61 protein-coding genes (1 of these 61 cut by a window edge) are annotated in these 55731 nt (G+C 43.9%); 31 read left to right on the top strand and 30 right to left on the bottom strand.

Annotated elements, in window-relative coordinates; translation table 11 throughout:
• Positions 1 to 238, bottom strand: the 5' portion of a protein-coding gene (locus NKI27_RS18520) for a hypothetical protein (protein ID WP_265047492.1). Its footprint begins 209 nt before the window's first position; the window shows 238 of its 447 coding nt (coding positions 1-238); its start codon is at positions 236 to 238; its stop codon lies off the left edge, out of view.
• Positions 239 to 449: 211 nt separating this feature from the next.
• Here NKI27_RS18520 and NKI27_RS18515 point away from each other — a divergent pair, with 211 nt between their 5' ends.
• A complete protein-coding gene (locus NKI27_RS18515) occupies positions 450 to 1199 on the top strand; it encodes a spermidine synthase (protein WP_265047491.1) in 750 nt (249 codons plus the stop codon).
• Between the two features lie 43 nt (positions 1200 to 1242).
• On the opposite strand, the gene NKI27_RS18510 is transcribed toward NKI27_RS18515, so the two are convergent.
• The 5 genes from NKI27_RS18510 to NKI27_RS18490 form a co-directional block, all read right to left on the bottom strand.
• Positions 1243 to 1836, bottom strand: coding sequence for a hypothetical protein (locus tag NKI27_RS18510; RefSeq protein ID WP_265047490.1), 594 nt, complete (start codon positions 1834 to 1836; stop codon positions 1243 to 1245).
• Between the two features lie 131 nt (positions 1837 to 1967).
• Entirely contained in the window at positions 1968 to 2804 is an 837-nt protein-coding gene (locus NKI27_RS18505) for an SDR family NAD(P)-dependent oxidoreductase (protein WP_265047489.1), read from the bottom strand.
• An 83-nt stretch (positions 2805 to 2887) separates the two neighbouring features.
• Entirely contained in the window at positions 2888 to 3103 is a 216-nt protein-coding gene (locus NKI27_RS18500) for a YheU family protein (protein WP_265047488.1), read from the bottom strand.
• 81 nt (positions 3104 to 3184) lie between these two features.
• Positions 3185 to 4024 (bottom strand): crotonase/enoyl-CoA hydratase family protein, encoded by an 840-nt coding sequence (locus NKI27_RS18495; RefSeq protein ID WP_265047487.1) that lies wholly within the window; start codon positions 4022 to 4024, stop codon positions 3185 to 3187.
• Between the two features lie 135 nt (positions 4025 to 4159).
• Positions 4160 to 4549, bottom strand: coding sequence for a DUF393 domain-containing protein (locus tag NKI27_RS18490; RefSeq protein ID WP_265047486.1), 390 nt, complete (start codon positions 4547 to 4549; stop codon positions 4160 to 4162).
• A 29-nt stretch (positions 4550 to 4578) separates the two neighbouring features.
• Between NKI27_RS18490 and NKI27_RS18485 the strand changes: the two genes are divergently transcribed.
• Positions 4579 to 4707 (top strand): hypothetical protein, encoded by a 129-nt coding sequence (locus NKI27_RS18485; RefSeq protein WP_265047485.1) that lies wholly within the window; start codon positions 4579 to 4581, stop codon positions 4705 to 4707.
• A 151-nt stretch (positions 4708 to 4858) separates the two neighbouring features.
• On the top strand, positions 4859 to 5350 hold the full coding sequence (locus NKI27_RS18480) for a hypothetical protein (RefSeq protein ID WP_265047484.1): 492 nt from the start codon (positions 4859 to 4861) through the stop codon (positions 5348 to 5350).
• 48 nt (positions 5351 to 5398) lie between these two features.
• On the opposite strand, the gene NKI27_RS18475 is transcribed toward NKI27_RS18480, so the two are convergent.
• Positions 5399 to 5575 (bottom strand): hypothetical protein, encoded by a 177-nt coding sequence (locus NKI27_RS18475; protein ID WP_265047483.1) that lies wholly within the window; start codon positions 5573 to 5575, stop codon positions 5399 to 5401.
• Positions 5576 to 6123: 548 nt separating this feature from the next.
• On the opposite strand from NKI27_RS18475, the gene NKI27_RS18470 reads away from it, so the two are divergent.
• From NKI27_RS18470 to NKI27_RS18450, 5 genes are read left to right on the top strand one after another with little or no spacing between them, the layout of a single operon-like run.
• Entirely contained in the window at positions 6124 to 6885 is a 762-nt protein-coding gene (locus NKI27_RS18470) for a transglutaminase-like cysteine peptidase (protein WP_265047482.1), read from the top strand.
• A gap of 50 nt (positions 6886 to 6935) precedes the next feature.
• The gene (locus NKI27_RS18465) at positions 6936 to 7439 is read left to right on the top strand and encodes a DUF6942 family protein (protein WP_265047481.1); all 504 of its coding nucleotides are present in this window, start codon (positions 6936 to 6938) and stop codon (positions 7437 to 7439) included.
• Between the two features lie 50 nt (positions 7440 to 7489).
• Positions 7490 to 8182 (top strand): esterase/lipase family protein, encoded by a 693-nt coding sequence (locus NKI27_RS18460; RefSeq protein WP_265047480.1) that lies wholly within the window; start codon positions 7490 to 7492, stop codon positions 8180 to 8182.
• 6 nt (positions 8183 to 8188) lie between these two features.
• Complete coding sequence (locus tag NKI27_RS18455; protein ID WP_265047479.1) at positions 8189 to 9496, top strand: CinA family nicotinamide mononucleotide deamidase-related protein; 1308 nt, start codon at positions 8189 to 8191, stop codon at positions 9494 to 9496.
• A 2-nt stretch (positions 9497 to 9498) separates the two neighbouring features.
• Positions 9499 to 10173 carry an alpha/beta family hydrolase gene (locus NKI27_RS18450; RefSeq protein ID WP_265047478.1) on the top strand — a complete coding sequence of 225 codons (675 nt, stop codon included), beginning with the start codon at positions 9499 to 9501 and terminating at the stop codon, positions 10171 to 10173.
• Here NKI27_RS18450 and NKI27_RS18445 read toward each other — a convergent pair.
• The 3 genes from NKI27_RS18445 to NKI27_RS18435 form a co-directional block, all read right to left on the bottom strand.
• Positions 10170 to 10631 carry a YaiI/YqxD family protein gene (locus NKI27_RS18445; RefSeq protein WP_265047477.1) on the bottom strand — a complete coding sequence of 154 codons (462 nt, stop codon included), beginning with the start codon at positions 10629 to 10631 and terminating at the stop codon, positions 10170 to 10172. The genes NKI27_RS18450 and NKI27_RS18445 overlap by 4 nt on opposite strands.
• An 81-nt stretch (positions 10632 to 10712) precedes the next feature.
• The gene (locus NKI27_RS18440) at positions 10713 to 11177 is read right to left on the bottom strand and encodes an FKBP-type peptidyl-prolyl cis-trans isomerase (RefSeq protein ID WP_320109438.1); all 465 of its coding nucleotides are present in this window, start codon (positions 11175 to 11177) and stop codon (positions 10713 to 10715) included.
• Between the two features lie 11 nt (positions 11178 to 11188).
• Positions 11189 to 11398 (bottom strand): cold-shock protein, encoded by a 210-nt coding sequence (locus NKI27_RS18435; RefSeq protein ID WP_265047476.1) that lies wholly within the window; start codon positions 11396 to 11398, stop codon positions 11189 to 11191.
• Between the two features lie 476 nt (positions 11399 to 11874).
• On the opposite strand from NKI27_RS18435, the gene NKI27_RS18430 reads away from it, so the two are divergent.
• Positions 11875 to 13737 carry a DEAD/DEAH box helicase gene (locus NKI27_RS18430; protein WP_265047475.1) on the top strand — a complete coding sequence of 621 codons (1863 nt, stop codon included), beginning with the start codon at positions 11875 to 11877 and terminating at the stop codon, positions 13735 to 13737.
• A 288-nt stretch (positions 13738 to 14025) separates the two neighbouring features.
• Here the strand turns inward: NKI27_RS18430 and NKI27_RS18425 are convergent, their stop codons facing one another.
• The 3 genes from NKI27_RS18425 to ppnP all read right to left on the bottom strand — a co-directional run bounded on the left by NKI27_RS18425 (position 14026) and on the right by ppnP (position 16208).
• Entirely contained in the window at positions 14026 to 14907 is an 882-nt protein-coding gene (locus NKI27_RS18425) for a 1-acyl-sn-glycerol-3-phosphate acyltransferase (RefSeq protein WP_265047474.1), read from the bottom strand.
• A gap of 191 nt (positions 14908 to 15098) precedes the next feature.
• Positions 15099 to 15854 (bottom strand): glutathione S-transferase N-terminal domain-containing protein, encoded by a 756-nt coding sequence (locus tag NKI27_RS18420; protein ID WP_265047473.1) that lies wholly within the window; start codon positions 15852 to 15854, stop codon positions 15099 to 15101.
• A gap of 72 nt (positions 15855 to 15926) precedes the next feature.
• The gene (gene ppnP / locus NKI27_RS18415) at positions 15927 to 16208 is read right to left on the bottom strand and encodes a pyrimidine/purine nucleoside phosphorylase (protein WP_265047472.1); all 282 of its coding nucleotides are present in this window, start codon (positions 16206 to 16208) and stop codon (positions 15927 to 15929) included.
• Positions 16209 to 16647: 439 nt separating this feature from the next.
• On the opposite strand from ppnP, the gene NKI27_RS18410 reads away from it, so the two are divergent.
• Both NKI27_RS18410 and NKI27_RS18405 read left to right on the top strand, forming a co-directional pair.
• Positions 16648 to 17568, top strand: coding sequence for an MBL fold metallo-hydrolase (locus NKI27_RS18410; protein ID WP_265047471.1), 921 nt, complete (start codon positions 16648 to 16650; stop codon positions 17566 to 17568).
• A 13-nt stretch (positions 17569 to 17581) separates the two neighbouring features.
• Positions 17582 to 18439, top strand: coding sequence for a LysR family transcriptional regulator (locus NKI27_RS18405; RefSeq protein WP_265047470.1), 858 nt, complete (start codon positions 17582 to 17584; stop codon positions 18437 to 18439).
• 167 nt (positions 18440 to 18606) lie between these two features.
• On the opposite strand, the gene NKI27_RS18400 is transcribed toward NKI27_RS18405, so the two are convergent.
• Together NKI27_RS18400 and NKI27_RS18395 are read right to left on the bottom strand one after the other, a co-directional pair.
• Positions 18607 to 18816, bottom strand: coding sequence for a cold-shock protein (locus NKI27_RS18400; RefSeq protein WP_265047469.1), 210 nt, complete (start codon positions 18814 to 18816; stop codon positions 18607 to 18609).
• Positions 18817 to 19065: 249 nt separating this feature from the next.
• A complete protein-coding gene (locus NKI27_RS18395; protein ID WP_265047468.1) occupies positions 19066 to 19494 on the bottom strand; it encodes a PilZ domain-containing protein in 429 nt (142 codons plus the stop codon).
• Positions 19495 to 19619: 125 nt separating this feature from the next.
• Between NKI27_RS18395 and NKI27_RS18390 the strand changes: the two genes are divergently transcribed.
• The 6 genes from NKI27_RS18390 to NKI27_RS18365 all read left to right on the top strand — a co-directional run bounded on the left by NKI27_RS18390 (position 19620) and on the right by NKI27_RS18365 (position 23381).
• Positions 19620 to 20219 (top strand): DUF2238 domain-containing protein, encoded by a 600-nt coding sequence (locus NKI27_RS18390; protein ID WP_265047467.1) that lies wholly within the window; start codon positions 19620 to 19622, stop codon positions 20217 to 20219.
• A gap of 93 nt (positions 20220 to 20312) precedes the next feature.
• Positions 20313 to 20984: a hypothetical protein gene (locus tag NKI27_RS18385; protein WP_265047466.1), complete on the top strand. Its 672-nt coding sequence runs from the start codon at positions 20313 to 20315 to the stop codon at positions 20982 to 20984.
• A gap of 14 nt (positions 20985 to 20998) precedes the next feature.
• A complete protein-coding gene (locus NKI27_RS18380; RefSeq protein ID WP_265047465.1) occupies positions 20999 to 21751 on the top strand; it encodes an alpha/beta fold hydrolase in 753 nt (250 codons plus the stop codon).
• A gap of 84 nt (positions 21752 to 21835) precedes the next feature.
• Positions 21836 to 22027 carry a hypothetical protein gene (locus tag NKI27_RS18375; RefSeq protein WP_265047464.1) on the top strand — a complete coding sequence of 64 codons (192 nt, stop codon included), beginning with the start codon at positions 21836 to 21838 and terminating at the stop codon, positions 22025 to 22027.
• A 193-nt stretch (positions 22028 to 22220) separates the two neighbouring features.
• On the top strand, positions 22221 to 22658 hold the full coding sequence (locus tag NKI27_RS18370) for a CBS domain-containing protein (RefSeq protein WP_265047463.1): 438 nt from the start codon (positions 22221 to 22223) through the stop codon (positions 22656 to 22658).
• A gap of 162 nt (positions 22659 to 22820) precedes the next feature.
• The gene (locus NKI27_RS18365; protein ID WP_265047462.1) at positions 22821 to 23381 is read left to right on the top strand and encodes a PEP-CTERM sorting domain-containing protein; all 561 of its coding nucleotides are present in this window, start codon (positions 22821 to 22823) and stop codon (positions 23379 to 23381) included.
• Positions 23382 to 23485: 104 nt separating this feature from the next.
• On the opposite strand, the gene NKI27_RS18360 is transcribed toward NKI27_RS18365, so the two are convergent.
• Positions 23486 to 23950 carry a DUF695 domain-containing protein gene (locus tag NKI27_RS18360; protein ID WP_265047461.1) on the bottom strand — a complete coding sequence of 155 codons (465 nt, stop codon included), beginning with the start codon at positions 23948 to 23950 and terminating at the stop codon, positions 23486 to 23488.
• Positions 23951 to 24140: 190 nt separating this feature from the next.
• Here NKI27_RS18360 and NKI27_RS18355 point away from each other — a divergent pair, with 190 nt between their 5' ends.
• Together NKI27_RS18355 and NKI27_RS18350 are read left to right on the top strand one after the other, a co-directional pair.
• Positions 24141 to 25118, top strand: a complete 978-nt coding sequence (locus NKI27_RS18355) for an AlbA family DNA-binding domain-containing protein (RefSeq protein ID WP_265047460.1) — start codon at positions 24141 to 24143, stop codon at positions 25116 to 25118.
• Positions 25119 to 25208: 90 nt separating this feature from the next.
• Positions 25209 to 25475: a DksA/TraR family C4-type zinc finger protein gene (locus NKI27_RS18350; protein ID WP_265047459.1), complete on the top strand. Its 267-nt coding sequence runs from the start codon at positions 25209 to 25211 to the stop codon at positions 25473 to 25475.
• Between the two features lie 95 nt (positions 25476 to 25570).
• Here NKI27_RS18350 and NKI27_RS18345 read toward each other — a convergent pair whose 3' ends face one another.
• The 6 genes from NKI27_RS18345 to NKI27_RS18320 all read right to left on the bottom strand — a co-directional run bounded on the left by NKI27_RS18345 (position 25571) and on the right by NKI27_RS18320 (position 32566).
• Entirely contained in the window at positions 25571 to 27634 is a 2064-nt protein-coding gene (locus NKI27_RS18345; RefSeq protein WP_265047458.1) for an MFS transporter, read from the bottom strand.
• Between the two features lie 304 nt (positions 27635 to 27938).
• Entirely contained in the window at positions 27939 to 28310 is a 372-nt protein-coding gene (locus tag NKI27_RS18340; protein WP_265047457.1) for a VOC family protein, read from the bottom strand.
• A 36-nt stretch (positions 28311 to 28346) separates the two neighbouring features.
• Positions 28347 to 29120 carry an amino acid ABC transporter ATP-binding protein gene (locus NKI27_RS18335; RefSeq protein ID WP_320109437.1) on the bottom strand — a complete coding sequence of 258 codons (774 nt, stop codon included), beginning with the start codon at positions 29118 to 29120 and terminating at the stop codon, positions 28347 to 28349.
• A 9-nt stretch (positions 29121 to 29129) separates the two neighbouring features.
• The gene (locus NKI27_RS18330; protein ID WP_265047456.1) at positions 29130 to 30236 is read right to left on the bottom strand and encodes an amino acid ABC transporter permease; all 1107 of its coding nucleotides are present in this window, start codon (positions 30234 to 30236) and stop codon (positions 29130 to 29132) included.
• A 10-nt stretch (positions 30237 to 30246) separates the two neighbouring features.
• A complete protein-coding gene (locus tag NKI27_RS18325; protein WP_265047455.1) occupies positions 30247 to 31458 on the bottom strand; it encodes an amino acid ABC transporter permease in 1212 nt (403 codons plus the stop codon).
• Between the two features lie 85 nt (positions 31459 to 31543).
• On the bottom strand, positions 31544 to 32566 hold the full coding sequence (locus NKI27_RS18320) for an amino acid ABC transporter substrate-binding protein (RefSeq protein ID WP_265047454.1): 1023 nt from the start codon (positions 32564 to 32566) through the stop codon (positions 31544 to 31546).
• Positions 32567 to 32785: 219 nt separating this feature from the next.
• On the opposite strand from NKI27_RS18320, the gene NKI27_RS18315 reads away from it, so the two are divergent.
• The 3 genes from NKI27_RS18315 to NKI27_RS18305 are packed head-to-tail and all read left to right on the top strand — an operon-like array spanning position 32786 to position 34936.
• Positions 32786 to 33301: a GNAT family N-acetyltransferase gene (locus NKI27_RS18315; protein WP_265047453.1), complete on the top strand. Its 516-nt coding sequence runs from the start codon at positions 32786 to 32788 to the stop codon at positions 33299 to 33301.
• Positions 33301 to 33993 carry a tRNA-uridine aminocarboxypropyltransferase gene (locus NKI27_RS18310; RefSeq protein WP_265047452.1) on the top strand — a complete coding sequence of 231 codons (693 nt, stop codon included), beginning with the start codon at positions 33301 to 33303 and terminating at the stop codon, positions 33991 to 33993. The genes NKI27_RS18315 and NKI27_RS18310 overlap by 1 nt, the downstream gene beginning before the upstream one ends.
• Positions 33980 to 34936 (top strand): NADP-dependent oxidoreductase, encoded by a 957-nt coding sequence (locus NKI27_RS18305; protein ID WP_265047451.1) that lies wholly within the window; start codon positions 33980 to 33982, stop codon positions 34934 to 34936. Before NKI27_RS18310 ends, NKI27_RS18305 begins: the two co-directional genes overlap by 14 nt.
• A 65-nt stretch (positions 34937 to 35001) precedes the next feature.
• Here NKI27_RS18305 and NKI27_RS18300 read toward each other — a convergent pair whose 3' ends face one another.
• The 3 genes from NKI27_RS18300 to tcdA form a co-directional block, all read right to left on the bottom strand.
• Positions 35002 to 35685, bottom strand: coding sequence for a hypothetical protein (locus NKI27_RS18300; protein ID WP_265047450.1), 684 nt, complete (start codon positions 35683 to 35685; stop codon positions 35002 to 35004).
• Positions 35686 to 35811: 126 nt separating this feature from the next.
• Entirely contained in the window at positions 35812 to 37632 is a 1821-nt protein-coding gene (locus tag NKI27_RS18295; RefSeq protein ID WP_265047449.1) for a cation:proton antiporter, read from the bottom strand.
• Between the two features lie 110 nt (positions 37633 to 37742).
• The gene (tcdA, locus tag NKI27_RS18290) at positions 37743 to 38522 is read right to left on the bottom strand and encodes a tRNA cyclic N6-threonylcarbamoyladenosine(37) synthase TcdA (RefSeq protein ID WP_265047448.1); all 780 of its coding nucleotides are present in this window, start codon (positions 38520 to 38522) and stop codon (positions 37743 to 37745) included.
• A gap of 189 nt (positions 38523 to 38711) precedes the next feature.
• Here tcdA and NKI27_RS18285 point away from each other — a divergent pair, with 189 nt between their 5' ends.
• Positions 38712 to 39290: an NUDIX hydrolase gene (locus NKI27_RS18285; RefSeq protein ID WP_265047447.1), complete on the top strand. Its 579-nt coding sequence runs from the start codon at positions 38712 to 38714 to the stop codon at positions 39288 to 39290.
• Positions 39291 to 39346: 56 nt separating this feature from the next.
• Here NKI27_RS18285 and NKI27_RS18280 read toward each other — a convergent pair whose 3' ends face one another.
• Entirely contained in the window at positions 39347 to 41170 is a 1824-nt protein-coding gene (locus NKI27_RS18280) for an acyl-CoA dehydrogenase C-terminal domain-containing protein (protein ID WP_265047446.1), read from the bottom strand.
• Positions 41171 to 41783: 613 nt separating this feature from the next.
• Between NKI27_RS18280 and NKI27_RS18275 the strand changes: the two genes are divergently transcribed.
• Positions 41784 to 44378 (top strand): glycosyltransferase family 2 protein, encoded by a 2595-nt coding sequence (locus tag NKI27_RS18275; RefSeq protein WP_265047445.1) that lies wholly within the window; start codon positions 41784 to 41786, stop codon positions 44376 to 44378.
• Positions 44379 to 44448: 70 nt separating this feature from the next.
• Here the strand turns inward: NKI27_RS18275 and NKI27_RS18270 are convergent, their stop codons facing one another.
• A complete protein-coding gene (locus NKI27_RS18270; RefSeq protein ID WP_265047444.1) occupies positions 44449 to 45579 on the bottom strand; it encodes an aminotransferase class V-fold PLP-dependent enzyme in 1131 nt (376 codons plus the stop codon).
• Positions 45580 to 45743: 164 nt separating this feature from the next.
• Here NKI27_RS18270 and cobU point away from each other — a divergent pair, with 164 nt between their 5' ends.
• From cobU to NKI27_RS18245, 5 genes are all read left to right on the top strand, one after another.
• The gene (cobU, locus tag NKI27_RS18265) at positions 45744 to 46256 is read left to right on the top strand and encodes a bifunctional adenosylcobinamide kinase/adenosylcobinamide-phosphate guanylyltransferase (protein ID WP_265047443.1); all 513 of its coding nucleotides are present in this window, start codon (positions 45744 to 45746) and stop codon (positions 46254 to 46256) included.
• A gap of 65 nt (positions 46257 to 46321) precedes the next feature.
• Entirely contained in the window at positions 46322 to 47374 is a 1053-nt protein-coding gene (gene cobT, locus NKI27_RS18260; protein ID WP_265047442.1) for a nicotinate-nucleotide--dimethylbenzimidazole phosphoribosyltransferase, read from the top strand.
• A 141-nt stretch (positions 47375 to 47515) separates the two neighbouring features.
• Positions 47516 to 48130 carry a histidine phosphatase family protein gene (locus tag NKI27_RS18255; RefSeq protein ID WP_265047441.1) on the top strand — a complete coding sequence of 205 codons (615 nt, stop codon included), beginning with the start codon at positions 47516 to 47518 and terminating at the stop codon, positions 48128 to 48130.
• 199 nt (positions 48131 to 48329) lie between these two features.
• On the top strand, positions 48330 to 49400 hold the full coding sequence (locus NKI27_RS18250) for an AraC family transcriptional regulator (RefSeq protein WP_265047440.1): 1071 nt from the start codon (positions 48330 to 48332) through the stop codon (positions 49398 to 49400).
• Between the two features lie 110 nt (positions 49401 to 49510).
• Positions 49511 to 50254: a glutathione S-transferase family protein gene (locus tag NKI27_RS18245; protein WP_265047439.1), complete on the top strand. Its 744-nt coding sequence runs from the start codon at positions 49511 to 49513 to the stop codon at positions 50252 to 50254.
• A gap of 34 nt (positions 50255 to 50288) precedes the next feature.
• Here the strand turns inward: NKI27_RS18245 and speA are convergent, their stop codons facing one another.
• Entirely contained in the window at positions 50289 to 52187 is a 1899-nt protein-coding gene (gene speA, locus NKI27_RS18240; RefSeq protein WP_265047438.1) for a biosynthetic arginine decarboxylase, read from the bottom strand.
• A 211-nt stretch (positions 52188 to 52398) separates the two neighbouring features.
• On the opposite strand from speA, the gene speE reads away from it, so the two are divergent.
• Positions 52399 to 53265: a polyamine aminopropyltransferase gene (gene speE / locus NKI27_RS18235; protein ID WP_406802636.1), complete on the top strand. Its 867-nt coding sequence runs from the start codon at positions 52399 to 52401 to the stop codon at positions 53263 to 53265.
• A 101-nt stretch (positions 53266 to 53366) separates the two neighbouring features.
• On the opposite strand, the gene NKI27_RS18230 is transcribed toward speE, so the two are convergent.
• Together NKI27_RS18230 and glnK are read right to left on the bottom strand one after the other, a co-directional pair.
• Entirely contained in the window at positions 53367 to 54647 is a 1281-nt protein-coding gene (locus NKI27_RS18230) for an ammonium transporter (protein ID WP_265047437.1), read from the bottom strand.
• 64 nt (positions 54648 to 54711) lie between these two features.
• Entirely contained in the window at positions 54712 to 55050 is a 339-nt protein-coding gene (glnK, locus tag NKI27_RS18225) for a P-II family nitrogen regulator (protein ID WP_265047436.1), read from the bottom strand.
• A gap of 375 nt (positions 55051 to 55425) precedes the next feature.
• On the opposite strand from glnK, the gene NKI27_RS18220 reads away from it, so the two are divergent.
• Complete coding sequence (locus NKI27_RS18220) at positions 55426 to 55731, top strand: accessory factor UbiK family protein (protein ID WP_265047435.1); 306 nt, start codon at positions 55426 to 55428, stop codon at positions 55729 to 55731.

Raw genomic sequence — 55731 nt, 5'->3', positions numbered from 1 at the left:
TACCTATTATCGCTTGCTTGCCTTCTATCTGACCGACTAACGAAAGAACAAGAAACACCCCTAAAACAGCGCCCATACCAATTCCACCTACACCGACGGTCCATAATGTTTTATCCACTAACTGCTCTGAGGACCCGGTTAAAAAACTGAAGAGCACTAGGTTTATGATTTCAATAAATACCGCGAGAAAAATAGAAAAAATAAGCGGTCTTGTGTACATAAGTCGGTTTTGATTCATCTGTACAGTCTCCTGAGAGTGTTATTTTAGTGTTATTTTGGTGTGATATGTATGGCCCATTCTACATGAGCCGTTATAGGGGATACATACTAAGGTCAAAAGGAATTCTTTATTTGCTAGTACCTACGATATTAACTGATAATGGCGCCATTTTACTCACATGGTCTTTTAAATTGCGAGTTATATCACTCTGCAGTCTAAGGTAATAGTTATGTCTCTTCCAGGCAAAGAAATATTCCGAACATATGATGATTTAGGCCCTATTCAGGTGTTTGATGATGGAAATAAGCGGTACTTAGGCTTTGGCTCCGGAGATGAGCAAAGCTGTATCATGAAAACAGAGCCGCAGTTATTGTTACATGATTATGCGCGCTCAATGATGCTAGTACTGCTTTTCCATAAACCTAAAAACGTTACCTTTTTAGGTTTGGGTGGCGGTAGCTTGGTGAGTTGTATGTATCATCACTTTCCATTATCAACACTAAAAGTGGTCGAGCTACGGCAAGAGGTCGTAGACACCGCCTATCGATTCTTTCAGTTACCTAGAGATGAGCGTTTAAGTGTGACAGTAATGGATGCTGGGCGCTATTTAAGAAAGGCAAAGCGTGGTACTAGCGATTTGATTTTTTGCGACCTGTATGGGCCGGAAGGGTTGGATGAGCAGCAACTTGAACCGGCCTTTATCGAGCGTTGCCATGACCTGTTGTCGGATGATGGCTGGTTAGTGCTTAATTGCTGGCAAAACCACCGCGGCGAAGCGGAGGGCTTGCGCTCGTTAATGGATTGGTTTCCTGAAACGAAGGTCTGTAGTGTGCCGGGTGGCAATTGGACGATATTAGCAGGTAAAAGAAGCAATGACTTAAATGATAAAAAGCTCGAAGAGAACGCTAAAGCGTTATCAGAACAATTAGGGTTCTCTTTGATGACACCCCTCAAGCGTCTTGAAGACTATGGTTTATAAGTACGGGTTTATAAGTACGGGTTTATAAGCCCAGCTTGTTAAGCTAAAACCATGCAGGCCGATAATTACTTTCTTCTAGCCACGTCTCATCATCAATATCACCAAACATGGTGTGAGATGGGTCATGACCGGCTTCTTCAAGTGACCTGAGGCGTTTAATCGTCTCAGGGAGCTCGTCGGCAGCACTGTCGAGTTGCTGCCAAATATGCTTTAAGTTGACGAGTTGCTTATTGTCAATGGTGGCCCCGAGGGTAATTAGCCAAAGATCCATGCCGAGAATCGAAAGCTCCCAATGTTCTTGTGGCTGGCTGTTAGGGGTTAATTGCAGCTTTTTTAGTTGAGATTTAACGGTCTTCATCTCATCTTGCATTTTATTCTGCACCGCCTGCAACAACTCAAAAATCAGCCTTCTTTTTTTATCGGCACTTTGCATTGGATTATATAAGGTGCCAGATAACTGCTCTGAGCGGTCGATGACTCTAGAGCGAAATACTGTCGCCATCGCTAGCAGGGTGGCTTTTTGCTCTTGGTCTGCTGTATTTAGAAAGGTAAGAAGCATGTCGGTTTTAAGGCGGTTGGTCTTGATAACCTGTCGCTTTCTTGACCAGTCTTCAAATACTTCAGAGAACGATCTCATTTAGGCAGCCTGCTTTTCTAATAATGTATTTAGGAGTGTGAGAAATTAAAACTAACGATATCACGACCATACCAAAACTCAGAAGCAATATCGCGTTGTTCATAACGTTGGTGAGGTTGCCGCGGGCCGTCTTAGCGACTAGCCCATTTAAATGCAGAGGTGACCAGTCGTTGGTAGCTTACCGGTAGACAGCGCTGCATAATATCCAGTGCCTTGGCATCAGGCCCTATTAAAACCCGTCGTTTGTTTTGTTTAACGCCTTTTAAAATGGTTTTGGCTGCTTGCTCTGGTGTGGTGATAAAGAGTGATTCAAATTGCTCTCTTAGGTTTTCAGCGCTGGCGTTACCTGTGAGCGTTTCGACACTTTCGGTCATTCTCGCATTTCGTGCGATGTTCGTTTGAATTCCGCCTGGGTGGATAGACGTAGCGGTCACATTTGACTGATCTAGGTCTAACTCTTGACGGAGGGATTCAGTAAACCCTCGAACCGCAAACTTAGACAAGTTATAACCACTTTGGGTTGGTTGAGAGAATAAACCAAAAACACTCGAGACATTAACGATGTGGCCGGGCTCTCCTGCTTGTTTTATATGAGGTAAGAACGCTTTGGTTCCATAAATGACTCCCCAAAGATTAATCCCCATTATCCATTCATAATCTTCGTAGGAGGTATCTTGAACGGTACCGCCTAATGCGACCCCAGCATTATTGAATATCATATTCACTTTGCCGTGATCTTTAACGACCTGATCAGCCCAGTCGTGAACCGCTTGGCGATCTGCGACATTGACGATGGCGGTGGTGACGTTAACCCCTTTTATCTGAGCGGCGGTTTCGGCAAGGCCTACTTTATCAACGTCGCAGAGGGCAAGATGGCAGCCCTGCAACGATAATTCAAGCGCCAGTGCGCGACCAATGCCTGATGCAGCGCCAGTGATGGCCGCAACGTTGCCATTAAAATCTTTCATGCAGATACCTTTGTTATTTGAATGCGTGAGCGTAAGTAATCGCTCCTGCATTTCAGATTAGGCTAAAGGTTATGCCTTGTCACCTAGCGCTCTAACAGATCTGCCTGAGTCAGCGCTGCCGATTGGTTGTAATCGCTATACAAAACCACCAGCTTTCCACTTTTTAATGCTTGAGCTACTTGTCTTCGCCGGCTTTCAAGTGGTTCTTCGGTTTCATTAAGTCCCCAGTCTCGCATACAGTATTCATCAATCAAGTTATTGAGGGCGTCTTCACTGAGTTGATCGTGGGGAATTATCATAGCGCTACTGCTTAGCTTAAATGAGGAGGGTAGAGCGATTATACCCTCCCGAGTGATACAAAGCGTTAGTTAATACACGCGTTAGCTAAACAGCGGCTTTATCGGTAGCAAAGGCTCAAAGTCTGGATCCACTTTTTGTGCTTTAGCGCCAAAGCACTTCATCATATCTTGAGGGCGGAACATGCCTGACTGCCATGTCGCCATATATTTCAAACTATCAGCCACACTGTGATCACGGCTATAGTTGATCATCTCTTTACAACCGGCTACCGCCATAGGGGATTGTTTTGCGATCTCCCGTGCGACCTCCATTACGCCGTCAAGCATGGCGTCTTGTGTTGGGAAGACCTTATTGACCAAACCGATCTCTTTCGCTTCTTGTGCATGAAACTTTCGACCCGTGTAAGCCAGTTCTCTCATAATGCCTTGTGGAATAAGGTGAGGTAGGCGTTGCAATGTACCCAGGTCTGCGGTCATGCCTAGCTGCGTTTCTTTGATAGTAAAAAAGGTATCTTCAGTGCAGTAACGGCTATCGCAGGCGCTGACCATATCAACCGCACCGCCAATGCAGCCACCTTGAATGGCGACTAATACAGGGATACGCGCCTCTTCTAACACGTTAAAGGCTTGTTGAAGTTGAAGTACCGCTCTACGCAGGTTCTCGGCCATACGCGCAGGGTCGCCATTCATCGGAATACTATTGGGTGATGTAAATACCGCTAAATCCATACCTGCAGAGAAGTGCTTACCGGTTGAAGAGATCACAATCACCCGTGCCTCTGCCTTGTTGTCTATTTCACTGATGGCGACAGGGAGTTCTTTCCAAAAGTCGGTGTTCATCGAATTTAATTCGTTAGGGCGGTTTAGCTTAACGTGGGCAATATGGTTTTCGATGCTGACTTCAAGGCTTTTAAAGCTCATTTAGTGTTCCTTATTTTAGTAAATTTACACGGCCAATATAGTTAAGGTACGACGTGATGTTGACGTTGTCAATTTCAAAAAAATGCTGGCTCAGCGTGTGTTGGGCTGGTGGGAGGTGTGATGCTGTTTAAAAGCCTAAGGTTTCAGTCGGCCATCTTTTGTTAGTCGACGTAAAACCCACTTGCGGTAGAGAGAGCGTGAGATTTCTTTAACCCAATGTATATTGAGGAGCCAAGCGAGTGGCTTGAGCCACCAGATATTCGAAAAAAGTAGCACGTAGGCTTCAATGTCATTGGTAATGACCCCTTCACCATTTTGCACGTGGAGTTTGATCAAGGCCTCTTTGGGGGCTATTCCTTGAGCGATTAGCTGCTGGTCATTACCGGTAATGTCGCACCACTCGACCGCATCTTTACCTGCCAAGGCGTCGTAAATTTTTCTATCTTTGCGGCAAACGGGGCAGGCTGCGTCATAGTAAACACGTATTTTATCTTGCTTTGATTTAGGGTTTTTATTTGCTTTCATATGAGTAGTATAGGCACATTCGTAAGATTATGAACTTTGTAGTAATCGTAGCCTTGATGAAAGGAGGCACGACTGGCGTCAGGGTTGGGTGGCTGATTGTGCGGTGTGGTGTCGATTTCTTGATTCCGCTTCGCTGCATCACGGCTACAGAAACCTGATGTGCCTACTCAAATTGTAAATGTCTGTAGGCGGTTTGTTACTGACTGTTAGGGCGTGAACTGGGTTTAAATACAAGAGAACTAGCACAGCGTATCATAAGGTCTTTAGCCGTATAGTGTTAACGAATGACTTTTTATGTGGGATCGACCAATGAATGAAAAAATTCCTACCAAATTCCTTAAACTCAAACACTTAGTCGACGTTCCTCGCTCAGAATATATGGATGGGCCCTCGCCTAAAGATTTACTTGATGCGGGTAAGCGTAAGTCGTTTTTGAGTATGTTGCGAAAAACGCCAAAGCCCACTGCAGAAGCATTAAGCACACAAGGACCTGTAAAACTAACCTTTAATGCAGCAGCTTGGATGCGTGTACCTGATAGTTCACAGAAAACAGTCTCATTGGTTATTTGCTATAAGGACCGTAGCGGTGAGTATGCTGTGGTGGTAGATGAAGCTGATATCGGCGCTGACTACTCACTGATGCTTTCGGGGTGCGTGACCATTGAGTCGGATGGAACGCCTGAATATATTAAAGCTTGCTGTGCGGGTATAAGTGAAGGGCAATTGACGTTTGTCGATGAGCTTCACGTACAGAAGTTGACGGCGAAAACAGTGACATCTAACACCTTAAAAACGGCATAAACTTCTCTATCGTGTCCAATCGACGATCAGCCTTTATCTGGCTAGGGGTTACGCCCTTTTTTTATTGAGGGTGTAGTCTTCTTGCTTTGATGCATTAAACACCAAACCGCCTGCTACCAACGATACAGGTAACGACTCCCAGTTGAGCCCTGTGATTCTGTTTAATGAATTGAGTGCTTTTTTAGCGTCTTTATCTTTTATATTTATGATGTTGCTGTGTGTCATGCTGAGCCTCCGCAGCGGCTTTCAATATGCTTTAGCTATTTATCGTTAGCGTCTGACTGTTATTGCTTACTTAACTCTATTTGATAAAGCGAATAGCGTGCCAATACAATATTTGCTTATAAAACAGTCGGTTATATTTTTTATTTTAATAAATGAAAGACTGACTGACACATAAGGTCAGTTGCTGACGCGGTCGTCTCTGATGGGGGGGATAAATAATATCCTTGTGATATGACGCATAGTCACGGTTGTTGTTGTGTTGTCTCTTTTTGGCGACATGTTAAGTATTTGAAATATATAATTTAATTTAATCTTCGTATGATTTCTGTTGCTAAAAAGCAACAGAAAGTCGCTGACTGAGTGTGCTCAATTGCTAATCCTGATGCCTGAGTGTTTTTAACTTACTGATACATCAATAAAAACGATAGGGAGGGTACGATTATTGATATAACGGTACGGAATATCAAATCAGAGGTAGTGATCAAAAAGAATTAACGCCCTGTTTTGATGAAAACTGAGAAATTAAAGACTTTCTAGCAGGGACAATAATGATTCGAACGTTAAGGTTGCGGACACTAACGCTTATTGTGTTCGTTTTGGCCGTATTGCTTCACGTGGGGACTGCAGACGCATTGACGTTACCTAAATCGGGTAACGGGTTGCAGTGGGTTGTTCGCACACTAAGTGAAAATATTTTACCAAATCGTAATATGACACCACCTTCTTATGATTTTAAACGGCTTGAAGCTCATCAGTCTGAGCAGCTATCTGATGTATATGCGCGGTGGAATAAACATAATGAACGAAGCGATTTTTTTAGTAGAGGGCTAAACGCGCCAATTGAGCTTGAAGAAGGTTTTTTAATAGACATTGAAGAGACTCATGGCGCGGCTGCAAGAGAGCGGATTGAACGCTGGCAGGCGATGACCTTGTTGAGTGATAAGTTACTGATTGAGCGAAAACTGTCGCTGGTAAATGACTTTTTTAATGAAGCAGAGTTTAAGACGGATATGTCACAGTGGGGCAAGGAAGATTATTGGGCTAGCCCTGTGGAGTTGTTAAGTACGAATGCTGGCGATTGTGAAGATTATTCAATTGCAAAGTATTTTACTTTGTTAGCGATGGGTGTACCGGCTGAAAACCTTCGTATTACTTACGTAAAAGCGGTTAGACTTAATCAGGCTCATATGGTTTTGGCGTATTACGAAGAGCCAAATAAAGAACCGCTTATATTAGATAATATGATTGGCAGGATTTTACCTGCTTCAGAGCGGCCTGACTTGTTACCGGTTTATAGTTTTAACGGTTAATATTTGTTAGCTTACCTGAAAAACTTTTTATTCGTTTCAGGTGATACGTATTGGATAATCACATAGTAGGGTTGGGTGACCGTCATTACCGTCTGGCGGTATGCATAGGCAACCGCCCTCCGATGCCAGAATATCAAGGGTTGCACACCTTAAAGCCTTTGCAAAGCGGTGATATTACTCACATTGTTGAGTCGACGGGCAATCATTGGCGAAAGATATTTAATATTTATGCCAAGCTCATGTTTCTAATTGCTCAACGAGGGCAGCCTACTTGGCAGGCATATCGTGATCATGTGTTGTTGCAGCAGGGGTGCGGTCACACCCTTATTTTCTCTCCTTTAAATACCCTGCCAGCTGCTAGCGATACGATCTTAATCGTATCGGGCAAGTCTTATGCTCAAACGTTAGGCGTGCTTGATACGTCTGTTGATGTGGGTGACGGGTTTTACCTTAATACCGCCAAAAAAATAATCATTGCGCCTTATTTTGATTATCGCCAACTATCTAATCGAAAACTGGATATGTTAATCTCGATAATTAACAGCGAGTTGTAGCTTAGATTTGAGCCACAAGTGCAACGGAACCAACAAAGGCTAATAATAAAATGGATACAAGCATCAAAAAACCGAGTTTACTAATGCTGGCGCTTGAAAATCGAGCGTTTATTGAATTAGGTGCGGGTTTGCTTAATACCCCTTTTTTAAAGCAGAAGACTGTGGGTAAAGGTCGTGCTGTATTGGTTATACCTGGGTTTGGTGCGGGTGATCTGACGACGATTTTGCTGCGACGGTATCTTAATAAGGAAGGGTATAAAGCTTATGGCTGGGGGATGGGCATAAACCAAGGGACATCGCCGGCGATAAAAGAACAACTGTATAACCAGATTAAAGCGCTCCACCAGCAAACCGGGCAAAAGGTTTCGATTATTGGCTGGAGCTTAGGCGGCGTATTTGCGCGAGAGTTAGGCCGCAAGCTAGAAGACGATATCCACTCTGTGATTACTTTGGGAACCCCATTTACTGGGAACCCTTATGGAAATCACTTATTTCAGTTATCGTTGATACTCTCAGGTAAAGCCTTTACTCATAAAGATGCCGAAGCCTTTGATCGACGTGCTGAGCCACCGCCCGTTAAAACCATCGCTATACACAGTCGTTATGATGGCGTTGTATCTTGGCAGTGCTCGTTAGAAAAAGAGACCGACCATACGCGAAATATAGAAGTCGCCACCAGTCACTTTGGTTACCCGTTTAATCCAAAAGTATTTAGTGTCGTGGCGAAGGCGTTAGAGGAATAATCTGTCATGAAGACCTTACGCATTCAACTGCTATTAACCGGTGACGAGTTGATGAGCGGTGATATTATCGATTCAAATTCTGCGTTGATAGCCAAAAAGTTACAGGCAGAAGGGTATTCTGTCAGTCGAAGGGTGACCGTTGGCGATAACGTTGAGCTTTTGAAACAAGAGATTGCTGCGCTATCTTCAATGTCTGACGTATTGATTGTTAATGGTGGTTTAGGTCCGACGATAGATGACCTCACCTCAGAGGTTTTGGCTCAGGTTGTAGTGCAGCCTTTAGAAGAAAACGCTGAAGCCATTGCCCATCTTGAATCGTGGTGCGCCAAACGAAATTTTAAGCTAGATGGTCCGAATCGTAAACAGGCATGGCTTCCTAAAGGCGTGACTATTGTGCCAAATCCGATCGGAAGTGCGGTAGGGTTTTCAATTGATCATAATGACTGTTGGGTAGTTTGTACGCCGGGGGTTCCTTCTGAGCTTGAAAAAATGCTTGATCAAACGATCATCAAAGAAATCAACTACCGATTTCCAGGGCTAGAAAAAACCACGGTGTCTCACTTACCGGTATTTGGTTTAGGGGAATCTAAAATTCAACAGATGGTTATAGATAGCATGCCTGACTGGCCGAAATCCGTTGAGCTTGGATTTCGCGCCTCGATGCCGATTGTAGACGTAAAGCTAACCACTCACACGCTTGAAGGCGAGCAACAACGAGCGAGTTGTATTGCTAGGTTAAAAGCGTTGCTCGGTGCCCATATTATTTCTGAACAGTCCGAGACACTTCAGCAGCGGGTGGTGGGGTTGCTACAGCAGCAAGGAAAAACATTAGCGACGGCGGAGTCGTGCACCGGTGGGCTTATTGCCTCACAAATTACGTCTATTGCGGGGGCATCAGCGGCCTTCGAAATGGGTATCGTGAGTTATTCAAATCGAATAAAAAGCCACCTCTTAGGCGTTGACCCAGAGACCCTTGAGTGTCATGGCGCGGTCAGTCGCGAGGTTGCCTGTCAAATGGTGCAAGGCGCGTTGGTACAAAGTGATTCAGATTACGGTATTGCAGTCTCAGGCGTTGCTGGGCCTGGTGGCGGAACGGACGAGAAACCGGTAGGTACCGTTTGGGTTGCCTGGGGAGATCGCCACAAAATAGAGGCTGAACTATTGTATTTCCCTGGCTCAAGACATTATTTTCAGCAAATGGTCGCAGCGGTAGGGTTAGACCTTGTTCGTCGCCGACTACTGAATATAGATGAGCCCCCTCTTTATTTTAAACAGCGTAAATATAAAGCAAGCACGCTTAAAGGGAAGCGATAAACGTGATCAACTTTTTAATTAATGAGCCCGAACAGTCTGTTAACGCTAATTTGATTTTAGCTCATGGCGCAGGCGCGTTGATGGACAGTGCGTTTATGAATACGGTTGCAGAAAGCATTGCTAAAAAAGGCATTAGGGTATGGCGGTTTGAGTTTCCTTATATGTGTGAGCGAAGAGAAACAGGAAAAAAACGCCCGCCTAACACCCAAAAAGTATTGCTAGAAAGCTGGCGAGAGGCTTTTTGTCAGGTTAAGCATCAGTTGGATGAGCCCCTAAACAGTGAAGGGCACGGTAATCAGGAACCTATTTTTATAGGGGGAAAGTCGATGGGCGGCCGAATGGCTAGCTTGTTAGCTGATGAACTTCAGCCGAGTGGGCTGATTTGCTTAGGGTATCCGTTTCATGCATTGGGCAAGCCTGAAAAACCAAGGACTGAGCATCTAGCAGAGATCGCCACAGCTACGTTGATTCTTCAAGGAACACGAGATCCGATGGGTAATCAAGAGCGGGTAAGCGACTATAAGCTCTCTAATATGATTAATATTATATGGCTAGAAGATGGTGATCATGACTTTAAACCACGGGTAAAGTCGGGACTGACCCATCAGCAGAATATGCAAGTTGCCACTCAGCGTATTAGCGACTTTGTTGCCCTCATATCAAAGGACGTGCGCTAGCCTGAAGAGTGGCGCGAGTGTGTTGCTATATAGCGGTCTAGCGCATTTGCAAATGCTTGTCGGTCTTGTTGATTTAGGGGGGGCGGGCCACCCATTGCTTGACCTGCTCCTCGCATTTCTTCCATAAAGTTTCGCATGGTAAGCCGCTGTTTAATATTTTCTTTAGTGTATTTCTCTCCGCGCGGATTAAGTGCTATCGCGTCTTTAGCAACAATATCTGCGGCAAGCGGAATATCGGCGGTAATCACTAAATCACCCTTAACCACTTCTTGAGCAATATAGTTATCAGCTACATCAAAGCCAGAGGGCACTTGAATAGATTTAATATAAGGTGAAGGCGGTGTACTAATAGGCTGATTTGCCACCAGTGTTAATGGGATTTTAGTGCGTTGAGCTGCTCGGAATAGGATTTCTTTTACTACGTTAGGGCAGGCATCTGCATCGACCCATATTGCCATTTTATTAGCCTTGTATAAACACGAGAGATAAAAGGAAAGGAACAAGCAGAGCAGATAGCTCTACTTGTTAGTGCGCCTGATTTAGTGCACGTGACCGTGATCCAACTCTTCAGGAGTCGGCTCGCGAACAGCTTCAATACTTACGTCAAAGTTAAGTACTTCGCCGGCCAGAGGGTGATTGGCGTCTACTGTGATTTCGTCGTCAGCAACATCTGCAACAATAATCATCTGAACACCGCCGTCTGGGGCTTCTGCTTGAAACTGCATTCCAGGCTGAATATCTTCAACACCTTGGAACATTTCGCGGGGGACAAGTTGAACCATCTCATCATGTCTCTCACCATAGGCATCTTCAGGTTGAATAGTCACTTGTAGACTTTCTCCAACCGATTTACCGAGTAGTGCAGTTTCTAAACCAGGGACAATATTACCTGCGCCATGCAGGTAACTTAGGGGCGCGTCGTCTATTGAGCTATCTATTACATCGCCTTCGTTGTTCGTCAGGGTGTAATGGATGCTTACGACCATATTATCAGCTATTTTCAAAATAATAGACCCTAGATAGCTTCTACGTTTTCAGCTTGTGGGCCTTTTTGGCCTGCGCCTTCAGTAAAGCTAACTTGCTGGCCTTCCTGAAGAGTACGGAAGCCGTCGCTCACGATGCTGCTGAAGTGAACAAACAAGTCAGGTCCGTTCTCACGAGTAATGAAGCCAAAGCCCTTGCTTTCGTTGAACCATTTAACGGTTCCAGTTAATTTCTCAGACATAATTCTTTAATCCTTCGTACTGATGTATATAAATACAATCTAAATAGAGCATCATTAAGCGATGCAGGTTGAGCAAGCGTTACAGTGGACTTACGGGGGTCAGAAGCAAGGTCGAAGCATTACTGTCGTACGATTTACTAATGAGACACGGAGCCAGATGGCGCTCTAAAAACCAGTTTAGTTGTCTTTTTATGCTATATCAACCGAGGGTAGACTGATTATGCGGCCTTAAAATTGCGTGGCACTAAATAAAATCAGTCAAAATATCAGCCTTGAAAGCAAGATTTAAGTTACTAAAGTGTGACCTGTAAACACTTTAAGTCACAATATGACATCTATTTGATCATTTATTAACCTCTTTTAGCCTAAATAACAAGCAAGTTTTGATTATTCAGTGTATAATCTGCACCCTTTTAAAATCTGTTGGCGAATACATGACTCATGTGTGTGCCATCAATCTATAGGTAGCACATCTGATGTCATCATCTGAACTAAGCTTTGATCAACTAGAGCTTGCTGAGCCATTACTGAGAGCAGTAAAAGAAGCGGGTTACGAAGTACCGTCCCCAATTCAAGCAGAGAGTATTCCACACCTTCTTAACGGGCATGATCTTTTAGGTCAAGCTCAAACCGGTACCGGTAAAACAGCAGCCTTCGCGTTGCCGTTATTGTCACGTATCGACCTTTCTCAAAAATCACCACAATTATTGGTGTTGGCACCTACTCGTGAACTTGCGATTCAGGTTGCCGAAGCCTTCCAAACTTACGCACGTTATATGAAAGGTTTTCATGTACTGCCTATCTATGGCGGTTCATCTTACGATGGGCAGTTACGACAGCTAAAGCGCGGCGTTCACGTCGTTGTTGGTACGCCTGGCCGCGTTATGGACCACATGCGTCGCGGCACATTGAAGCTAGATAAACTATCAGCACTTGTACTTGATGAAGCTGATGAAATGTTGCGCATGGGTTTTATTGATGACGTAGAGTGGATATTAGAGCAGACGCCAGCAGAAAGGCAGATTGCGTTATTTTCAGCCACCATGCCATCACAAATCAAGAAAGTAACCGAACGTTACTTGAGAGATCCAAAGCACGTTAAAATTGAAGTAAAAACGTCTACCGCCGATACAATTCGCCAGCGTTATTGGCAGGTTAGTGGCCTTCATAAAATGGATGCCTTAACCCGCATACTTGAAGTCGAGCCGTTTGACGGCATGATTATTTTTGTACGTACAAAAACGGCAACTGTTGAACTGGCTGAAAAGCTAGAAGCGCGTGGTTATTCTGCAGCAGCCCTTAACGGTGATATTTCACAGGCTGTTCGTGAGCGTACCGTTGCACGACTTAAGAACAATAAAATCGATATATTGATAGCCACTGATGTTGCTGCTCGTGGCCTTGATGTAGAGCGTATTAGCCACGTTGTGAACTATGATATTCCTTACGATACAGAGGCTTATGTTCACCGTATTGGTCGTACTGGCCGTGCTGGACGTACCGGTGATGCGATATTGTTTGTTTCTCCGCGTGAAAAGCGCATGTTGTTCTCTATTGAAAAAGCAACAAAGCAAAAAATAGAGAAAATGACGCTGCCAACCACAGAAGATGTGAACGATCAGCGCGTGTCTAAATTTAAGCAAAAAATTACGGATACGTTGGCAGGTGGAAACTTAGAGTTTTTCCAGAAGTTGTTAGAGCAGTATCAAACAGAGCATGATATTCCTGTTATTGAAGTAGCGGCGGCTTTAGCCAAGCTAGTTCAAGGTGATGAACCTCTATTACTGAAGCCTCAGCCTGAGCGTCGTGAGCGCACAGAGCGCAACGAACGCTCTGAGAGAGGAAGCCGAACCGAGCGTGGAGAGCGATCTGAGCGCCCACGAAAGTCAGGCGAGCGTAAAGCAAAGTCTTTAAAAGATAACCCAGATGTTGATATGGAAAGATTCCGTATCGATGTAGGGTATGACCACGGTGTGAAGCCTGGCAATATCGTAGGCGCTATTGCTAATGAAGCGAATATCGAAGCGACCTATATTGGCCATATTCAAATATTTGACTCATTTAGTACCGTAGATTTACCTTCAGGTATGCCAAAAGAGACGATGGATTCACTGAAAAAAGTGTGGGTTTGTCAACAGTCTTTAAATATCGCTCCGTTTGACGGTGAAGAGGGTACATCACGCGGCGGTCGCGGTGCACCAAGAGGCAGAGGCGATCGGGGTAAGCCTGGTGGCGGCGGTTCTCGTAAGCCTAGAAGATCTAATGAGAGTGGAAGCGGAAAGCCTACCTCAAGACCTGCGGATAAAAAGCCTCGCGTAAGAAAACCTAAAGAAGATTAGTTCTATCGCGGCTCTTAATCGCGAAGCAGTTTAATATTGCACAAAAAGGAGCAACCTAACGGTTGCTCCTTTTTTTATGCCTAAGCCCCGGCCAAGGCTAGACGCACGCTTAAGCGCTATGATTACGTACCGTGTTTAATCGCGCCAAAGTGGCTCCTACAAATAGAAATCCACTGTGTACTGATTTTTTGTAGGTGCTGCTCTCAGCCGCGAAGCAGTTTATATGTGCACAAAAAAAGGAGCGACCTTGCGGCTGCTCCTTTTTGGTTTCTGCTATGTATTAGATATTTACTTCTGAGGCTGTGCCAAGGTCGGCGCAAGGTGTAACAAGAAGCCTTTTCCTGCAGAGGTCATCTTATATTTAATTGCTTTTTTACCTTCTTCTATTTTTTCTAAAATGCCTTTTTCGACTAAGAAATCAAGCATTTCGGCATTCACTTCATCAAACTTGGCTCTGGCAGCTATTTCTGCCTGAGTTGCCATGCCTTTTAAAGAGTGCATAGCGAACATGACTACCATTTCTCGTTGTGTTATCTCAGGTAATGGCCCTGAGTAAGCAGGATACTGAAGTGCTGGAAACTTACCGTAAACACTTTTATATGACTCCTGAATCGCTTCTATATCCGCTTCTTTGCTATCGGTTAGCTTGAACGAATGGAAGACACCTGAGACCTTAGTGCGGTAATCGACTTTGGCTAAAAATATAGGTAAATCACATTCTTCAGCAATGTGATAAAAACCAGTCTTCCAGCGGTCTACTTCGCCTCTTGTACCTTCAGGTGTGAACAAGAAAAATATGCGGCTGTTTTTATGGCGCTCAACAAATGTTCTAATTAATTGAACTTGGCCTTGGCCTTTTGAGCTTCGGTCAATAGGGATAGCCCCCATCCATAGCATGATGCGACCAATAACAGGAATGCGGCACCAGCTATCTTTTATAGAAAAATAAATTTTAACATCAAGTAATATCGCAGCACCTAAGGCGTAAACGATATCCCAATTTGATGTATGTGGCGCCGCAATAGTAATACCAGCACCATCTGGGGCAGACCCAGTGGTTTTCCACCCTGATATTTTGAACCATACCGAGTATAAAAATTTAAGAATGTATTTAACGAAAATACCGTCAAATATGGTTTTGTCACGTATCTCTAGTGCTTTCTTGGACATAATTGCTCACCTTAACTGACAAGACCAATGGTATCTTATCTGTAACTAAATTTGGTTTTACCTTCTCTAATTATAGAGAGAATATTTTAATTTGCTGTAACAAATCGTATGGGTATTGCTAATGTGTTGCATTGACTTTCGTCTATTAGAAACACCGCTTAGGGGTACTGAGTTAAATTTAAAGGGACTATTTAAGCCGCATATGTTTTGTTTAGATATTGAAGAATATCAGCAGACTCAAACAATGCGACTTGCGTGTTAGGGTCAACAAGGTAGGGAACCTGTACGTTACCATGAACTTTAAAAAATGCATCTCTTTTGCTATTGGCTAGAGGCTTATAAGGTTTACGGGTAAACCTGAAGTTAGCTGGGCCCATGTCTGATTTTTGCTGCTTACCTAGCGTTACTAGCAAATAAGGCAGTTCAAGCTCACAAAGCAACTCTCTTACAGGTCTTGAAAAGGGGCTGGACTCAAAACTGTATAGGGTCAGTTTTTTTTCTGCACCCTTAGAAGGCTTGGCGAGCATGCCAGCACTAAAACGAATGCCTGTTGCCATAGACGAGGCAAACTGATTCAGTGTATTAGCGATTAACTGTTTAGGAGGACGCTTGCCACGATATTCTTCAAACAAGTAGTTAACAGCAGCTTCTGCACCTTGAATTTTTTGGTGGGTGTTTTCGTCAATTAAAATAGGCACCTCAGAGTAACCGGTTTCTTGTTTTAATTGACCTATTTTTTTTCCACCTTTAGGACAGGGCATTATGACAACATCAAGGTTAAGTTCTGTCAGCGCTTCTCGAACAAATCTGCATCGAGGACACCCTTCACGATCAAATAACATTAATGTTTTGGCGGGGGCTTGGCTCGTTTTACTCGCAGAAGTACCTCTCCATGAGCGAATGCTTGAGGCTAGCGTTGAGGTAATGATGTTGAGGGTGTGCTTCATACGGTGTCCTTTAGATGTTGCCCGGCCTGTATAAGTATTTCAACTCGCCGGGCGTATGCACTTAGCGGCTAATTATTCGTATTTACAAAGGTAGGCTGTATCGATTTCAACTTTAAGATCAAAGCTTTGATTGGCTTCTACAATGAACGTCTCGCCTTCAGAAAACGTCTTCCAGTCACTTTCACCAGGTAGTTTAACGGTTAGAGCGCCGCTGATGACGGTCATATACTCACGTTTTTCGGTTCCAAAGGTGTATTCGCCTGGCACCATAACGCCTACCGTTGCAGGTAAGTCTTTGGTTTTTAAGCCGATTGAAGCAACCTTTCCGTCAAAGTATTGATTTACGTTTAACATGTGTTTATCTCCCGATAACTCGCGTAATAATTTTGATGGGATTATACCGAGCCTTTAGGGTGGCGTCTTCTTTTCGTTACGTTTTGTAAATAATCAACCAAACAGACAAAAAAAAGACTCCTGCGGGGACCGAGGAGTCAAGAGTGTGTGCTTGAAGGGAGCAACAACAATTTGCACAATGATGAAAAAGAGCACAGTGGCGAAATGACATCTACCTCTTTTCGAAACTGTTAAGGCTATAGTAGCTCAGCGCAACTATCTGCAGTGTTTCCAACGCATTAAAGAAAGTTAATTAAGTGTGCCTTTGAGTGCTAATAGTATTTAAGGTATAGAATATTTATTTATATATACTATAAAAATAATATTATATTTATGGCTTGTCGGTCGGATAAAATCCAGTGATCAACTGTATGAAAGAGAAAAAGGATTTAAAATGCATATGAAAAGTGTAGTAGAGAAGCACAATACTCGACGTTACATGCTGGTGTTTCTAGTGGCGTGTTTAGGTATTCTTTCAGCGGCTACCAGCTATGCTGCCGACGAGATAGGGTTTTCAGTGATCAAAACAGCTAGCTCAGCGGGCGCTCAGGAAGCGATGGTAGTGAGTTCTGGTAGTTTGTTTAAACGGCGGCATTTAGCCCAAAATGTGGTGCTCATCAGTCACCCTAAAGGTGATATTCTCATCGATACTGGGCTGGGAGAAAATATTGAAGAGCAGTTCGAAGAGAATGGCTTTTTTGATCAACAACTCTTTAGCTATACCGATCATAACCCTGCTATTAGACAGCTAAAGCAAGCCGGTTATGATCTTTCAAGGTTAAAGTGTATCGTTCCCACGCACCTTCACTGGGATCATGCTAGTGGAATAGAAGACTTTCCTAATGTGCCTTTATGGGTTCAAAAAGCAGAATATGATCAGGCAATGGCAGGTGCTGCACCTGCGTTTCTGCATTCTCAAATGGACGCTGAGACAATAAATTGGCAATTTATAGCGTTAGCTGAAAATGAATATGAAGGCTTTAAGAAAAGTCTCGATATATATGGCGATGGCTCCGTGGTGTTAGTTGATATATCTGGCCATTCGGCGGGCCAGGTGGGTATATTTCTGACGATAAGCTCAGGAAAGCGTTTCTTTTTTATCGGGGATACCACTTGGACAATCAAAGGTGTGATTGATAATGCTGAGCGACCTGCTTTTTTAAGCTGGTTAGTTCAGTTTAATTGGGATGACGACAAAAACTTAACACAAATACAGTCTATCCATGATTTAAGCAATCGAAACCCCGCGCTCACTATTGTGCCTGCTCATGATGAGTTAGTGGCAGCAGAGTTGCCAAAATTCCCCAATTTTCTTTTTTGAAACGGTATATTTTATGGATCTAAAGGCTTTAGGGTATTTTGTTGCCGTGGTAGAAAAAGGCAGTATAACCGCAGCGGCTGAGGCGTGCTTTGTGGCTCAACCTTCTATATCTCATGCCATCAATAAATTAGAAGGTGAGTTGCAGGTGCCGCTATTTACTCGGCAACCGAGAGGCGTGAAAGTAACCGAGGAAGGGCATGTTTTTTACCGAGAAGCTAAAGGCCTTTTAAATCATGCTCGCTCTGTTCAATCACTGTTTAAAAACCGAGCCCAGAACGGGCTATTAACGGTTTCAGTTGCACGGTCGATTGCATTTGCTTATTTGAATGAATTATTAAGCCAACTAAAACGTATTGATAGTTTGTTAGATGTGCGACTGATACATCAAACTGAGCAAGCAGACATTCGTTTGACGGTTGAGCGGGATGCCTCTGTTGATGATGTGTTCATACCGCTTTGGCAAGATCAGTACTGCTTGATTATTCCTGCTGAAAATTCGTTGGCGTATAAGCATCCAATTTCTCTAGATGACTTGGATGGGCAGAGCATTATCGAACGCGTTTACTGTGACCGCAGCGCGGAGTGGACTGAGTTTTTAAGGACAAATGAGATAAGCGTTAATGTTGCAGCATCAGTGGATAATGAAGAGTGGGCGTTATCATTGGTTGAGGCGGGGGTAGGTGTTGCTATAGTGCCATTGCCTCAAACGGCAGATTATTCGCACCGTTTTGTTGTGAAAGCGTTAAGCGAAGTTGTGGGCATGCATTCGATCCGGCGAACTGTCGGCGTTGCAATACCAATAAAGAATTTAGAAAATCCAAGTATTAAAGGTGTCAAGCAGGGGCTTGTTAAAGTATCAATGAGCGAGTAGTGAAAGCGCTGAAATGAAAAGTTTGAGCTAAAAAGATAGAGCTAAAAAAGTGTAAAAGGGGCACAAGGCCCCTTTTACGAATTCTGACACTAATGTCTGCTGGTACGATGTCGGTAAGGACTGAAAGTTCTTAACAAAAAAGCGATCAACAGAACGTCAGACGAGCCTTAAGCTGGAGATACGTTTTCAGCTTGTGGGCCTTTTTGGCCTGTACCTTCAGTGAAAGTAACAGCCTGACCTTCCTGAAGAGTACGGAACCCGTCGGAAGCTATGTTGCTGAAGTGAACAAATAGGTCTGGACCATTGTCACGCTGAATGAAACCAAAACCTTTCGACTCGTTGAACCACTTAACGGTTCCTGATTGCTTTTCTGACATTCTAAATAACCTTGAACTTTACGAACTAATTTATGCTTTCAATTTTTGGAAATACCCAAAAATATCCTGATGAAAATGTCAGCAAGTAATGATTAAAAAACCAATGCTTGTTTAAACTGCCAATTTTCAATATCAAAGTTTAGTCCTTAGATAAAAAATAAACAAATAATTATTCATGATACTTTGGTTTAATAGTGATAAATCAGCTGAAACATAGGTAAATAGGGAAAATCTTGCCTAAATTATTGTTTATCGATCTTCGATTCTCAGTCGTAAGTTCTCGCTTCGCTCTAAAATCCCCTCAATTCGACCTAGTTGTGACTGAGTTTCGGTTGTTTTCATGTGGCGATTGGCTGTGTAATCAAACTCAACGCCGTAGCGTGGCGTCGGGGTATCCTTAAGTTTATTTTTGATGATCCCTTCTATTTTTGTTATTTGAATATCCCCAATTTCCATTTCAAGCGTTATATTCAAGGTGATAGGTTGTTCAGGTTCAAATGCGTACTCAGTTTCAATCGCCATACCACGCTTACTGTAATCGCGGGGTTCTACGTCGACCCATTGACCAAAAAGCCCTTTTTTTATTTTAACTTCGGCTTTTAGCTTTAATGCTGGGTGCCTTCTAAAGCGACGACGTTCACTTTTTAGTTTTGCTGGATTGATGCTGTCATTTGTCATGAAGGTGATTCCTTCTCCTATGTTTAAATAAAAGGTTAGCATTACTTTTTATAAAAGATTAGCACTAACGTTAGATCACTCTTAAACTAACTGTTCGGTTTATAGTTTAATTAGAGGGAGGTGATATGCCTTACAGGGCCTCATGGGGCGTGGTATTTTTACTGGTTTTTGTTTGGTCGGCGATCTCACCTAAAGATTATTACACCTGGTTTTTAGAAGTACTGCCTGCATTAATCGCCATTGTGATAATAGGGGCGAGCTATAAAAAGTTTCCGTTAACCCGACTCTGTAGCGGATTGATATTGGTTCACTGTGTTATTTTGATGGTGGGAGGGCATTACACTTATGCCGAAGTGCCGCTATTTGATTGGCTCTCTGAGTGCTTTGGTGGAACTCGAAATAATTACGACAAAGTGGGGCATTTTGCTCAGGGCTTTGTACCTGCAATCATTGCCAGAGAGATTTTGATACGACAGGAGGTGATTAATAAGCCTGCTTGGTTAGGATTTATCGTTGTATCTATTTGCCTTGCAATCAGTGCTTTTTACGAGCTGATAGAGTGGTGGGTTGCATTGCTCTCTGATGAGGCTGCGGAGTCGTTTTTGGGCACGCAAGGCTTTGTTTGGGATACCCAGTCAGATATGCTATTAGCTTTAATAGGCGCTATATTTGCCGTAGCCTTGCTCAAATCAGTACATGATAAGCAAATAGCCAAGATTTTATAGAAATTGAGTGTCTAGAAAAAATATAATATTTAGAATGATGCATCTGTTTAGCTTGTGGATTGCTGTAGACATTAGAATGATAAAAAGGGATGGATGATGAATCAAATTTGGGACCTTGATGCGGGCTTTCTTGATGATGAGCTACTGACAGAACAAATGAGACTGCTGTCTGGGTTGATTAATGATCAAACTAGCAGAGAAAGACGGTTGCCTGCGCACTGGGTGAGTCATGAAGAGGCACTCGTTGTAAGACTTAATCAACTCATTGCTGAAATGCGCCTGAGGGATATTGCGACGCCTGAGTATCAGAATGTCTATGAGGGTACAGTAATATGGCCTGCTCGTTTGCAAGAGCCGCTAAAAGATCAATTACAAATGTTGTTGAAACGCAACGAAAGGGGGTTGCACGGCCGTATTGCTGTACCCGTAAATGAGCGAGAGGTCTGGGCTATTTACCGCTACTCGATTATGGCTAGAAATCACAGTGCATTTATCAGTATGGGGCAGCAAGTGGCGACTCGTCAGATTGGTTTTGATGATTTACTTCTCGAAGTGGTACATGCAATAAGAGCTGAGCCACACCAACCTGATTTAAAGAATGCCTTGCAACAAATGTGGGGATACGTCTCTGCGCACTCATTTATTCGTCCTAACGAAGTTAACAACGTTGAGCTATTGGCTGAGGTGCAGCTACTGGCCAAACAAAATAATTCAGAGTATCTGCTCAAATCAACCTCTTTAGGTGAGTTAGCATTTTGGTGTTAAGGCTAAATCATAAAGTGAGCGGGCAAGGTGAGCCCATTGTATTGGTTCATGGGCTATTCGGCTCATTAGAAAACCTAGGTATGATTGCTCGCGGTTTATCAGACCAGTATGAAGTTCATGCTATTGATGTGAGAAACCATGGCCGCTCCCCTCATAGTGATGTGCATACTTATGAGGCAATCTCTGGCGATATCATCGGCTACCTTGATAGCTGTGGCATCACTCGCTGTCACTTTTTGGGGCATTCAATGGGGGGGAAGGCTGTCATGCATTTGGCATTAAACTTCCCTGAGCGAGTGAATAAATTGATCGTTGCGGATATTGCACCGGTGAAATATGAGCCACACCATAATGAGATATTCGAAGGGCTGTTATCGCTTCCGTTAACCGAGTTACAGTCAAGAGGTGAGGCAGACCAGTTATTGGCAAAGACGGTTAAGACTACGGCCGTTCGTCAGTTTCTATTAAAAAATCTGGTGAAAAACGGTAACTCAGGGTTCAGTTGGAAAATGAACCTTAAATCCCTTTGTAAGAACTACCAACACATTATGGCAGGGCAGTCTTCAAAGGCACCTTTTGATGGAGAGGTGTTGTTTATAGCCGGAGGGAAGTCCAACTATATACAACGCCAGCATCGTGAGCATGTTTTGCAACTCTTCCCTAATATCGAGATGAAAATAATCCCAGATACGGGTCATTGGCTCCATGCCGAAAAACCAGAATTGTTTGTTAGAATTTGTGAGCGGTTTTTGGACCTTAAAGCGTAAAAAGCGGCTATAGATATAGTGCTAAGCGAAGCGCTCGTATAATCGTAGCCTTGATGTAGCGAAGCGGAATCAGGGGAGGTTCATATGACAGACAAAACCAACGACGAAACCATAGAAAGCTCTAATACTGGTGAAGTAGATACCTCCAAAACCGTTAAAGCCGGTTGTGGTATTCGCTATGATCCAGAGGTATTGGGTGATGACAGCGGTTTTGATTTCTCCGGTGTTGAAAAGTATAAGTCTGCATTACTAGGCCTTGATGAACCTGACGATTAGCTGAGCCTTTAAAGCAACTAAGGTTTAAAGCAACTAAGGTTTAAAGCAATTAAGGTAGGTGGCGTCTATTAAGTTGGCTTGCTTGCCTACTTGCTATTATTAATACACAGATTAGTATGGGTCACAGTGGTTAAGTCACCCAATATGGCGTCGCTTAACACGTAATAAGGGTTATGCGAAAACGGAGAGCGTTATGACTACAAAGGTTTCAAAGTATATGTCGCCTAAAGTGATTTCTGTCACTTCAGGTGTCGGTGTACGTGAAGCGTTCTTTTTAATGCGGGAGAAGGAAATTCGACACCTGCCCGTTGTTGATAATGGAAAACTATTGGGTATTGTTAGTGATAGAGCCCTGAGAAGGCCTGATTGGGTAGATGAAGCGCCTGATATTAGCCATATCTATGATCTAAATGATGATCTCAACGTTGGTGACATCATGATCAAAAACGTTTTTTGTATTCATACCTATGACACCTTGAGCAAGGCTGTTAAATTATTGTTGGAGCATAAAATTGGTGCGGCCCCCGTGCTTGATAAAGATGAGCAGTTAGTAGGCATGTTATCAGCGGTTGATTTGCTTCAGGCGTTAGATGACATCTTTAGCGCCGAAAAACAAATGAAGCGAAAGTAGGCTATGTGTGGTTTTGTGTCAGAAAACTTTACATTAAGCGATGAAGTGTTAAGTAAGCAGGTGGTGCAACAACTATTAATTAAACATATTCTTATTTGTGGCTGTTTATTTGCATAATCTATAGTGGGGATTATATAAAAAACTATTCAAATAAAGGCGCACATGATGAAAAATTTATTCTGGGTACCCTTATTGTTGTTGGCTGCCGCTAACGTATCGGCAATGCCGATTACCTGCGGTGGCGCAGATCGTACTGCGACCTTAGACTCAGCTGAAGAGTGTAAGACGGGGGCGGGGAACACAAAAGGTAACGGTAGTACTATTAACGGCCATTATGGTGGATCTTGGAGTGGTGAAGGTTCATTAGAAGGGAATGGCAGTGATAGCTACTTAACAACAATGCTGACATCAGGCAGTTGGGGTGGAAAGCATGTTGAAGGCACATGGGCTATTGATAATGACTTTTGGAATACGTTTGCAGAAGCGGTGATTTCAATACATGTTGGTAATGGAGGGGGTGATCCAGACCATTTTGCATGGGTTATTACGGCAAACGAAACAAGTGGTACTTGGTCTTATGATAAGCTGCAAGGTGGCGGCGGAGGCTTGTCTAATATGAAACTGTGGGGACGTGGTGAAGCGACTCAGGTTTCTGAACCGGGTACTTTTGCATTGTTATCGCTTGCTCTATTAGGGTTTGCTTTTTCTCGGAAGAAGGCATAATCACCCGAAATAGTTACGACAGCGCGGCATGATAGTCGCAAACCATACCGCGCTGTTGTTATCTGTATCTTCTTATTAGATATTTCTTTAAGACTTAATATTGGCTAAGACTTAGTGTTAGCAAATTGCTTAAGGTAAATATCGGTCAGTTTCCAATGTTCATCGGGGTCTATCGAATAGCTAAATGGGCGTGGATTAGTTTCAGCTTCGATAATCGATTTTATTAACTCATCTGCTTGTACTGGGTTATAAACACGGAATAATAGTTCTCGTGTTTTACGCCAGGTTATTCTAGCTAATGGTATGGCGTTTCCGCCTTCGCGCAAATCTATTTCAAGCTGCTGACAGAAAGGCTCAATCTCTTTTGACTCTTCAGGCAAGGTCAGCCCCTTGTCATCTTCTGTTCGTAACTCCAAAATTAATGAAAGCTGCCAGCTAAAGAGTTGGCGTTGATCGTTTTCGAGCGTTGCTAGAGTTGTATTTACCGCAGCATACACTTGCGCACCCTCATCCTCTCGTTGTATGAGGGTATAAGATGGCTCTGGTACGACAAATTTAGTGTTGGTCACGTGTATTCTCTCTATCGTTCTTTGCAGCATGAAGCATTTTACGATGATTAAGCTTGTAATACCTAAGCCTATAATATCGTTAAAAACCTCACCTCGGTTTGAATGTCGGGTTAATATTTGATTATACCGGATCATAGGGTATTGTAAGAAATGATAGATTTAAAGTGTTGAATTGGGCTGCGGGCCGGTCATGAAAACAGAATTTAAGCGCTTGAGTAAAAAAACAAAGCTGTTGCTGAATCACTCAGAGGGTTTCGATGTTGATTTTAAACGTGATTTGGAAGGGGTAAAACTTAAAACGTTGATTGCGTTTGCTAACTCTCGGTCTGGAGGCACGGTGCTGGTGGGGGTTGAAGAGTACACCTCTGATGAAGGCTTGCAGAGAGGGCGAATTGTTGGCTGTGATGTTAGCGATAAAGCGCGCCTACAGATTCAAAATAAAGCACTGAGCTGCGTCCCTCCGATTATGATCCAGTTATATAGTGAAAACCTAAATAAACGACCCATTCTTCGAATTGATATCCCTTCAGGTTCGCAAAAACCTTATTGTAGCCCATCGGGTGAATATAGCCTGCGTGCCGATGGCCGTAATCGAGCACTGCAACCGGGCGATATGTTGCAATTGTTTATGGAACGAGAAAGTGATCAGTTTTTGCAACGCTTTAAGTATGCCGTCAGTAAGTTAGAACAGCAGGTGGCGGTGATGGATAGCGAATTGCGCACCGGGGTTGATCAGATGATCGATGACATTACCCGGCTAGACAAAGATACCGCTCATATACTAAATGAACTTTATCGACGTTTTATGGATCTTAAACTGGAGACTGAGTCGTCGAAGCGCCATGACCACCAAGTAGAACGAAAAATACAACGGCTTAAACATGGTCTAGACCATAAGTATCGAGAATTGGCAGGGCGAATGGATAATATTAACTTAAAGGTAGATGCGTTATTAAACCATTTGCAGGTAGAAGACCCCATTTGTCATCGTGTACGAGAGCAAGTGCTTGAAATGGCATTGATGATCGAAGAGAAAGATAATCCAGACCTGCTCGCTGATTTTGCTGACATTATTGTGCGCATCTACCCAGATATCGAACCTGAAAAGCTAATGGGGTGGGTTAATGACGCGTTGGGTATTGTGTCGAGTAATGAAATACCCCATTGAACTAAGTAACGTGGCTTTTGGTGGCGTCTTCAAAGTTAACCTATAATGAAGATAGTCTGTGCGTGAACATTCATGAAATAGGCGTTAAATATGGCTGGTGGTTGGGCTCGTGATGGTGCAGTACAAGATCAAATCGATGCGAATGTCGAAGACGCAGTAACGCAGGCAAGGCGTAATATTCAATCCGGTGAGAGTGCTAAGTTTTGCGAAGAATGCGGCAAGGCTATCCCTGAGGCTAGGCGAAAAGCGGTCTCTGGTGTTCAGCTGTGTGTTTCCTGTCAATCGAGCGCTGAAGGTAAAGAACCCTCTAGCGGGGGTATTAATCGTCGTGGCAGTAAGGACAGCCAACTCAGGTAATCCAGCTAACCCTGTTGTCTATTAACAATGTATTAAAAGACAACAGGCACACTACTTTGGTGCGATTTTTGTGACTATACATAATAGCTAAAGGTTTATTTCTTTGGGATCTCCGAACTGATCTCGCCTTCGCCTGTTGATTGTAATATTTCAACAACATCAGAGGCATGTTCAGGGGCTTGTTCAACAATGGTGGCTGCAATGTCTGTTGCTTGCTCTGGCTGATTCTCTACGACATGCTCCATATAGTTGCTGATCGCTTCCCCGAGCTCCTGTTGCTGTTCCTCCTCAGGGGCTTCATCCTGTTGATCTATCAAGTTGCTTATATAGGTTTCTGCCACCATCTCAGACGCTTCAGGCATGGCTTCTGACGCCTTGTGTGCTAGCTCATTATGCTGCTCTGTGGCAGATTCAATGATGTGACTAAACACTTCAGCCGCCGCTTGCTGAGGGTCTTCGGCCGCTAGGTCAGCAGGGCGCATTTGAGATGCTTCTTCATGAACTTGTTGGAAATACTCTTCTGTTAATTCCAATAACTCTTCACTTTGATCGTCACCAATATTATCGACTGCCGTTTGAATGGCGGCACTACCAAAGTTAGGTAATGAATTCGCAATAGCTAACAATATTGCATTACGGTTGTCGTTATCCCCTTGCATAATAAATTCAACCAGTTGCTCCATTTGCTCAGGGTGTGCTGAAACCAGTGTATCGGCGATATCGGCACTTAATTCAGGTGCTTGTTCGATGATGGCCTTATAAATTTGGGTAATGCCAATACTCTCTTGCTCAGAAAGTGCAGCGGCTATCGCCTGTGCTTGGTCGTGATCATTTTTAACAAACATTTGGGCTAACTTAACGGCGGCTTGCGGGTTGTCTAGCGCTAGCTGAATCACAGAATCTACCATAGGAGAGGTTTCTGTGCTTGAGTCTTCGTACACGGTTCGAGGGTCCAAATGGGGCACTACAGAGTTTGGTGAGGTCATAACAAAGCTTTCTTGCTGCTCCAACGGTAGGCTTTCTCGTGCCTTTATTCGGTAGAACACAAACCCTAACAGCAGAACTTCAAGAGAGGACAACGTAATAAACAGACCTTGAGGCCCTGAATATTCCATCATTAACGAGCCCGAGTATGGGCCGAAAATACTGCCGATGGCATAGAAACCAAGCAATGAACTCATTGCCCCCACCATTTGGCTTTGTGGGACTTTATCAAATGTTTCAGAAATGCCTAGAGGGTAAAGACAAAGCACAAGCCCACTCATGACACCAATGATGATATAGGCTGGAATTAATAAGCCGAGCTGGAAGATTAGGGGAAACGTCACACTTAGCCCAACGATAATTGCCACCATGGTAAATATCAGATGACGGCGGTCGTAACGATCGGATAAATAGCCTATCGGTAATTGCATAATAACCGCCCCAGCAATGGCCGAAGCCATCAAAATAGATAGCTCTAAGTCCACCACCCCATAAGCTGCCGCGTAAAGGGGGAGCAAGTTGATCAGGGCGGCATAAATCAAACCACAGGCTAAGCAGCACACGGCGCCTAACGGTGAAATCTTGAATGTTTGGCGGAGCGGCAAGCTTTCAAACTCTTCCATTGCCGGGCCATGTATTCTGCCGACCACCAGTGGACTGATAGAAATAGAGAATAAGATTCCCGCGAAAATAAATAAGGTGGTGGTACTCGGAGGGGAAAGCAGGATAAAAAACTGACTGATGGCGATAGCGCTAAAAACAACCACTTGGTTGAACGCTAAAACTTGCCCGCGGTTACTCTTACTCGTCGTTTGACTTAACCAGCCATCGAACGTGGCAATCGCAATGGCGACCGCAAACCCCATTAAACAGCGCATCGCTCCCCAGACCCATAAGTCCATCGTTAATGCGCAAATGAGAATGGCAAAAGACATCAAACTGCCACAAAGCGCAAAGGTTCGAATGTGCCCAACTTTATGGATAACTTGCTTTGAATAATTTGCGCCAAGGAGGTAACCAATAGCGTAAACAGATAGAATTAAACCGATTGTATCGGTACTAATCGCTTCTACCGATAAGCGCATGGGGATTAATAGACCCACTAAACCGTTGCCAGCCATGAAAATAAAACAGCTTAAAAAAAGCTGCGTTAACGGTTTAATGGTATGAACCACTCCGACTCCTTATCCCAATGTTGAATAATGACTAATAGGTAATAATAAAGGGTAGTTGTAACAGATAACTTAAACAAGCTGAGAAACCTTTTGACTGTTTTTGCATTGTAACAATCAGGGTGGGTTAAGGCTTTATGTTTTTTTGGGCGGTTTGCTAGAGCAAGCTAGCGTAGGAGGCTTTGAAATATAGGGGCTAGTTAGGAACCATCCAGAAACGATTGTCATCGCCGCGGAGGCAGGGATGACAAGAAGATGCCGTTACGGTGTTTCTGGATAGACACTATCTATGCTTGAAAAGGGCGGGTTAACCAAAGTGATTGAATGCGATTTTATTACCATCAAAATCTCGGAAGTAAGCACCATAAAATAGATCAGGAATACGTTGCCCAGGTGCGCCATCGCAGGTTGCGCCTAGCTCAATGGCTTTGTTGTATAACTCGTCGCACTTTTCTATTGAGCCTGGCGCGATAGCGATCATATTACCGTTACCACAATGCTGTTCTTCTTTATTAAAGGGGATACAAATGGCCAACATGGGTTCTTTCATGCTTTTGCCTATAAATATAATGCGATCCATTTTCATCAGCGTTTTAGCGCCAATGGGAGCCAACAGTTCAGTATAAAAAGCCTCTGATTTATTTAAATCGGTTACGCCGATGGTTGCATAGCTGAGCATGATTATTCCTTTTTATTATTGGATATAAGTAAACAATTAATGCTGCAATATTTGACTTAAAAATAATTGCAGGCGATCTGTTTCAGGGTTATCAAAAAATTCGTGAGGCGTATTTTGCTCCACAATTTCGCCGCTATCCATAAATATAACTCTATCCGCGACTTTTTTTGCGAAGCCCATCTCGTGGGTTACGCAAATCATGGTCATACCTTCTTCAGCTAGTTCGACCATGACATCCAATACTTCCTTAATCATTTCAGGGTCTAACGCAGAGGTTGGCTCGTCAAACAATATGATTTCTGGCGCCATGCAGAGTGAGCGCGCGATAGCAACACGCTGTTGCTGGCCACCCGATAGGTGCCCTGGGAATTTGTGTGCTTGGTCTGGGATTTTGACTCGCTCTAGATACTTCATCGCGATGGTTTCAGCCTCTTGCTTAGATTTTTTCTGAACCCAAATAGGGCCGAGGGTCAGGTTATCTAAGATGCTTAAATGAGGGAATAAATTAAAGTGCTGAAACACCATGCCCACTTCGCGTCGAATTGCTTCTATATTTTTGACGTCATCGATCATTTCAACGTCATTCACCGTTAATGAACCACGTTGGAACTGTTCTAATCGATTGATGCAACGAATCATGGTGGATTTGCCTGAGCCCGATGGGCCACAGACCACAATGCGTTCGCCTTTTTTTACCGTTAGATTGATATCTTTAAGAACATGGAAATCGCCATACCACTTATTGAGGTCTTTGATAACAATAATGTCTTTGTCATCGGTGCTTTGATTTGTTTGGTTACCTGCAGACATGATAAACCCTTACTTGTTATGACTAGTATCTAGTTTCTTTTCGATGGAGGTCGCGAGCAATGACATACTGAAGCAGCACGCCCAAAATATAAAGGCGACAAATAAGTAGCCTTCGATCGCGTGGCCACCTAACCAGTTTGAATTGCTTAGCGCAGACATAATGACTTGCAGCATTTCAGGCACAGCTATCACCAATAAAAATACGGTGTTTTTAAAGACCATGACAAAGGTGGCTAAGATATTCGGCATCGATACCTTAATGACCTGCGGAAATATAATTAATAGTGTTTTTTGCCAATAGCCCAACCCAATAGAGTCAGCGGCTTCGTATTGACCGCTGGGAATCGCTTGAAAGCCACTTCTAAAGACTTCTGCCATATAAGCAGACATAAACAGGACCAGTATAATCCACACCCTTAATAGTTTGTCGACGTTGACGTCAGCGGGGAAAAACAACGGCAACATGACTGAGCCCATAAAAAATAACGCTAATATGGGCGTTCCACGAAAAAATTCTATGCAGGTCACGCTCACAGAGCGGGCAAACGGCATATCAGAGCGTCGACCTAAAGCCCATAAAAAGCCAAAAGGGAACGCAATAATAATACTGGCGGCGGCCAACAAAACGTTTAAAGAAAAGCCGCCCCATAGGTTTGTGGTGACTTGCGGTAAGCCGATCATACTGCCATCTAAAAACAGCAAACCAATAAACGGTAGCAAGAGAAAGGCTGGAACGGCTACTTTATTACGTAAACGATCAGGGAGAATAAATGACAAGGCAATCACGCCCGCCAAAAGGAATAGGCAAAGATTTACTCGCCATAGTTCATCGGTTGGGTAGCTGCCATAAAATATCTGCTGTGACCAAGCACTAATGAATACCCAACAGGCACCATCTTTAACACAGTCACTTTGGCTGGTGCCGCTCCAGTTGGCTGAAATAAATAACCAGTCAATCATGCCAGGTAAAACGGCGACTAATGAGCCAATAATAAGAATCGTTGCAATGATATTAAACGTAGATGAAAAAAGATTGTCGCGTACCCATGCTATAGGCCCCGCCGTCATGATTGGCGCTGGTTGGGCTGGTAATGGTTTAAATTGTTTTACTGACATTCCATCCTCCTTAGCGAGCGCTTAACTCGGTACGTTTATTGAAGTGGTTCATCACTAAGGAGATCACCATATTGATGACGAAATAAATCGCCAGTGTCATAAACATAATCTCGACTGCTTGCCCGACTTGATTGAGTGCCGAACCAGCGAAGACCGTAAAGAGTTCAGGGTAACCAATGGCCGTTGCAATAGTGGTGTTTTTGACAAGGCTCTGATACTCACTATTAAGCATTGGCGTAATGACTCGCATTGATTGGGGCACGATAATTAGCGACATAATCTTACTTTCTTTTAAACCAATACTTCTTGCCGCCTCTGTTTGCCCTTGGGGAACTGATTGAATACCCGCTCTAACAGCCTCAGCGATAAAGGCTCCAGTATAGACCGATAGCGCTATGGCTAGCGAAATGAGCTCAGGAATGACGGATATGCCGCCTTTAAAGTTAAAGCCTTTAAGTGCGGGGTAATCTAAATGAAAGGGGAGTCCAGTAATCAGTAAAGCTAGCAATGGTAAACCGAAAAAGATACCTAAGCTGGTCCACAATATAGGGAATTGCTCGCCGGTGAGCTCTTGTCGCTTTTTCGCCCAGCGTTTAATAGCAAATATGGCCAAAATGGCAACGACAATAGCGCCATAGACAACACCTGAGCCGCTTTCTCCAACCAATTTTGGGAAATATAACCCGGTTACATTCAAGAACACTGCGTCTCCAAGATTGAGGCTCTCCCGTGCTATGGGTAAGGCATTAAAAACGGTATACCAAAAAATAACTTGAAGAATAACGGGGATGTTGCGAAATATCTCAACGTAAATAACTGCGATTTTATTGATGAGCCAGTTGCGAGAGAAGTAAGCAATACCGAAAATAAACCCTAAAATTGTCGAAAATATAATGCCTATTACCGAGACTAAAATAGTGTTTAGAATACCGATGATAAAAATCTGTAGATAACTGTCTGTGGTGTCAAAGGGTATTAATGACATCAAGACATCAAAGCCCGCAGACGTATTTAAAAAGCTAAATCCACTTTTGATCCCTTGAGCTGACATGTTGTCTAAGGTGTTAGAAACGATGCTGTAGAAAAAACCAATTAGAAAAACAAATAAGACCGATTGGTAAATCCAGCCACGATATTTGGGGTTATTATAAAAAGCTTTTGCACCAACCCTGTTAGGGCGCGTCTCAAATTTTATTTGTTCTGCTGTTTTTTTTGAAAACATAAAAACGTCTTTTTGAGTGACAGAAAGATAATGACGATAAAAAGAGCGCTCTTTATTTGCCGCCCTTTTTATCATTCAGTATGAATTAACGCATTGCGGGTGAATATAAAATCCCACCTTTGTTCCACTGTGCGTTTAAACCACGAGCAATTTTCAAAGGCGAACCTTGGCCTACATTGCGCTCAAAAGACTCAGCGTAATTACCCACTTGCGTAATCACTTGGTAAGCCCAGTCAGCAGGTAAGCCCAGTTTCTCACCTAGATCACCTTCTGACCCTAATAAGCGTTTTTGCCCTGGGTTACCCTTTGCTTTCATTTCAGCGGCATTAGCTGAGGTGACGCCTTGGTATTCCCCTTCGATAGAAGCGTTAACGACCCACTTAACCACGTTAAACCATTCATCATCATTTTGACGAACAACCGGCCCTAGTGGTTCTTTAGAAATCACTTCAGGTAATACGATTGCACCTGCTGGATTTTTGAGGCCGATACGAAGAGCATATAGTTGAGATTGGTCAGATACTAAGAAGTCGCATCGACCTGACTCAAAGCCTGCACGCGTTTGATCTGAGGTATCAAACGTTACCGCTTTGTATTCCATTTTGTTTTCGCGGAAGTAATCTGAAATAGCCAGTTCAGTTGAGGTACCTGCTTGAATACATGCATTGGCACCGTTTAATTCAGTGGCGGATGAAACGCCCAGTTTTTTGTTTACCATAAAACCTGCGCCGTCATAATAAATAACGCCCGCGAAGTTCAAGCCTAGTGAGGTGTCTCGTGTATGAGTCCAGGTAGTATTTCGTGAAAGAATATCAATTTCGCCAGATTGAAGCGCAGTGAAACGTTCTTTAGCCGTTAAAGGTTTATATTGAACTTTGCTTGCATCACCTAATACAGCCGCCGCTACACTTCGGCAAACATCCACGTCGAGCCCACTCCATTGTCCCTTCTCGTCCTTTTGAGAAAAACCTGCTAATCCGGTACTCACACCGCAGCTAACGACGCCTTTTTTCTTAACTGAATCTAATGTGGAGCCTGCTATACTGGCCTGTGCTGAAAAAACTAAACCGGCAGCGGCTAATGTCATCGCTATATTTTTAATTTTCATTTCCTTTACCCTATTCTTTTTATGTATTAGCGCGTAAAAACACGGCTAAATTTGAGGTTAGCACATCACTAAACTACACAACTAAACTATGATAGAGCGAGTATTACACCATTGGTAACACTTCACTATTTAGTTTATGAGCATATTTAACAGTAGCATTTAATATGCCATTTGCACTTTTTTATAGCGTGTTTTGTATACTGAAACAGGATTCTAAATTTGAACAAAGACAGTGAAAGCAACGGCTTTAATGCTATGAACCCAGTGATAATGACCTATGAGAAACTCATGCCTATTGCCTATCCGTTAGCTAACCGTTTTTACAAGCAGGCGGGCGAAAAAGGCAAAACACAGAGTACAGATAGTGTCTATGTGGCTAGGCTTGGCGCTAAAATTATTGCTGCAGTTAGGTTGTGCCCTGTATTGGTGCGTTCTCAGGGGGGGGGTAGCGTGTCTCAGAACCGGTTATTACTCAGAAGTCTTGCTGTGTTGCCCGAACATAGACGGACAGGCGTTGGTCGCCGGTTTATGGAATATGTTGTTGAACAGATAGACGCGTATGAGTGTTGGTGTTATCCCTTTTCATGGCTCGAGCAATTTTATTCACAAACAGACTTTAGGCTAATATCGCCAGAAGATACTCCAGCATTTATTCGGGTTCCGTTTGAAAACTATTCTAGGCAGGGGCGTGATATTCTGATTATGGTGAGAAACTATAACGGTATAAATACCTAATGGATGAGACGCCGGATGTTAACGAAAGCGACTGCAAAGATTGCAGGCTACTGAAGATTGCTTGTATTTGTCAGTACAGGCCGAATATAACATCAGCGGTTGAGTTTTGTTTGTTAACGCATGCGACCGAGTATCGAAAGCCGACTAATACGGGGCGATTGATAGCAGACTGTTTAGCGACTACACATGTTTATACTTGGTCTCGCACTGAGATAGACCCAGAGCTCAGTCAACAACTGACAAACCCTCATTATCAATATTGGTTAGTGTATCCCGCAGAAGACAGCGTTCATGCTGACAGAATTAAGCCTTTTAGTATGTTGGTGGAGCCTACTGGGCAAGCTATTAATAAGAAGCATGTGTTTATTTTATTAGACGCGACCTGGCAACAAGCGGTAAAAATGGTTAGAAAAAGCCCTTATCTGAACCATTTGCCTATACTATCGTTGAGCCCTGCGTGTTTATCTCAATATCATCTGAGGCGAGGGGGGCAAGCGCATCACTTGTGCACAGCAGAGGTTGCGGCGGAGTTACTTGATTTGGCAGGTGAAAAGGCTAATGCGCTGTTGTTACGAGATTATTTTCACGTGTTTAGTCAGCATTATCTGGCAGCACGCAGCGGGCACGGGATAAAAGTCGAAAGCGAGCAAATGAGACGTTTAACTAAGGAATATCATCATGAGATCAATTGAATACACCTGTTTTGGTGACGTAGACGTATTAACGCTAGCTGAAAGAAACACACCTCAACCCAAGGGAAACGAAGTTAGAGTGAAAGTCGCAGCGGCGGGTCTTAACCCGATTGATTACAAAACCCGTAAAGGATTAGGTTTTGTAGCCGGAAAGATTAAGGCGCAATTAGACGATCAAGTCGGATGGGTACCGGGTTACGATATCGCCGGTGTAGTGGATGCAGTGGGTGATGATTGTCGCGACTGGAAAGTGGGTGATCAGGTGATGGGCATGATTGGGTTTCCCTTACAGGGCGGCGCTTATGCGGAATACGTTATTACAACACCAGAGTTGCTGTGTCAGGTGCCAGACAATCTCGATCTTATTGCTGCAGCAGGTGTTCCGCTGGCAGCTTTAACCGCTTGGCAGGCTTTATTTGAAGTGGGCTCTGTTAAAGAGGGGGATAAAGTCCTCATTCATGCTGCGGCAGGGGGGGTTGGTCACTTTGCGGTTCAGTTTGCTAAGGCGCGTGGTGCCTATGTTATCGCAACTGCATCGGGTCGGAATCATGATTTCTTGTATACCCTCGGTGTTGATGAAGCGATTGATTACACCCGAACAGATTTTGTAGATGCCTGCTATGGACTTGATTTTGTGTTGGATACCATGGGGGGAGATGTCGGCCACTGGTCGTTAGGCGTGCTAGCCTCAACAGGTCAAATGGTGACGGTACCGACCGTTACGGCTGAAAAAATTATAAAAGAAGGGGACAAGCTGGGGATTAAAACCGCAGGGTTGACGGTACACCCTGATCAACAAGCGTTAGCTGATATTGCAGAGTTGATTGACACAGCAGATGTACAGGTACATGTTGATCAGCCGTTTCCTTTGGAAGATGCCAAAAAGGCACATGCAGAACTAGAAGGCGGGCATGTTCGAGGTAAGTTAGTGCTTACTATGTAACATAGGAAGGCTGATGAATCTCTGAGCAGGCGCGCCACTTTGGCGCGATTTTCTAACTATTTAGCTCAAACTATCGTATCAATAATTGAACCGGACTCAAGCCCCAAACCTGTTTCGGGGTTTCGAGCGCTCTGTGTTTCGTTGTCCACCTGAGTCGTATTGTTAGTGATGGGGTCATTCTTGCTGGAATTGGCGTTATTGATATCTTGAGCACGAACTGACCGCTCTACATCGTCATTCTGAGCAGCACTGGCGACGGGTACCGGTTCATTTTGTATTACTGGTTCATCTGCCGTATTACTGTTGACGGGTTGCGTCTGGATTGGCTGAGTATTATTCGACGTCAACTGCTCAGTGGTTTGGTTTGATGTTTGATTAGCGGTGCTTTCAGCTCTATTTTGCTCAATATTAGTAGCCCCTTCATCTGCCGAACGAGTCGCACTTGCATTAACATTACTCTGCTGAAGCTGTTGCTCAACCGCGAGGACAACTTGTTCACGTGTTACTGTGGTATTTTCTTGGGTATTGTTCTCATTGGCTGAAACAGCGGTATCTAGCCGAGAAGAGATACTGGATTCGGGCGGTATGTCGGTTGACTGTTGATTCAGTGGGCGGTCTTGTTGAGGCACAGACGCCGTGCGTATTTGCTGATTGGTTTGTTGGTTTTCTTGCTCGCGCTGAAGATTAACCCCATTATTATTTACAATGGGACGGGCAATCGACAAAGAGGCTCCTGATAAATCAGCCATTATAACTCCCCCCAAACATCATCTACTGAATCCTAACTATAACCCAAGTTGTACAAAAAATGTACTCTAATATTGGGCGTTTTGTGATCGTTACGTTATATCAAGTGTTTATATATAACGAACGCGTTAGCTTTTTGGAGGTGCTTCATTGCTTTCAGGCTCAGGCCTGATAATGCTAATCAGCTCATAACCCTCTCCAGCCTTGATCTCTTGATCTGCTACCACGGGTACTAATTTACCTTGTGGCGTAACAACAAACAGAATAAGTAATCGGTTAGCATGTTTTGCTCGATAGTCTTCTAGGGTAAAGGCAGCACTCAGTTGAGTTGTGCGAATACTTGCGCCCTGGCTCAATTGGCTAGCAAGCATTGCATAGGTGACTTTTTCACCAAATAGGGTGCGAGTCTCTTTAAATTTCTCAGAGAATTGGTGGCTGGCTCTGGAGTCGGCTTGGCCATCTGATAGACCAAAAACATGCCCCTTAGAAAAGAGGTCAAGATAATGAAAGGTCGCTAATGTATTTAACTGGCGGTAAGGCGATATTGCTAAAACATTACTGATGCCCGTTAGATCCATATGGTTTTCGGCATGCTCTGAAACGGGGTTGCCAAAATAAACCGGTAAGTTCTCCATTCTGGCGAGGCGGATGTTTTCGTAACTTGTGTCACTTAACATGACCGGGATTTCGCGTTTAATGAGTGCTTTTGCAATCTCTCGAGATACTTGGTTGGCACCAATAAACAAAAAACCTCGACTATCTGGCTCTGATACCTTTAACCACCTCGCCAAGGGCGCGGCTGTGAGACTTTGAAGAATTACGGTGGTAATAATCACCAAGAAAACTAAGGGGACAAGAATTGCGGCATCGCTATGGCCTTGATTTTCAAGCTGAAAAGCAAAGAGCGCAGATACGGCAGCAGCGACAATTCCTCGAGGTGAAATCCAACTAAGAAATGCTTTTTCTTGCCAAGTAAGCGTTGTGCCGAGGGCTGAAAGCCATACACCTAGTGGGCGGGCGACAAAAATAAGGGCTAAAATAACCCACACGGGCCCCCAGCCTAATGCAGCAATGGCACTGAACTCAATACGTGCGGCCAGTAATATAAATAAGGCTGAAATAAGTAGAACACTTAAAGACTCTTTAAACTCAATAATGTCATCGACGGGCACTCCCCGCATATTGGCTAGCCAAATCCCCATAACGGTTACTGTCAGCAGCCCAGATTCATGTTGTAGGGTGTTAGAAAGCCCGTAAACCCCTAGCATAAACGTGAGTGACCCTGCGTTCTGTAGAAACTGTGGTAGCCAGTGCTGTCTTAATGCTAACCCTAAAAGCCAGCCTGAAAGACCGCCAAGAATGGCCCCTAACATGACGGTGGAGCCAAAGGTCCAAAGTGTATGGCTTAAGGCGCCAGACTTTCCTGAAACGACAAATTCAAATACTAATACGGCGAGTAACGCGCCAATGGGGTCAATAACAATTCCTTCCCATTTTAGGATATTAGATAGGTTGGAGGTGGGACGAACGACACGTAATAGCGGCATTATTACCGTAGGCCCTGTAACCACGACAATAGCGCCAAACAACGTTGCTACATCCCAAGAGAGACCTAATGTAAACCGACTGACCAGTGTGGCGGTGAGCCAGGTTACTAGCATCCCGACACTGAGTAGGTTCCTGACCATCCGGCCATGTTCTTTAAGTTCTTTAAATTCAAGGGTTAGACTTCCCTCAAAAAGAATAACGGCTACCGACAACGAAATAATGGGAAATAGCAGGTCATTAAATAACGCATCGGGGTCCAGCCAGTCAAAAACTGGCCCCATTAGGATGCCGCCTAATAATAATAGAAGAATGGCGGGCAGCTTCATTCTCCATGCAAGCCACTGACAAAAAAGAGAGACGACACCAATGCTAGCTAACAGAAACAGCGTATTTTCAGTCATGAAACGGAGTTACTTCGCTTGTGTTGAGTGAATGTATTCGATGAGATAAGTTAAGTAACAATAATCGGTGAATGCAGCCTTGTCCAGATATCTGGTCGTATTGGTTTGGATTAACGTTTTGCTAGCTTATTGATCACCCGAGACGCGGCAAATAACCCGAAAGTCGCGGTAACGCAGGTTGCGGCACCAAACCCCGTCGCGCAGTCAAGCCTGACAGGCCCGTCGGTTGTAGGTTTTTGCTGGCATACTGAACCATCTGCAGTGGGGTAGACCAGTTGTTCGGTCGAAAATACACACTCGACCCCCAACTTGCGTTTTACATTGCGCGAGAAGTTATAGTGTCTACGAAGTAAGTGTCTAACTTTTGCTAAGAGTGGGTCTTGAATCGTACGGCTTAGATCGGCTATTTGAATTTGAGTGGGGTCTATCTGCCCACCGGCGCCACCGGAGCTAATGACGCGTATTTTATTACGCTTACAGTACGCAATAATGGCGGCTTTAGCTTTGACGCTATCGGTCGCTTCAATAATATAATCGAACTGGTTGTCTAGATGTTTGTCTAGATTTTTCTCAGTCACGAAGCTCATTACCGCCTCGCACTGAATAGACGGATTAATTGCTTTAATGCGGTCAGCCATGGCGTCGACTTTTAATCGCCCGATTTGCCCATCGAGTGCATGTATTTGACGATTAACATTAGACACGCAGATGTCATCCATATCAAATAATGTGATTTTTCCTATGGCAGATCGAGCGAGTGCTTCTGCTGCCCACGAACCAACACCGCCAATGCCAATGACGCCTACATGGGCGTGCCTCAGCGTCTCTACTGCATCGTGTCCGTAAAGTCGCTGTGTGCCACCAAAACGGTGGGAAAAATCATCTGACATGGTAATGCTTCTCTGGGTGTATCAATGTGTCTACGTTGTTTCAGTGCTCAACGGTTATCCTGAACTTAATTGTTATCTCCGCCTGCGCTAGGACGACAACAAGCAAGTAAATAGTATCGTTATTATATCAGTGTTTTTACTGATACCAACAGCGGTGTTTAAAGATGGCCAATATGCTAATATCAGGGTATGAAAAGCTTAAACGAACTTGAAAAAACGCTTCGTCAACGTAGAGCCAAAACACGGATGCTCCGGCGGTTTATGACCCGTTCTTCAGTCGCCACGGTGTTACGAGATCAGGCGGGTGAGTTGCAGGTTTTGCTGATTAAACGAGCACAAAGAGAAGGCGATCGTTGGTCGGGTCATATTGCATTTCCAGGTGGTCGAGAGCAGCAAGAAGATGCCAATATACGCGAAACCGCGATTCGCGAAACGTCTGAAGAGATTGGTTTAGGGTTATCGGTTGATAATTATATTGGGCGAATGTCAGATGTTATGACCTTGGCGCACGGTACTCGAAAACCGATGGTGGTGTCGCCTTATGCTTTCCGGTTAGACGGAGATCCTCGTTTTACTATCAACCATGAAGTTGACAAGGTGATGTGGCTGCCGGTTTCATTTTTAGCGGACAAGCGAAACCGTGAAACCATGGTATGGAAACAAAAAGGTATGTCAGTAAAATTGCCATGCTATCATTATGAAGACCATCGCATCTGGGGCTTAACCCTTAAAATGCTAGATGAGCTAGTGTTTGATATTTTGCAGTAAATAGTGATCAATGACCCCAGCATTAAACTGGCGCCATCGACCTTTTACTAACGCGATTATGCAAACGCAAAATGCTCTTCTTCAATCTGCATCAAGTTCTTTGATCCAGACATCATAGCGGCGTAATGCGTTTTAGTTCGGGGTAAGATTCGAGCAAAATAGAACTCAGCGGTTTGAATTTTAGCGCGATAGAAGTCTTTGTCTTCTTCGGCGCCATTAGCGAGTTGTTCGTAGGCTTTCTCGGCCATCATTGCCCAGAAGTATGCCATCACGATATAGCCAGAATACATTAAGAAATCCACAGATGCAGAACCGACTTCATCTTTATTTCTCATGGCATTAAATACTAATCTTAACGCAACAAAGTTCCACTGGCGGTTGAGCCAGGTGAGTTCGCTAATCATATCTTTCATTTTGCCGCGACGCTTACCGGTTACATAAGGCGATTTTCCTTTGCAATACTGGCTGACTTCTTTGCTAAAGCGGCGGAATGCAGTGCCTTTGTCTAGCAATATCTTTCTACCAAGAAGGTCAAGGGCCTGAATACCGGTGGTACCTTCGTATAGCATTGATATACGCGTGTCCCGTACGATCTGCTCCATGCCCCATTCTTTGATATAACCATGGCCACCAAATATCTGCATGCCTAGGTTTGCTGCTTCGTAACCCGTCTCAGTTAAAAATGCCTTAATAATGGGTGTTAAAAAGCCCAAGTCGTCGTCTGATCGGCTTTGAGCGTCTTCATTGCTATTGTCGATTAAAAAATCGGCTTTATGTGCAGCGTAATAGATCATCGCACGGCCACCTTCGGCAAAAGCTTTTTGTGTGAGTAGCATACGGCGTACATCGGGGTGCACAATAATAGGGTCAGCAATTTTATCAGGTGATTTTTTACCGCTGAGAGAACGCATTGATAAGCGGTCTTTCGCATAGGCAAGGGCACCTTGAAAAGAAAGCTCTGCAGCAGCGCAGCCCTGTAGGCCGGTACCGATACGTGCTGTATTCATGAAGGTGAACATGCACTCTAGACCTTTATTGGGTGGGCCGATCAAGAAACCTTTAGCACCGTCAAAATTCATCACACATGTAGAAGAGCCTTTGATACCCATCTTCTCTTCAAGAGACCCTACATTAACATTGTTAAATTCGCCGGTATTACCTTGTGCATCCGGAAGGTGCTTGGGCACAATGAACAATGATATGCCGCGAGTACCTTTGGGGGCATCGGGTAGGCGGGCTAACACAATATGTACGATGTTATCGGTAAGGTCATGATCGCCAGAAGAGATAAAAATTTTGGTTCCGGTAATCGTGAATGAACCGTCTTCATTCGCATCAGCTTTAGTTTTGACTTGGCCAAGGTCGGTTCCGCATTGAGGCTCTGTTAGGCACATGCTGCCCGTCCAAGCACCTTCGGTTAGTTTGGTCAGGTAAATCTGCTTTTGCTCTTCATTACCGTGCAAATAAACAGTATTCATAGCGCCCATGCTCAGACCCGGATACATACCCCATGACCAGTTAGCGGTGCTAATCATTTCAGTCTTAAGTACACCCAATGATAGAGGCAGGCCTTGACCGCCGTATTCAACAGGGTGAGACATGCCTTGCCAACCACCCGCTACATATTGATCATAGGCGGCTTTAAACCCTGTTGGGGTGATAACTTGGCCATCAACCAGTTTGCAGCCTTCTTTATCTCCAACTTGATTGAGAGGAGAAAGAACCTCTTCACTAAATTTAGCACTCTCTTCAAGTATCGCGTCCACCATATCGGGTGTCGCTTCTTCGCCTGCGGGGATGGACTGGTAATGCTTTTGTGTTTGCAGCAGCTCATTAAAAACGAACTTCATATCGCGTAATGGGGTTTTGTATTCTGGCATTGTCTGCTCTCCTGTTCATATGAGCCTCAGTTGGCTCATGATGACTAAATGTGTCGATGTTGTTTTTTCGCTCTTGATACCCGTGGTGTGCTCATTGAGTTGCTTGTATAAACCGTTGATTAGGCGTCGAAATAGTAAAAGTGTTGTTGAGGTATCGTTCAACGGTTAATCACCGAGGATGATTTTCCTTGAATTACACGAAGAGTAATTGGCAGAGGGGTCTTTTAAAAAAGAGCGTTGGGTCAACTAAAAAAGGGATATAAATCACAGGCATAAAAAAAGGCTGCCAAGAGGCAGCCTTAAAGCAAGGTAAGTAATTACTCTCTTTCAAGAGTAAAAACGGATTAGTTCAGAGACACTAATCAACAGGAACTATTGTGCCTATTTACCGGTTATGGCAGAAGGTCAATTTATGACAATAAATCGGTCATAAAAGGACATTGTCCAACGATCAAGAAATTATTAATGGGATAATTGTCGCCAAGGTATCGCTTGCCAGTCTTATAAAAACACCTTTAACGTTACTACGAGTGCTTAATCTGAGTATAATCGCGCGGTTCGAATATTTGATTTAGGTCAATAATAGTTACTCAGGGTTTATAGTTGACGTTTTATGCGAAAAAAGTATCAAGCTAAGTTTATTATATTGTTAACCATTTCGGTGATTACTTGCTCGATCTGGGCGCTCGCTAATCGCCCCCATATTGAACCCGAGTGGACTGAGCCTGTGACAGGCTTCTCTTTCTCTCCTTTTCAACAAGGTGAAAGCCCAGTAGAAGGGACGTTTCCGTCTGTGATGTCTATTCAAGCGGATGTCGCGATGATTTCTCGTCATACATCGGCGCTTAGAACGTACTCTGTTGCTGATACGTTGAATTATGTACCTGTGTTAGCGAAATCTTACGGCTTGGAGGTAACGTTAGGCGCATGGATAACGGGTAATCGTGATGCAGACTTTAAAGAGCTAGACCGCTTAATCGAGATCGCTAATTCGCATAGTAATGTCACTCGATTAATTGTAGGCAATGAAGCAATTTTGCGAAAAGAGGTCGAACTTCCAGCGCTTATTGAGTATTTGGACTATGTAAAAGCAAACGTTAAGGTCCCCGTTTCAACCGCTGAAACATGGACTTATTGGCGTAAAACACCTGAGCTTGCAGAGCATGTGGACTTTATAGCCGCCCATATTTTGCCCTATTGGGAGGGTATTCACGTGTCTTCAGCGGTTGATTATGTTGCAACGCATAGCCAAGAGTTAAGGGAAGCCTATCCTGATAAACCGCTATTGTTGGCTGAAACTGGCTGGCCTAGCCGGGGGCGTATGAGGGGCGAGGCGGTAGCGTCTGTAGCTAACCAAGGTATCTTCTTACGAAATTTCATTAAAATGGCTAAAGAGACGTCCTTAGATTACTTCATTATGGAGGCGTTTGATCAGCCTTGGAAAGAAGTTAATGAGGGCGCAGTCGGTGCTTATTGGGGGGTATTTAATGCGGATAGAGACGCTAAATTCCCGTTTAAAGGGCCCATTCTGAACGTGCCTCAGTGGGGGTTTTTAGTGGGCATTACGGTTGTTTTGGCTATTTTCACGATTGCGGTTTTATTAAGAGATGGGGAACTGTTTCGTAAAAGGGCGATCAGCTTCTTATCGTGTATTGTGTTTATCTGCATGACCACGTTAGTGTGGATGGTGTACGATTTCAGTACTCAATACATCTCTTGGCAAGCTATTCTCTTGGGCATTATGTTATGCGTAAGCGCGCTTTGTGTGACGCTAGTGGTGTTGGTTGAGGCTCATGAGTGGGCTGAAGCGCTCTGGGTTAAAAAGCGTCGTCGGCCTTTTTCAGGCAGTGACTGCGATCGAGCAAAAAACTTCAAAGTGTCTATTCATGTCCCTTGTTATAATGAGCCACCAGAAATGGTTATTCAGACGCTCAAAGCATTGGCCGCGTTAAAAGGCGCTAACTATGAAGTCTTGGTTATCGATAACAACACCAAAGACCCTAACGTGTGGGAGCCGGTTAAAGCCTTTTGTGAAACATTGGGAAAACCATTCCGCTTTTTCCATGAGTCTCCATTAGCTGGGTTTAAAGGGGGCGCGCTTAACTTTGCGCTTCGCCATACTGCGGCAGATGCCGATATCATTGCGGTTATCGATAGTGATTATATTGTTAAACCAGAATGGCTAAGTGATTTAGTACCACACTTCACAGACCCTAATATTGGCGTTGTGCAGGCGCCTCAGGATTATCGTGATGGTGATGAGAACTTGTTTAAGTCTATGTGTTATGCCGAATATAGAGGTTTTTTTCATATCGGTATGGTCACGCGAAATGACCGAAATGCAATTATAGAACATGGCACCATGACGATGATTCGTCGCTCATTGCTTGATGATTTGGGTGGCTGGGGCGAGTGGTCGATTACCGAAGATGCGGAGTTAGGGCTTCGTGTTTTCGATCAAGGTTATGAGGCGGCATATATTGAACAAAGCTATGGTAAAGGCCTGATTCCTGATACTTTTATAGATTTTAAGAAACAGCGTTTCCGTTGGGCTTATGGCGCGATTCAAATTATGCGAGAGCATGCGGCAAAGCTTTGGATGGGTAAAAATACGCAATTAACACAAGGTCAGCGGTACCACTTTATTGCCGGTTGGTTGCCGTGGATTGCGGATGGCATGAACTTGTTTTTTACCGCCGGTGCATTATTGTGGTCGTTAATGATGATTGCGCTTCCTGAGCAGTCTGACCCGCCGTTAATCTTGTTTGCCTTCCCGCCGCTAGCCCTGTTTTTCTTCAAAATAGGTAAGTTGGTTCATCTATACCGGATTCGGGTCAACACGAATGCAAAAGATACAGTGTCTGCGGCTTTAGCAGGACTCGCGCTCTCCTATACGATTTCAAAAGCGGTTATTTATGGATTAATTTACAAGAAGATGCCGTTTATTAGGACACCTAAGCTGAAAGATCAGGCGTCTATTCGGACTGCGATTTTGTCTGCATGGGAGGAGATCCTGATACTGCTGATGCTGCTGGGAGCAGCCGTAGGCGTCTGTATTCAGCAAGATATTACTGCGACTGACACACTGGTTTGGGTGATTGTTTTGTTAGTTCAGTCCCAAGCCTATATAGCGGCTTTGGTGATGTCGGTTATTAGTGCCTTACCCGATCGCGAGAATGATGCTATATCGGTTGAAGAGCTGGCTTAAAGCGTAGAATGTTTTAAAAAAGGGCCTTGTGGCCCTTTTGTGTGTCAGATAACCCCGTTATGAGTCATCTCTACGATAATATCTGATCAAGTGCGTTACTTAAGTGTTCCACGGTACGATCAATGTTGTGTAACTTATCTAAACCAAACAACCCTAATCTAAAGGTTTGAAAATTGGCAGGCTCATCACACTGTAGCGGCACACCTGCGGCTATTTGTAGACCTAAATCAAGAAACTTTTTGCCATTTTGTATCGCGGCATCAGAGGTATAACTCACGACGACGCCGGGTGCTTGGAACCCTTCAGCGGCAACACTTTTAATCCCTTTGCTTGCTAATAATGCACGAACACGATCACCCAGCTCTTGCTGCTCCGCACGTACTTTTTCAAAACCATAGGTTTCTGTTTCTTTCATGGTGTCACGGAACGTGGTTAATGCATCGGTTGGCATGGTGGCATGGTAGGCGTGACCACCCTTTTCATAAGCTTCCATAATCTGTAGCCATTTTTTCAAGTCACAGGCAAAGCTGCTACTGGTTGTTGCATCGATAGCCGCTCTTGCTTGGGCGCTTAACATGACTAGTGCGCTACAAGGCGATGAACTCCAGCCTTTTTGAGGCGCGCTAATTAAAATGTCTACACCGGTCTTTTTCATATCAACCCATAGCGTTCCAGAGGCAATACAATCTAGAACAAATAAGCCCCCTACTGAATGAACCGCATCAGCAATGGCTTTGATATAGTCATCAGGAAGAATAATGCCCGATGAGGTTTCGACATGTGGAGCAAACACGACGTCAGGCTTTTCAGCTTTGATGGTTGCAACCACTTCATCAATGGGCGCAGGGGCAAATGGGGCTTCGTTTGTGTCAGAGGTTTTGCGTGCTTTTAGCACAATAGACTCTTGAGTAATATGGCCCATTTCTAAGATTTGAGTCCAACGGTAGCTAAACCAACCATTGCGAATAATGAGGCATTTTTTATCATTGGAAAATTGCCGAGCGACTGCTTCCATGCCGTAGGTTCCGCCACCGGGCACAACCACTACCGACTCGGCTTGGTACACGCCTTTTAAGGTACTGGATATGTCATTCATGACACCTTGGAAGGTTTTTGACATATGATTAAGAGAACGGTCGGTAAATACAACGGAATATTCTAGAAGCCCATCAGGGTCGATGTTTGGTAATAGCGCAGCCATTTCTTATCCTTATTAAATACGAGAATGAATATTGGTGTACAGCTTGTTATAGCAAGAGCATATCGCCATTAAATATCCAAAACAACTTTACAGTGATTCTTCAAAAAAATTATGATGCGGCATGAATATATTTGATATTAAGACAGCATTAAACTGGATATAAAATGAGAGAACTTATTCTTGGTGGTGCAAGATCAGGCAAAAGCCATTTGGCTGAGCAAAGGGCGGCTAGTTCACAGCAAGATGTTCTCTACATTGCGACGGCACAAGCTTACGATGATGAGATGAAAGCGCGCATTACGCGTCATCAAAGTGACCGTTCTACTCACTGGACCACCGTAGAAGAACCACACTATTTAGCAAGCGTGCTTCAGCAGCACGCAAAAGAAGAGCGCGTCATATTGGTTGATTGTTTGACGCTATGGATGAGCAATTTACTGTGCATGGATGACGAACCTTTTTTTAAGCAACAAAAAGAGCACTTTTTACAATGCTTTAAGGCACTCCCTGGTCATGTGATTTTGGTGAGCAACGAAGTGGGGCAGGGGGTTATTCCTGATAACGCGTTGGCCAGACGCTTTGTTGATGAAACGGGTTGGTTGCATCAGGCGTTGGCCGCTCAAAGTGACCGCGTGACGTTTGTAACAGCGGGTATTGCGCAACAACTAAAACCTTAGTATCTGATTGAAATACCATTAGAGTTGAGGGTCATAATGCACAAGAATTTTGATGAGAATTAACTATGTCACATTGGTTTGAAGCGCCGCTAGCTGAGATTGATTTAACCGCACAGCAACAAGCAGAGGCCAGGCAAGGGGTTCTGACTAAACCACCAGGTTCGTTGGGACAGCTAGAGCAGCTGGCTATTAAGTTTGCTGGTTGGCAGGGCACTGTGATCCCCGAGTTGATCGCCAATAAAACAGCGATAGCTATTTTTGCTGCTGACCATGGCGTTGCGGCTGAAGGGGTTTCTGCTTTTCCTCAGATTGTGACGGTTGAAATGGTGAAGAATTTTGCCCGCGGTGGGGCCGCTATTTGTGTTCTTGCAGGGCATCATAGTGCTGCCTTGCACATAATTAATGCAGGTACTGCAAATAGCGTTGAAGGTGTCGAAGGTGTTGTCGATTGCGCTATAGCTAAGGGCACTGCTAATTTTGCTAACCAACCTGCTATGACTGACTCGCAATGCTTAGACGCGTTAGCGATTGGCCAGCATGTTATTAATCATGTAATTGCTGACGATACACGGCTGTTTATTGGCGGTGAAATGGGGATTGCTAATACTACCTCTGCATCTGCTGTGTGTTGTGCTTTACTTAACATCAAAGCCGTTGAGTTAGCAGGGGCGGGGACTGGGCTTGACGAGCGCTCGATTATGCATAAAGCTGAGGTGATAGCGGCAGCGCTTCAGACGCATAGCGTGACCACTGAGCCGCTTGATGTTTTGAGGAAAGTGGGAGGGTTTGAAATTGCAGCATTGGCCGGTGCTTATATTGCAGCGGCTCAGAAAGGCATTCCCTCGCTAGTGGATGGTTTTATTGCAACTTCGTCTGCACTCTTGGCCTGTCGTTTGCAACCAGAACTTAAGCCGTGGTTACTGTTTTCTCATCAGTCCGCAGAAAAAGGTCACCAACGGGTGTTGGCTGCGCTAGAGGCTAACCCGCTACTATCATTGGGTATGAGGTTGGGGGAAGGGAGTGGAGCCGCTATGTGCTTGCCTATTATTGACTCAGCGCTAGCCTTGCATGCAAATATGGCGACCTTTGAAGAAGCTGAAGTCCAAACAGAAATTTAAACTCAGTAAATGATAGAGTATTGTCACGAAAGCAGAACAATAGGCTATTTACTTATTGTAGGCTCACTAGAGAAGCCTGATCTACAAAAGAATGCCTTATTTTGAATCGTACAAAACTCCCAGATAAATGGTTGAGCAGTAATGAGTACTTATAAAGAAACGATTATCGACTTGCTACGTCATGGTGAGCCGGTGGGAGGGCGATTATTAAGGGGGAGCCAAGATGATCCGCTGACCGAAGAGGGTTGGGGTCAAATGCATGCATCTGTAGGTGATCATCGCCCGTGGCATAAAGTTGTGAGCTCACCACTTAAACGGTGCGCCGAATTTGCTTCGCAGCTCGCTGAAAAACGAGGAATGGCTTATACAGAAGTCGCAGGCTTTCAGGAAATCGGATTTGGTCTTTGGGAAGGGATGAGTCCTGAACAAATTATTGATGCATATCCTGGAGAGCTAGAAGCCTACTGGCGTGACCCCACTCAGTTTTCTCCTCCAGAGGGCGAAACACTTGATGCATTTATACAGCGTGTATCTGGTTGTTGGCGAGAACTGTTAGCTGAAAGCCAAGGGCAACACATACTGTTGGTCTGTCATGGGGGCGTTATCAGGTCTATTATTAATCAGATCTTAGAAATGCCGCTAAACGCACTGTGGCGCATAGAAGTGCCCTATGCCAACGTTAGCAGAATTCGAGTCACGCATTTTGATGATTTTCCCGCTACCTCTAACTTGGTGTTTCATCAACCCCGCTTATGAGAGTGGGGCTTACATACCGTTAAATGACCGCTATTCTAGAAGTTAGTTGGTTTACTCTAAAAAAACGGCTTAAATTAGAGTAATTACTTTATTTTGATTTGGCATATTTAAATAGTTTATGAAGTAGGCGCTTATTTTTTTATTGAGCTCACTTAATGTAAGATAAATCTGTTTTATGTGCAGTTTAAAGGTTACTTTGATGAAGTCAGTGTATCAGGCCGAAGACGCTATACTACTTGCCCACTATGGCGAGATTCTGTATGAGTTAGCGATAGATAAAGGGGCTAATCCTGAAGCGCTACTTGAAAATACAGGCATACGAGAAAAGGTCTTACGTAATCCAGAAGCGACGTTAAACTTTGAACAGTTTAAGGCCTTGGTCACGAATGCGCTCGCCTTAACCCAAGACCCTTCGCTTGGGCTTCATTATGGATCCCGATTAAAATTTACCACCCATGGTGCCTTGGGGCAGGCTTCAATCAGTAGCGATAATCTGAGTGAAGCTATTTCTTCAATTATAAAGTATTACCGCACTCGCTTTGCCTTTATTGAGCTGTCATTTTTTATTGATGATAATGATGCTGTCATTCAATTAGATGAAAACTTGGGGCAAGGAGAGTTTAAAGCATTCTTAATAGAAGCGCTGTTTGTTTCAATTCTTGATGTTAGCAAATTCTTATTTGGTCCAACGTTAGCCAAGACGGGTAGTTGTCGGGTCAGCTATTCTCCCCCTCGTTATGTTCATCAGTATTTTAGTTTCTTTGTGGGGGACAACCGTTCAGCGTCGGAGTTTTCGGCGGATAAATTAAAAAAGATGATCTCCTTCAACTCGCCGGCCAATCAACTTCGGTTTGAGAAGCAGTTTTTAACGCTCCCAATGGTATTGGCAAACTCAGTGGCTAGACGACTAGCAGAAGAGACATGCGAAAAACAATTAAAGGCCGTTGATGATAAAGGCTTTATTGTGGCAAAAGTTAGGCGAAGTTTACAAGCTGACCCTGACCGCATCCCTTCGATGGAAGAAGTATCCGAAGGGCTTCACATGACGTCTCGTACACTTCGTCGTCAGTTACAGGCTTTTGGCACCAGTTTTCAGGATCTGCTTTCACAAATTCGCAAAAAAAGAGCTATAGAACTACTGCAAAATACGGATAAGTCAGTCGATGAGATTGCTTATGAACTGGGCTACAGCGACCCTTCTAATTTTGGCCGAGCTTTTAGAAAGTGGACAGAAAAATCACCTAGTCTCTTTAGGAAAGAGACGAGTTAGTATGCCTTTTTTTGTGCGCCTTTTCTCACGCCATCGCTAATATTTAAAATTACTAAAATCGTGCTATGTTTAAGGTTCTTATAACGTTAATACTGCGGATGTTTATTTAAATGATTACGGTTTATCAGTACCCTCGGTTATTGGGTATCCCCAATATGAGCCCATTTTGCTTAAAGCTAGAAGCTTGGCTCAGAATGGTCGACATTAAATATGATATTCGAGAGGTTGCAGACCCCCGTAAAGGTCCTAAAGGAAAGCTCCCCTTTATTAAAGATGATGAGATCGTTGTTGCTGATACGTCAATGATCATCGATTATTTGAAGAAGAAACATAGTATTCAAATCGATGATCACCTCACTCTGTCTGAACGGGCCGTAGCGTTGGCATTCGAAAGAATGTTAGATGAACACTTGTACTGGGCGTTACTCTATAATCGGTGGGTCGATGATAACTGGGTTAAAACCAAAGAGGCTCTTTTTTCCACATTACCTGTAGTGCTTAAAGGTATTGTACCTGCTGTAGCGCAGAAAAATATTAAGAGCGAACTCGATGGCCATGGAATGGGGCGTCATAGTCGTGATGAAGTTTATGAACGCGCTAATCAAGACCTTAAAGCGCTGACAGACTTTCTGGCAGATAAGCCTTATTTAATGGGCGATCAACCCTCTACTGTCGATGCAACACTATATGCGTATTTATGTAATATTTTAGAAGTGCCATTACGCAGCCCTATGAAGGACTATTTGAATAAATGCAAAAACATAAGGGCATATAACGAGCGTATGGGCGCGCAGTTATTTCCAGAATTTTTTAGACAAGATGAAAGTGAAGAGGCTTGGTTAACAGAGCGCTAGTGCGCTCTGTTGTTATTGCCTAGCAGAAAAGCGTTTAGTCTTCTAAGTAAGTGTAGCCACTTAACCCCTGTTCCAGCTCTTGCAATAAGTTTGATTTCTCATTAGCTGAAATGTCGCTATTGGTCAGTTGCTGTTGGTAGGCATGCAGCAGTGTACTCGGATCAAAGTTGACATACCGTAGTACTTTATCCACCGTATCCCCTTTAATCGGGTGCTGAATAATGACTTCGTTATCATCTCCGATAGCAATATCCACAGAATCTGTATCGCCAAATAAATTATGCATATCCCCCAGAATTTCTTGGTAGGCTCCGGTTAAAAAGAAGCCCAGCATAAATGGGCCCTCTTTAGGGTACGGCGGCAATGGCAATGTTGTTTCAATGCCTTCTTCATCAACATATTGGTCAATTCTACCGTCTGAGTCGCAGGTGATATCCTGAATAACTACACGGGTTTCGTCGGCTTGGTTAAGGCCTTCAAGGGGTAAAATAGGGAATATCTGATTGATCCCCCATACGTCGGGCAGCGATTGGAACAATGAGAAATTTACAAACAGCTTATCTGCGAGCTTTTCATTGAGTTCATCTAATATCTCTTGGTGGGCTTTGTTTTCATGCCGTAAAAGCTGACGCACTAGTGTGCACGTTGCGATATAGATTTGTTCCGCTTGAGCGCGTTGCTGTAACGTTAAAATGCCATGAGCAAACATGCTATGAACGTCTGTAATCGCATGGCAAGCATCGTGATAAATTTCCAGTATAGATCGCTTACTGTTCGCCAAGGTAAGGGTTTTATAATCGTTCCATAAGTCTTTTAGTGGCGTAGGGGCCTCATCTTCTGGTTCTTCTAAGCGGTCATACTCAGGTGATTCAACATCAATCACGTCTGCCACTAAAACTGCGTGATGAGCGGTTAGCGCTCTACCTGACTCGCTAATGATATTCGGGTGAGGAAGCCCCGTGTTTTCACACTCTTCTTTAAATGTATGAATAACATTGTAAGCATATTCGGCAATGCTGTAGTTAATAGAGCAGCTGCTGCGTGATCGAGTACCTTCATAGTCGACACCTAGACCGCCTCCGACATCAACCGTCGTAATGGGGGCCCCCATTTCTCTTAATTGACTGTAAAAGCGAGCGCATTCACCAAGGCCTGTTTGAATATCACGAATGTTGGCTATTTGAGAGCCAAGGTGAAAGTGCAGTAGTTGTAGCGAATCAAGTGAGTTGTTTTCTTTCAGCGTCGCTAGGACATCGAGAATTTGGCGAGCGGACAGGCCAAATTTAGACTTTTCGCCTCCAGTATTTTGCCACTTTCCTTTGCCGATGGTCGATAATCTAGCTCTTAGTCCGATTAGCGGCTTAACGTTAAGGTTCTTGGCTTCTTCGAGAATCAGTGTTAGTTCAGACCTTTTCTCAACGACTATAAATACCTTATGCCCCAGTTTTTGGCCGATTAACGCTAGGCGGATGTACTCACGGTCTTTGTAGCCATTACAAACAATGGTAGAGCCGGGCTTTTTAGAGAGCGCCAGTACGGCCATTAACTCAGGCTTACTACCCGCTTCAAGACCTACTTGGTTTCGGCTAGCTGCAGGTTCAGAACGAATAATTTCTTCAACTACGCGACGTTGTTGGTTTACCTTGATCGGGTAAACAATGGTGTAGTTTCCTTGATACTTTTGTTGCTCGGCCACCTGATTAAACGCATCACAAACACTGTTAACCCTATCGTGTAGGATTTCATTAAAGCGAATCAGGATGGGGGTTTGTAGCTGATGCTGTTTTAACCGTTCAACCAATTTCTTCAAGTTGATTTGCAGGCTATCATTGTGGCGATGGGGTTTAATGACCACTTCACCTTGTTGATCTACATCGACATAACCTTCACTCCAGTAAGGAAGGCTGTACTTGCCGCGGATGGTTTCTTTCATTAGTGTCCTTAATCGTAGAATCGTAATCTATGCAATGATTATAGTTGGCGAATTATAGATGGAAACTAAAATCTAATCATCGTTTAGTTATGCGCCAATGAACCTTTAATTTTGCTTCAACAATAGTAGCTAGCCAAGACGATTGAGATTAGAATAGCACGCCTTAACAGCCCTAATAATTAAACAACTTTTGGTGAGCCAGGAGAACCAAATGATGAACAATTTACCATCAGAGTGGTTTACAGAAGAATTTCAGAATGAAGGAACCGCGTTTTCTTTAAAAGTAAGCGAAAAACTTCATGATGAGAAGAGTGAATATCAGCATATAGAAATTTACTCAACCGAGACGTTTGGTAATCTCATGGTCATTGATGGTTGTGTCATGCTCACTGAGCGAGACAACTTTCTCTATCATGAAATGATGACTCACCCCGCATTGTTTACACATGCGAACCCAGAAAAAGTAGTGGTTATTGGGGGCGGCGATTGCGGCACATTAAAAGAAGTGCTTAAGCATCCGACGGTTAAAGAAGCCTGGCAGGTAGAGATTGATGAGTTGGTTACGCGTATGGCTGAGCGTTATTTCCCCGACCTTTGCTCGTCTAACCAAGATCCAAGAGCCAATTTCTTTTTTGGTGATGGTATTCAGTGGATGGCTGATGTAGTGCCTGGTACGGTTGATGTCATTATTGTTGACTCGACAGACCCCGTTGGTCCTGCTGAAGGGCTATTTGCGGTAGACTTTTATCGTAACTGCATGTTGGCGTTGAAAGAAGGCGGCATTTTGGTTCAACAGAGTGAATCACCCCTTTTACACAGTAAAACGATCATTAAAACAGCGCATAATGATATGAAAGATGCCGGCTTTGATCATGTTCATACACTTCCTTTCCCTCAGCCTGTTTATCCTACTGGTTGGTGGAGTGCGACGATGGCGAGCAAGCAAAAGCCACTGACCGTTTTTAGAGAAGAAGATGCTCAGCAGAAGCCTTTTGCGACGCGCTATTACAATAAAGATATTCACCGTGGAGCGTTAGCTGTGCCTGAGTTTATGAAGGCAGACCTCGACATAGACTAAATATATAAGTCTATGAGACTGAATATTGTTTAAATATTCAAACGAAAAAAAGGCGCTTTTAAAGCGCCTTTTTTACTGTTTACGACTTAACTATCTCTTAACTATTTGCTGCTAAATTCAGGGTAAGCTTCCATACCACATTCAGCAAGGTCAACGCCCTCGTACTCTTCTTCTTCGCTGACGCGAATTCCGATGACGGCCTTAAGAATGGCCCAAACGATCAATGAAGCACCAAATACCCATACGAAGATGGTTGCTGCGCCGATGGCCTGAGCTGCAAAAGAGGTTCCTTCATTGGTAAAGGGAACAACCATTACACCAAATAGACCGGCTACACCGTGAACAGAGATCGCACCGACAGGGTCATCAATTTTTAGTTTATCTAAGGTGATGATGCTAAATACAACCAGAATACCACCGATAGCACCGATAACCGTAGCTGAAAGGGCTGTAGGTGTATCAGGGCCTGCAGTAATAGAAACTAAGCCCGCTAATGCACCGTTTAACAGCATGGTTAAATCAGCTTTTCCAAACAATAAGCGTGCAGTGATTAGAGCGGCCATAGCACCACCGGCTGCGGCTGCGTTAGTATTCATAAATACGACGGCTACTGCATTAGCGCTTTCTACACTGGCGAGTGCCAATACAGACCCACCGTTAAAGCCAAACCAGCCTAACCAAAGAATAAATGTACCCAAGGTCGCCATTGGCAAGTTTGCACCAGGTATCGCATTAATCTGGCCATTGGCCCCGTATTTTCCTTTACGTGCGCCAAGTAAAAGAACGCCTGCTAATGCGGCTGCAGCACCGGCTAAGTGAACGATACCAGACCCTGCGAAATCAGTGAACGCATAGTAGGTCATCTCGCCATCAACGATTACGTTTTCAGTTAGCTCAGATAGGCTGAATAGACCGAAAACTGACTCTCCACCCCAGGTCCAGCTACCTTCCATAGGGTAGATGAATGCCGTCATAACAACCGCAAATGCGAGGAAAGCCCATAATTTCATGCGCTCAGCAACCGCACCTGAAACAATAGACATCGCCGTGGCAACAAATACAACCTGGAAGAAGAAATCTGCTGCAGGAGCATAGCTCGCCGCTTCTTCAGCGCCTGCTACACCATCAGCTTCGATTCCGCTCAAGAAGAATAACTCGGCGCCACCTTGATACATAATGGCGTAACCGCAAATCATGTACATGGTGCAAGAAATCGCGAAAAGCGCGACGTTTTTAGTTAAGATTTCAGTGGTGTTTTTAGAGCGTACAAGGCCGGCTTCGAGCATCGCAAACCCTGCGGCCATCCACATGACCAAAGCACCACAAACGAGAAAGTAGAACGTGTCCATTGCATATTGCAATTGGAAAATTTGGTTTTCCATAATTAAGCCCTCCGCACTAGGCTTATTTAATGATTAAACTGAAGTGTGTATAACGTCGTCGCGATTAAACTGCGTCTGCACCCGTTTCGCCGGTACGTATACGAATAACTTGCTCAAGCGTTGTAACAAAGATCTTGCCATCGCCGATTTTTCCAGTGTTAGCGGCTTTCGTAATGGCTTCGATAACCTGATCAAGTAAATCAGTCGCAATAGCGATTTCAACTTTTACTTTAGGTAGAAAGTCCACAACGTACTCAGCACCTCGGTAAAGCTCTGTGTGGCCTTTTTGACGACCGAAGCCTTTGACTTCTGTTACGGTAATTCCTTGCACGCCAATTTCAGACAATGCTTCACGCACGTCATCGAGTTTAAATGGTTTTATAATGGCAGTTACGAGTTTCATTTGGTTCTCCTTTAGAGCCGCCGAAATTTTTAGTTATTGAATCGGTTAAGCAAAACTATGACTACGCACACTGTACTTTTTATAGTGCCCTGAATGGGCCGCATATAAATAAGTAACCGTGCGGATTGTACGTAGTAATAGCATTAGCTATGCCAATGATATAAATAACTTTAAAAACAGTAAGATAGCAGCCTTTGCTTGGGTTTTTTTGATATTGTTGGCTCAATTATAACGCATTGTTAGTGAATGCGAACTGATCTAGTGCGCTAATAATTCGCAAGTAAGCCCAATGCTTCATAATGGTGCGTTATAGAAGTGTAAAGCGCGACAGATTAATTTAGTGGATCATATTAAGCATGTTAGAATGGTCGATAAATGCTGAAATACAGCACGTTTACCAAACTGGATGATAAGGAAGGGCCGTTTATGTTAACCCCACAACAAATTTTAAGCTCTATTCATGAACAGGTAGGGCAGTTTATTCCTGATGTCGCTAAGTCTGCACAAGATGACCTGCATAACCATGTAAAAATGGTCGTAAGCAGTGTCTTGAGTAAACTTGACCTCGTGACTCGCGAAGAGTTCGAAACACAGCAAGCGGTACTTCATAGAACACGTGCTATGTTAGAAACATTAGAAAAACAAGTTAGCGAGCTAGAAAAGACGTTTGCTGATAAGTAG

Origin of the sequence: Alkalimarinus alittae (assembly GCF_026016465.1) — a bacterium.
GTDB lineage: Bacteria > Pseudomonadota > Gammaproteobacteria > Pseudomonadales > Oleiphilaceae > Alkalimarinus > Alkalimarinus alittae.
This window is presented reverse-complemented; position numbering and strand designations above follow the sequence as displayed.

What these genes read in the sequence shown, in the direction of transcription:
- NKI27_RS18515 (WP_265047491.1), top strand. Translation starts at nt 450, where the DNA reads ATGTCTCTTCCAGGCAAAGAAATATTCCGAACATATGATGATTTAGGC.
- NKI27_RS18355 (WP_265047460.1), top strand. Translation starts at nt 24,141, where the DNA reads ATGAAAACAGAATTTAAGCGCTTGAGTAAAAAAACAAAGCTGTTGCTG.
- NKI27_RS18340 (WP_265047457.1), bottom strand. Translation starts at nt 28,310, where the DNA reads ATGCTCAGCTATGCAACCATCGGCGTAACCGATTTAAATAAATCAGAG.
- NKI27_RS18475 (WP_265047483.1), bottom strand. Translation starts at nt 5,575, where the DNA reads ATGACACACAGCAACATCATAAATATAAAAGATAAAGACGCTAAAAAA.
- cobU (WP_265047443.1), top strand. Translation starts at nt 45,744, where the DNA reads ATGAGAGAACTTATTCTTGGTGGTGCAAGATCAGGCAAAAGCCATTTG.
- NKI27_RS18505 (WP_265047489.1), bottom strand. Translation starts at nt 2,804, where the DNA reads ATGAAAGATTTTAATGGCAACGTTGCGGCCATCACTGGCGCTGCATCA.
- NKI27_RS18490 (WP_265047486.1), bottom strand. Translation starts at nt 4,549, where the DNA reads ATGAAAGCAAATAAAAACCCTAAATCAAAGCAAGATAAAATACGTGTT.
- NKI27_RS18375 (WP_265047464.1), top strand. Translation starts at nt 21,836, where the DNA reads ATGACAGACAAAACCAACGACGAAACCATAGAAAGCTCTAATACTGGT.
- glnK (WP_265047436.1), bottom strand. Translation starts at nt 55,050, where the DNA reads ATGAAACTCGTAACTGCCATTATAAAACCATTTAAACTCGATGACGTG.
- NKI27_RS18420 (WP_265047473.1), bottom strand. Translation starts at nt 15,854, where the DNA reads ATGAAGCACACCCTCAACATCATTACCTCAACGCTAGCCTCAAGCATT.
- NKI27_RS18330 (WP_265047456.1), bottom strand. Translation starts at nt 30,236, where the DNA reads ATGTCAGTAAAACAATTTAAACCATTACCAGCCCAACCAGCGCCAATC.
- NKI27_RS18220 (WP_265047435.1), top strand. Translation starts at nt 55,426, where the DNA reads ATGCTGAAATACAGCACGTTTACCAAACTGGATGATAAGGAAGGGCCG.
- NKI27_RS18510 (WP_265047490.1), bottom strand. Translation starts at nt 1,836, where the DNA reads ATGAGATCGTTCTCTGAAGTATTTGAAGACTGGTCAAGAAAGCGACAG.
- NKI27_RS18350 (WP_265047459.1), top strand. Translation starts at nt 25,209, where the DNA reads ATGGCTGGTGGTTGGGCTCGTGATGGTGCAGTACAAGATCAAATCGAT.
- NKI27_RS18335 (WP_320109437.1), bottom strand. Translation starts at nt 29,120, where the DNA reads ATGTCTGCAGGTAACCAAACAAATCAAAGCACCGATGACAAAGACATT.
- NKI27_RS18365 (WP_265047462.1), top strand. Translation starts at nt 22,821, where the DNA reads ATGATGAAAAATTTATTCTGGGTACCCTTATTGTTGTTGGCTGCCGCT.
- NKI27_RS18285 (WP_265047447.1), top strand. Translation starts at nt 38,712, where the DNA reads ATGAAAAGCTTAAACGAACTTGAAAAAACGCTTCGTCAACGTAGAGCC.
- speE (WP_406802636.1), top strand. Translation starts at nt 52,399, where the DNA reads ATGATGAACAATTTACCATCAGAGTGGTTTACAGAAGAATTTCAGAAT.
- NKI27_RS18310 (WP_265047452.1), top strand. Translation starts at nt 33,301, where the DNA reads ATGGATGAGACGCCGGATGTTAACGAAAGCGACTGCAAAGATTGCAGG.
- NKI27_RS18445 (WP_265047477.1), bottom strand. Translation starts at nt 10,631, where the DNA reads ATGGCAATATGGGTCGATGCAGATGCCTGCCCTAACGTAGTAAAAGAA.
- tcdA (WP_265047448.1), bottom strand. Translation starts at nt 38,522, where the DNA reads ATGTCAGATGATTTTTCCCACCGTTTTGGTGGCACACAGCGACTTTAC.
- NKI27_RS18385 (WP_265047466.1), top strand. Translation starts at nt 20,313, where the DNA reads ATGATGAATCAAATTTGGGACCTTGATGCGGGCTTTCTTGATGATGAG.
- NKI27_RS18370 (WP_265047463.1), top strand. Translation starts at nt 22,221, where the DNA reads ATGACTACAAAGGTTTCAAAGTATATGTCGCCTAAAGTGATTTCTGTC.
- NKI27_RS18295 (WP_265047449.1), bottom strand. Translation starts at nt 37,632, where the DNA reads ATGACTGAAAATACGCTGTTTCTGTTAGCTAGCATTGGTGTCGTCTCT.
- NKI27_RS18400 (WP_265047469.1), bottom strand. Translation starts at nt 18,816, where the DNA reads ATGTCAGAAAAGCAATCAGGAACCGTTAAGTGGTTCAACGAGTCGAAA.
- NKI27_RS18305 (WP_265047451.1), top strand. Translation starts at nt 33,980, where the DNA reads ATGAGATCAATTGAATACACCTGTTTTGGTGACGTAGACGTATTAACG.
- NKI27_RS18470 (WP_265047482.1), top strand. Translation starts at nt 6,124, where the DNA reads ATGATTCGAACGTTAAGGTTGCGGACACTAACGCTTATTGTGTTCGTT.
- NKI27_RS18280 (WP_265047446.1), bottom strand. Translation starts at nt 41,170, where the DNA reads ATGCCAGAATACAAAACCCCATTACGCGATATGAAGTTCGTTTTTAAT.
- NKI27_RS18425 (WP_265047474.1), bottom strand. Translation starts at nt 14,907, where the DNA reads ATGTCCAAGAAAGCACTAGAGATACGTGACAAAACCATATTTGACGGT.
- NKI27_RS18435 (WP_265047476.1), bottom strand. Translation starts at nt 11,398, where the DNA reads ATGTCTGAGAAATTAACTGGAACCGTTAAATGGTTCAACGAAAGCAAG.
- NKI27_RS18300 (WP_265047450.1), bottom strand. Translation starts at nt 35,685, where the DNA reads ATGGCTGATTTATCAGGAGCCTCTTTGTCGATTGCCCGTCCCATTGTA.
- NKI27_RS18320 (WP_265047454.1), bottom strand. Translation starts at nt 32,566, where the DNA reads ATGAAAATTAAAAATATAGCGATGACATTAGCCGCTGCCGGTTTAGTT.
- NKI27_RS18270 (WP_265047444.1), bottom strand. Translation starts at nt 45,579, where the DNA reads ATGGCTGCGCTATTACCAAACATCGACCCTGATGGGCTTCTAGAATAT.
- NKI27_RS18495 (WP_265047487.1), bottom strand. Translation starts at nt 4,024, where the DNA reads ATGAGCTTTAAAAGCCTTGAAGTCAGCATCGAAAACCATATTGCCCAC.
- NKI27_RS18405 (WP_265047470.1), top strand. Translation starts at nt 17,582, where the DNA reads ATGGATCTAAAGGCTTTAGGGTATTTTGTTGCCGTGGTAGAAAAAGGC.
- ppnP (WP_265047472.1), bottom strand. Translation starts at nt 16,208, where the DNA reads ATGTTAAACGTAAATCAATACTTTGACGGAAAGGTTGCTTCAATCGGC.
- NKI27_RS18325 (WP_265047455.1), bottom strand. Translation starts at nt 31,458, where the DNA reads ATGTTTTCAAAAAAAACAGCAGAACAAATAAAATTTGAGACGCGCCCT.
- NKI27_RS18395 (WP_265047468.1), bottom strand. Translation starts at nt 19,494, where the DNA reads ATGACAAATGACAGCATCAATCCAGCAAAACTAAAAAGTGAACGTCGT.
- NKI27_RS18410 (WP_265047471.1), top strand. Translation starts at nt 16,648, where the DNA reads ATGAAAAGTGTAGTAGAGAAGCACAATACTCGACGTTACATGCTGGTG.
- NKI27_RS18460 (WP_265047480.1), top strand. Translation starts at nt 7,490, where the DNA reads ATGGATACAAGCATCAAAAAACCGAGTTTACTAATGCTGGCGCTTGAA.
- NKI27_RS18250 (WP_265047440.1), top strand. Translation starts at nt 48,330, where the DNA reads ATGAAGTCAGTGTATCAGGCCGAAGACGCTATACTACTTGCCCACTAT.
- NKI27_RS18255 (WP_265047441.1), top strand. Translation starts at nt 47,516, where the DNA reads ATGAGTACTTATAAAGAAACGATTATCGACTTGCTACGTCATGGTGAG.
- NKI27_RS18500 (WP_265047488.1), bottom strand. Translation starts at nt 3,103, where the DNA reads ATGATAATTCCCCACGATCAACTCAGTGAAGACGCCCTCAATAACTTG.
- NKI27_RS18455 (WP_265047479.1), top strand. Translation starts at nt 8,189, where the DNA reads ATGAAGACCTTACGCATTCAACTGCTATTAACCGGTGACGAGTTGATG.
- speA (WP_265047438.1), bottom strand. Translation starts at nt 52,187, where the DNA reads ATGAAAGAAACCATCCGCGGCAAGTACAGCCTTCCTTACTGGAGTGAA.
- NKI27_RS18245 (WP_265047439.1), top strand. Translation starts at nt 49,511, where the DNA reads ATGATTACGGTTTATCAGTACCCTCGGTTATTGGGTATCCCCAATATG.
- cobT (WP_265047442.1), top strand. Translation starts at nt 46,322, where the DNA reads ATGTCACATTGGTTTGAAGCGCCGCTAGCTGAGATTGATTTAACCGCA.
- NKI27_RS18230 (WP_265047437.1), bottom strand. Translation starts at nt 54,647, where the DNA reads ATGGAAAACCAAATTTTCCAATTGCAATATGCAATGGACACGTTCTAC.
- NKI27_RS18390 (WP_265047467.1), top strand. Translation starts at nt 19,620, where the DNA reads ATGCCTTACAGGGCCTCATGGGGCGTGGTATTTTTACTGGTTTTTGTT.
- NKI27_RS18480 (WP_265047484.1), top strand. Translation starts at nt 4,859, where the DNA reads ATGAATGAAAAAATTCCTACCAAATTCCTTAAACTCAAACACTTAGTC.
- NKI27_RS18275 (WP_265047445.1), top strand. Translation starts at nt 41,784, where the DNA reads ATGCGAAAAAAGTATCAAGCTAAGTTTATTATATTGTTAACCATTTCG.
- NKI27_RS18485 (WP_265047485.1), top strand. Translation starts at nt 4,579, where the DNA reads ATGAACTTTGTAGTAATCGTAGCCTTGATGAAAGGAGGCACGACTGGC.
- NKI27_RS18430 (WP_265047475.1), top strand. Translation starts at nt 11,875, where the DNA reads ATGTCATCATCTGAACTAAGCTTTGATCAACTAGAGCTTGCTGAGCCA.